Origin of the sequence: Roseibium sp. (assembly GCF_048260565.1) — a bacterium.
In the GTDB taxonomy this organism is placed as follows: domain Bacteria; phylum Pseudomonadota; class Alphaproteobacteria; order Rhizobiales; family Stappiaceae; genus Roseibium.
Map to the genome: position 1 here is coordinate 1 of NZ_JBLXGP010000007.1, position 57,671 is coordinate 57,671.

General features: G+C 58.8%; 48 protein-coding genes, 1 tRNA gene and 1 pseudogene (1 of these 50 running past the window's edge). 35 read left to right on the plus strand and 15 right to left on the minus strand.

Annotated elements, in window-relative coordinates:
* Positions 1-131: 131 nt before the first annotated feature.
* The 3 genes from ACN0SO_RS15740 to ACN0SO_RS15750 are packed head-to-tail and all read right to left on the minus strand — an operon-like array spanning position 132 to position 3,768.
* Positions 132-2,186, minus strand: a complete 2,055-nt coding sequence (locus ACN0SO_RS15740; RefSeq protein ID WP_417679386.1) for a 3-hydroxyacyl-CoA dehydrogenase NAD-binding domain-containing protein — start codon at positions 2,184-2,186, stop codon at positions 132-134.
* Positions 2,187-2,206: 20 nt separating this feature from the next.
* Positions 2,207-3,370 (minus strand): thiolase, encoded by a 1,164-nt coding sequence (locus ACN0SO_RS15745; RefSeq protein WP_417679388.1) that lies wholly within the window; start codon positions 3,368-3,370, stop codon positions 2,207-2,209.
* On the minus strand, positions 3,367-3,768 hold the full coding sequence (locus ACN0SO_RS15750; RefSeq protein WP_417679390.1) for a Zn-ribbon domain-containing OB-fold protein: 402 nt from the start codon (positions 3,766-3,768) through the stop codon (positions 3,367-3,369). Before ACN0SO_RS15750 ends, ACN0SO_RS15745 begins: the two co-directional genes overlap by 4 nt.
* A gap of 224 nt (positions 3,769-3,992) precedes the next feature.
* On the opposite strand from ACN0SO_RS15750, the gene ACN0SO_RS15755 reads away from it, so the two are divergent.
* From ACN0SO_RS15755 to ACN0SO_RS15770, 4 genes are all read left to right on the plus strand, one after another.
* Positions 3,993-4,790: an IclR family transcriptional regulator gene (locus ACN0SO_RS15755; protein WP_417679392.1), complete on the plus strand. Its 798-nt coding sequence runs from the start codon at positions 3,993-3,995 to the stop codon at positions 4,788-4,790.
* A 129-nt stretch (positions 4,791-4,919) separates the two neighbouring features.
* A complete protein-coding gene (locus ACN0SO_RS15760; RefSeq protein ID WP_417679394.1) occupies positions 4,920-7,127 on the plus strand; it encodes an acetate--CoA ligase family protein in 2,208 nt (735 codons plus the stop codon).
* Entirely contained in the window at positions 7,124-8,284 is a 1,161-nt protein-coding gene (locus ACN0SO_RS15765) for an acyl-CoA dehydrogenase family protein (protein WP_417679396.1), read from the plus strand. The genes ACN0SO_RS15760 and ACN0SO_RS15765 overlap by 4 nt, the downstream gene beginning before the upstream one ends.
* A 12-nt stretch (positions 8,285-8,296) precedes the next feature.
* Entirely contained in the window at positions 8,297-9,382 is a 1,086-nt protein-coding gene (locus ACN0SO_RS15770; RefSeq protein ID WP_417679398.1) for an acyl-CoA dehydrogenase family protein, read from the plus strand.
* Between the two features lie 62 nt (positions 9,383-9,444).
* Here ACN0SO_RS15770 and ACN0SO_RS15775 read toward each other — a convergent pair whose 3' ends face one another.
* Genes ACN0SO_RS15775 through ACN0SO_RS15785 form a run of 3 tightly spaced genes read right to left on the minus strand, consistent with a single transcriptional unit; the run spans position 9,445 to position 12,160 of the window.
* On the minus strand, positions 9,445-10,206 hold the full coding sequence (locus tag ACN0SO_RS15775; RefSeq protein ID WP_417679400.1) for an SDR family NAD(P)-dependent oxidoreductase: 762 nt from the start codon (positions 10,204-10,206) through the stop codon (positions 9,445-9,447).
* On the minus strand, positions 10,203-11,153 hold the full coding sequence (locus ACN0SO_RS15780) for a 3-hydroxyacyl-CoA dehydrogenase family protein (RefSeq protein ID WP_417679402.1): 951 nt from the start codon (positions 11,151-11,153) through the stop codon (positions 10,203-10,205). The genes ACN0SO_RS15775 and ACN0SO_RS15780 overlap by 4 nt, the downstream gene beginning before the upstream one ends.
* 26 nt (positions 11,154-11,179) lie before the next feature.
* Complete coding sequence (locus ACN0SO_RS15785; protein ID WP_417679404.1) at positions 11,180-12,160, minus strand: LacI family DNA-binding transcriptional regulator; 981 nt, start codon at positions 12,158-12,160, stop codon at positions 11,180-11,182.
* Positions 12,161-12,396: 236 nt separating this feature from the next.
* On the opposite strand from ACN0SO_RS15785, the gene ACN0SO_RS15790 reads away from it, so the two are divergent.
* From ACN0SO_RS15790 to pta, 9 genes are all read left to right on the plus strand, one after another.
* Entirely contained in the window at positions 12,397-14,094 is a 1,698-nt protein-coding gene (locus ACN0SO_RS15790; RefSeq protein WP_417679406.1) for a thiamine pyrophosphate-binding protein, read from the plus strand.
* Positions 14,095-14,491: 397 nt separating this feature from the next.
* Entirely contained in the window at positions 14,492-15,412 is a 921-nt protein-coding gene (locus ACN0SO_RS15795; protein WP_417679408.1) for an NAD-dependent epimerase/dehydratase family protein, read from the plus strand.
* Between the two features lie 135 nt (positions 15,413-15,547).
* Positions 15,548-16,357, plus strand: coding sequence for an IclR family transcriptional regulator (locus tag ACN0SO_RS15800; protein ID WP_417679410.1), 810 nt, complete (start codon positions 15,548-15,550; stop codon positions 16,355-16,357).
* Positions 16,358-16,674: 317 nt separating this feature from the next.
* Entirely contained in the window at positions 16,675-18,387 is a 1,713-nt protein-coding gene (locus ACN0SO_RS15805) for a thiamine pyrophosphate-binding protein (RefSeq protein ID WP_417679412.1), read from the plus strand.
* 70 nt (positions 18,388-18,457) lie between these two features.
* Complete coding sequence (locus tag ACN0SO_RS15810) at positions 18,458-19,306, plus strand: IclR family transcriptional regulator (RefSeq protein ID WP_417679414.1); 849 nt, start codon at positions 18,458-18,460, stop codon at positions 19,304-19,306.
* Between the two features lie 189 nt (positions 19,307-19,495).
* Complete coding sequence (locus ACN0SO_RS15815) at positions 19,496-20,263, plus strand: SDR family NAD(P)-dependent oxidoreductase (RefSeq protein ID WP_417679416.1); 768 nt, start codon at positions 19,496-19,498, stop codon at positions 20,261-20,263.
* Positions 20,264-20,475: 212 nt separating this feature from the next.
* Positions 20,476-22,260 carry a sulfoacetaldehyde acetyltransferase gene (xsc, locus tag ACN0SO_RS15820; RefSeq protein WP_417679418.1) on the plus strand — a complete coding sequence of 595 codons (1,785 nt, stop codon included), beginning with the start codon at positions 20,476-20,478 and terminating at the stop codon, positions 22,258-22,260.
* Positions 22,261-22,318: 58 nt separating this feature from the next.
* Positions 22,319-23,341 (plus strand): YeiH family protein, encoded by a 1,023-nt coding sequence (locus tag ACN0SO_RS15825; protein WP_417679420.1) that lies wholly within the window; start codon positions 22,319-22,321, stop codon positions 23,339-23,341.
* 95 nt (positions 23,342-23,436) lie between these two features.
* A complete protein-coding gene (pta, locus tag ACN0SO_RS15830; protein ID WP_417679422.1) occupies positions 23,437-24,405 on the plus strand; it encodes a phosphate acetyltransferase in 969 nt (322 codons plus the stop codon).
* An 84-nt stretch (positions 24,406-24,489) separates the two neighbouring features.
* On the opposite strand, the gene ACN0SO_RS15835 is transcribed toward pta, so the two are convergent.
* Positions 24,490-24,714, minus strand: coding sequence for an integrase core domain-containing protein (locus ACN0SO_RS15835; protein ID WP_417679424.1), 225 nt, complete (start codon positions 24,712-24,714; stop codon positions 24,490-24,492).
* 68 nt (positions 24,715-24,782) lie between these two features.
* Positions 24,783-24,987 (minus strand): annotated as a pseudogene (locus ACN0SO_RS15840) (IS3 family transposase); the annotation flags it as partial.
* Positions 24,988-25,630: 643 nt separating this feature from the next.
* Here ACN0SO_RS15840 and ACN0SO_RS15845 point away from each other — a divergent pair.
* The 4 genes from ACN0SO_RS15845 to ACN0SO_RS15860 all read left to right on the plus strand — a co-directional run bounded on the left by ACN0SO_RS15845 (position 25,631) and on the right by ACN0SO_RS15860 (position 32,161).
* Entirely contained in the window at positions 25,631-26,518 is an 888-nt protein-coding gene (locus ACN0SO_RS15845) for a hypothetical protein (RefSeq protein ID WP_417679426.1), read from the plus strand.
* A 48-nt stretch (positions 26,519-26,566) separates the two neighbouring features.
* The gene (locus ACN0SO_RS15850) at positions 26,567-29,953 is read left to right on the plus strand and encodes a S8 family serine peptidase (RefSeq protein ID WP_417679428.1); all 3,387 of its coding nucleotides are present in this window, start codon (positions 26,567-26,569) and stop codon (positions 29,951-29,953) included.
* 23 nt (positions 29,954-29,976) lie between these two features.
* Positions 29,977-31,131, plus strand: a complete 1,155-nt coding sequence (locus tag ACN0SO_RS15855) for a trypsin-like serine peptidase (RefSeq protein ID WP_417679430.1) — start codon at positions 29,977-29,979, stop codon at positions 31,129-31,131.
* 172 nt (positions 31,132-31,303) lie between these two features.
* Complete coding sequence (locus ACN0SO_RS15860; protein ID WP_417679432.1) at positions 31,304-32,161, plus strand: transporter substrate-binding domain-containing protein; 858 nt, start codon at positions 31,304-31,306, stop codon at positions 32,159-32,161.
* 1,508 nt (positions 32,162-33,669) lie between these two features.
* On the opposite strand, the gene ACN0SO_RS15865 is transcribed toward ACN0SO_RS15860, so the two are convergent.
* The 3 genes from ACN0SO_RS15865 to ACN0SO_RS15875 form a co-directional block, all read right to left on the minus strand.
* Complete coding sequence (locus tag ACN0SO_RS15865) at positions 33,670-33,957, minus strand: hypothetical protein (protein ID WP_417679434.1); 288 nt, start codon at positions 33,955-33,957, stop codon at positions 33,670-33,672.
* A gap of 197 nt (positions 33,958-34,154) precedes the next feature.
* Positions 34,155-34,508, minus strand: coding sequence for a hypothetical protein (locus ACN0SO_RS15870; RefSeq protein ID WP_417679436.1), 354 nt, complete (start codon positions 34,506-34,508; stop codon positions 34,155-34,157).
* Between the two features lie 162 nt (positions 34,509-34,670).
* Entirely contained in the window at positions 34,671-35,222 is a 552-nt protein-coding gene (locus tag ACN0SO_RS15875) for a hypothetical protein (protein ID WP_417679438.1), read from the minus strand.
* A 388-nt stretch (positions 35,223-35,610) separates the two neighbouring features.
* Here ACN0SO_RS15875 and ACN0SO_RS15880 point away from each other — a divergent pair, with 388 nt between their 5' ends.
* The 6 genes from ACN0SO_RS15880 (at position 35,611) to ACN0SO_RS15905 (ending at position 43,766) form a co-directional block, all read left to right on the plus strand.
* Complete coding sequence (locus ACN0SO_RS15880; RefSeq protein ID WP_417679440.1) at positions 35,611-35,973, plus strand: hypothetical protein; 363 nt, start codon at positions 35,611-35,613, stop codon at positions 35,971-35,973.
* A gap of 265 nt (positions 35,974-36,238) precedes the next feature.
* The gene (locus ACN0SO_RS15885; RefSeq protein WP_417679442.1) at positions 36,239-36,817 is read left to right on the plus strand and encodes a type I restriction-modification system subunit M N-terminal domain-containing protein; all 579 of its coding nucleotides are present in this window, start codon (positions 36,239-36,241) and stop codon (positions 36,815-36,817) included.
* On the plus strand, positions 36,808-38,661 hold the full coding sequence (locus ACN0SO_RS15890; protein WP_417679444.1) for an N-6 DNA methylase: 1,854 nt from the start codon (positions 36,808-36,810) through the stop codon (positions 38,659-38,661). Before ACN0SO_RS15885 ends, ACN0SO_RS15890 begins: the two co-directional genes overlap by 10 nt.
* Positions 38,661-39,893 (plus strand): restriction endonuclease subunit S, encoded by a 1,233-nt coding sequence (locus ACN0SO_RS15895; RefSeq protein WP_417679446.1) that lies wholly within the window; start codon positions 38,661-38,663, stop codon positions 39,891-39,893. Before ACN0SO_RS15890 ends, ACN0SO_RS15895 begins: the two co-directional genes overlap by 1 nt.
* 47 nt (positions 39,894-39,940) lie before the next feature.
* The gene (locus tag ACN0SO_RS15900) at positions 39,941-43,000 is read left to right on the plus strand and encodes a type I restriction endonuclease subunit R (protein WP_417679448.1); all 3,060 of its coding nucleotides are present in this window, start codon (positions 39,941-39,943) and stop codon (positions 42,998-43,000) included.
* Positions 42,990-43,766: a M48 family metallopeptidase gene (locus ACN0SO_RS15905; RefSeq protein WP_417679451.1), complete on the plus strand. Its 777-nt coding sequence runs from the start codon at positions 42,990-42,992 to the stop codon at positions 43,764-43,766. Before ACN0SO_RS15900 ends, ACN0SO_RS15905 begins: the two co-directional genes overlap by 11 nt.
* Before the next feature lie 105 nt (positions 43,767-43,871).
* Here the strand turns inward: ACN0SO_RS15905 and ACN0SO_RS15910 are convergent, their stop codons facing one another.
* From ACN0SO_RS15910 to ACN0SO_RS15925, 4 genes are all read right to left on the minus strand, one after another.
* The gene (locus tag ACN0SO_RS15910) at positions 43,872-45,242 is read right to left on the minus strand and encodes a hypothetical protein (RefSeq protein WP_417679453.1); all 1,371 of its coding nucleotides are present in this window, start codon (positions 45,240-45,242) and stop codon (positions 43,872-43,874) included.
* Positions 45,243-45,261: 19 nt separating this feature from the next.
* Complete coding sequence (locus ACN0SO_RS15915) at positions 45,262-45,900, minus strand: hypothetical protein (RefSeq protein ID WP_417679455.1); 639 nt, start codon at positions 45,898-45,900, stop codon at positions 45,262-45,264.
* 706 nt (positions 45,901-46,606) lie between these two features.
* Positions 46,607-48,235, minus strand: a complete 1,629-nt coding sequence (locus ACN0SO_RS15920; RefSeq protein WP_417679457.1) for a tyrosine-type recombinase/integrase — start codon at positions 48,233-48,235, stop codon at positions 46,607-46,609.
* Between the two features lie 90 nt (positions 48,236-48,325).
* A tRNA-Thr gene (locus ACN0SO_RS15925) sits at positions 48,326-48,400 on the minus strand.
* Between the two features lie 367 nt (positions 48,401-48,767).
* Between ACN0SO_RS15925 and ACN0SO_RS15930 the strand changes: the two genes are divergently transcribed.
* The 12 genes from ACN0SO_RS15930 to ACN0SO_RS15985 all read left to right on the plus strand — a co-directional run.
* Positions 48,768-48,986, plus strand: coding sequence for a hypothetical protein (locus ACN0SO_RS15930; RefSeq protein WP_417679459.1), 219 nt, complete (start codon positions 48,768-48,770; stop codon positions 48,984-48,986).
* Positions 48,987-49,210: 224 nt separating this feature from the next.
* Entirely contained in the window at positions 49,211-50,500 is a 1,290-nt protein-coding gene (murA, locus tag ACN0SO_RS15935; RefSeq protein ID WP_417679461.1) for a UDP-N-acetylglucosamine 1-carboxyvinyltransferase, read from the plus strand.
* A gap of 143 nt (positions 50,501-50,643) precedes the next feature.
* The gene (locus ACN0SO_RS15940; RefSeq protein WP_417679463.1) at positions 50,644-51,456 is read left to right on the plus strand and encodes a hypothetical protein; all 813 of its coding nucleotides are present in this window, start codon (positions 50,644-50,646) and stop codon (positions 51,454-51,456) included.
* A gap of 88 nt (positions 51,457-51,544) precedes the next feature.
* A complete protein-coding gene (locus tag ACN0SO_RS15945) occupies positions 51,545-51,757 on the plus strand; it encodes a hypothetical protein (RefSeq protein WP_417679465.1) in 213 nt (70 codons plus the stop codon).
* Between the two features lie 130 nt (positions 51,758-51,887).
* Positions 51,888-52,325: a DUF2948 family protein gene (locus ACN0SO_RS15950; protein ID WP_417679467.1), complete on the plus strand. Its 438-nt coding sequence runs from the start codon at positions 51,888-51,890 to the stop codon at positions 52,323-52,325.
* 54 nt (positions 52,326-52,379) lie between these two features.
* Complete coding sequence (gene hisD, locus ACN0SO_RS15955; protein WP_417679469.1) at positions 52,380-53,675, plus strand: histidinol dehydrogenase; 1,296 nt, start codon at positions 52,380-52,382, stop codon at positions 53,673-53,675.
* A 31-nt stretch (positions 53,676-53,706) separates the two neighbouring features.
* A complete protein-coding gene (locus ACN0SO_RS15960; RefSeq protein WP_417679471.1) occupies positions 53,707-54,207 on the plus strand; it encodes a UPF0262 family protein in 501 nt (166 codons plus the stop codon).
* Positions 54,208-54,211: 4 nt separating this feature from the next.
* A complete protein-coding gene (locus ACN0SO_RS15965) occupies positions 54,212-54,664 on the plus strand; it encodes a low molecular weight phosphatase family protein (protein ID WP_417679473.1) in 453 nt (150 codons plus the stop codon).
* Between the two features lie 137 nt (positions 54,665-54,801).
* Positions 54,802-55,020: a translation initiation factor IF-1 gene (gene infA / locus ACN0SO_RS15970; protein ID WP_006939340.1), complete on the plus strand. Its 219-nt coding sequence runs from the start codon at positions 54,802-54,804 to the stop codon at positions 55,018-55,020.
* A 42-nt stretch (positions 55,021-55,062) separates the two neighbouring features.
* On the plus strand, positions 55,063-55,692 hold the full coding sequence (locus ACN0SO_RS15975) for a Maf-like protein (protein ID WP_417679475.1): 630 nt from the start codon (positions 55,063-55,065) through the stop codon (positions 55,690-55,692).
* A 47-nt stretch (positions 55,693-55,739) separates the two neighbouring features.
* Positions 55,740-55,928, plus strand: a complete 189-nt coding sequence (gene yacG, locus ACN0SO_RS15980) for a DNA gyrase inhibitor YacG (protein WP_417679477.1) — start codon at positions 55,740-55,742, stop codon at positions 55,926-55,928.
* Positions 55,929-56,378: 450 nt separating this feature from the next.
* Positions 56,379-57,671 carry the 5' portion of a bifunctional metallophosphatase/5'-nucleotidase gene (locus ACN0SO_RS15985; protein ID WP_417679479.1) on the plus strand. It continues 303 nt past the right edge of the window, so 1,293 of the gene's 1,596 nt are visible here — the first part of the coding sequence; the start codon lies at positions 56,379-56,381; the stop codon falls past the right edge of the window.

The window sequence follows — 57,671 nt, forward strand, 5'->3', positions numbered from 1 at the left end:
TGAAACGCCGACAATCGCCACAAAACCTAATCCAAAATAACAAACCCGCCGAAATCGACGGGTTTGTCAGCGGTCTGCGGCCGCCCCATGGGGCGGCCGTTTTCGTTTTGAAAGCCGTCTTCAGTGCCGGGTCAGGCGGAAGAGGCGTTCGCCTCTTCCAGCAGCAAGGCAGAGGGTTTCCAGTGCGGGCCGATCTCTTCGTAATAACGGCTCACGTCGGCGGCGACCCTGGCAAGGCCTGTCTCCCGGGCGTAGAACATCGGGCCGCCCCGGGTCCGGGGCCAGCCGTAACCGTTGACGAAGATGACATCAAGGTCGCTGGTGCGCTGGGCGATGCCTTCCTCGACGATCTGATATCCGGTGTTCACGAGTTGCCAGAGGCACCGGTGCAGAATTTCCTCGTCCGATACGGGGCGCCGGGTGATGCCTTTTTCGCGCGAGACGTCCTCGATCAGCTTTTCCACCTCCGGGTCCGGAGATCCGCGGCGGGCGCCTTCCGGGTAGAGGTACCAGCCACGGCCCGTCTTCTGACCATATCTTCCCGCTTCGGCCAAGCGGTCTGCGGTGGTGAAGGGGTAGGGGGTCTGGGGTCCGCGCGCCTGACGGATGCGGTAGCCGACGTCGAGACCGGCAAGATCCATCACCGACAGCGGTCCCATGGCCAGGCCCCAATCGGTGAACACCTTGTCGACCTGCCAGGGCAGTGCGCCTTCCTCGATCAGGATCTGGGCTTCGCGGTTGAAGTTGATGAACATCCGGTTGCCCGCAAAGCCGTCGCAGACACCGACCAGCACAGGGATTTTGCCGATGCGCTGGCCAAGGGCCATCGCGGTGGCAATCACGTCCGTTCCGGTCTCGTCCGCACGCACCACTTCCAGTAGCTTCATGATATGCGCGGGCGAGAAGAAATGCAGGCCGATGACGTCCTGTGGTCGGCCGGTCGCCGCGGCGATCTTGTTGATATCCAGCGTCGATGTGTTGGTGGCGAGGATCGCGCCCGGCTTGCAGACCGAGTCCAGCCTGGCAAACACGTCGCGCTTCACATCCATTGCCTCGAACACCGCCTCGACGACAACATCCGCGCGGGCCACGGCAGCGAGATCAACGGCGCCGGTGACGAGCCGGATCCGCTCTTCGGCGTCTTCCGCCGAAATGCGCCCCCTGTCGCACATCGTCTCATAGGTCTGGCGGATACGGGCCAGGCCCTGGTCGAGCCGTTCCTGTTCCTGTTCGATCACGCAGACGGGAATTCCCGCATTGGCGAAACACATGGCGATGCCGGTTCCCATGGTGCCGGCCCCGATGATGCCTGCGCTTTCCATTGCCCGTAGCGGCGTATTCGCAGGCACATCGTCGATCTTTCGGGCCGACCGCTCGGCAAAGAAAATGTGTCGTTGCGCACGCGCCTCGGATGAGGCGTTGAGCTCCTGGAAAGTCTCGCGCTCCCAGGCGAGCGCCTCGTCGATCGGTTGCGAATAGGACATGCGTATCGCTTCAATGCCTTTCAGCACGGCCAGGGCGCAGCGCGAACGACGCAGATGGGGTTCTGCCGCGTTGTCCAGTTCGTCCGGCGCGCCCGGAACGCTCAGGTCGCGAATGCGGCGGCGGGGCATGCCCGCTTCCACGGCTTTCGTTATCCTGACAAGCGCTTCTTCCTCATCGGCGACGATGGCTTCCGCGATGCCGAGTTCAAGCGCCGTCGAGGCGTCGATGGGCGTGCCCGTCAGGATGATGTCCAGCGCCTTCGGCCCGCCGATCAGGCGCGGTAGTTTCTGCGTTCCGCCGGCGCCTGGAATGTTGCCGAGGTTGATTTCGGGAAAGGCGAGCTTCGCTTTCGGCAGCAGGTAGATGTAATCGCAGCCAAGCGACAGTTCGAAGCCGCCGCCATAAGCAATGCCGTTGATGATGACGACGACCGGCTTGGTGCCTTCTTCAAGCTGGGCGATCAGGTCCGTCAGGTAGGGCTTCTTGCGGCCGGTATCGAATTCCGTGATATCGGCCCCGGCAGAAAAGAACCTGCCATTGCCGGTAAGCACCGTAGCCTTGATCTCCGGATCCGCCTCGAAGGTGCGATGCGCCTCGGAAATGGCGCCGCGCAACGCAAATCCAAGCGCATTCACAGGCGGGCGTTGCATTCGGATGATCCCGAGCGGACCACGGGTTTCCGTATCGATGAGTTGTTCCATGATGTCTCGTGTTCCTGCGGTCAAAGCGTGGTCTCGGCGCCGAGGATGGCCGTTGCCTGATGCGACAGCGTGATGCCGTTGCCATGACAAAGCACGGTTTCGACATTGTCGACCTGACGGTCGCCGGCCTCGCCACGCAATTGACGGGTGGCCTCGATCAGGGTGAAGACGCCGTACATTCCCGGATGGCAGAAGGACAACCCGCCGCCATTGGTGTTGACCGGCAACGCGCCGCCGGGCGCGATACGTCCGCCGGAGACGAAGGCACCGCCTTCCCCTTTCGGGCAGAAGCCGAGATCTTCCAGAAACAGGATCACGTTGATGGTGAAGGCGTCGTAGAGCTGCAGGATGTCCATGTCCGACGGTTTCATGCCGGCCATGGCATAGGCTCGCGCGCCGGAATCCTTCGCAGCCGTGCTGGTAAGGTCCGGCATTTCGGATACCGCGCGGTTATAGGAGGCCGTGCCGCCGCCGAGGAAATAGGCGGGCGTTTTCCTGAGATCGCGCGCCCGGTCGGCGCGGGTCATCACGACGGCACCCGCGCCATCGGTCAGGAGACAGCAGTCCCGGACGGTCAAAGGGTCCATGACCATACGCGCACCCAGAACGTCCTCGATGGACAGAGGCCCGCGTTCGAAAGCCTCCGGGTTTTTCTGCGCCCACAGACGTGCGGAGACGGCCACTTCGGCCAGCTGTTCGCGCGTGGTGCCGAATTGCGACATGTGCCTTGCGGCGGACATGGCGTAGGCTGTCATCGGATAGCGCGGCTTGTGGGGGACTTCGTAGGTCGGCTGTTCGGTCGCCGGGACCATCCGGCCCGCACCCGAACGCATGGTGGCGCCGTAGCAGATCAGGGCCACGTCGCAGAGCCCGGCCTGAAGCGCGAGGGTCGCGGCCATCGCATGGGCCACGAAGCTGGAACCCCCGGTATTGGTGCCATCGATCCAGCGCGGCCGAAGACCCAGATATTCGATGGTCGAGATCACCGGGAAGGTATGGCTCATGTTGGCGCAGAAGATGCCGTCCACGTCGGACAGCTTCAGGCCCGCGTCGTCCAGTGCCTCACGTACCGCGAGCGCCTGAATATCCATGGCGTTGAAGCCCGGGGCTTCGCCGAGACCGGCCGTGCCGACACCGACAATTGCCGCGCCTCCGCGCAGGGAAGCTCCGTTTGGAGTACTCATCGGGCGTCCTCCTCGGGATCGAAAACAACGGCGCGGGCTCCGTCCTCACCCTCGATCCGGGCGCGGACACGCATGCCGATGCGGATCTCTTCGGGTGCCGTACCCGGCATGTGGCTCATCAATCTCGGGCCTTCGTCGAGGTCTACGAGGATGATGGCGTGGTTCTGCTTTTCCGGTTCGCCGGGTTTTGAGCGTTTATGCAGCACCGTCAGCGTGTGGATGGTGCCGCGTCCCGATGCCGGTCGCCACTGAAGCGAAAGCGAGGAACAATGCGGGCAGAGAATGCGCGGCATGAACACCGCCTCACCGCAGTCGTCGCAGTATTGAAGCCAGAGACGTCCGTCGGCGACGTGCTCCTGAAAAGCCTGGTCGGGCCCGGCTTGGGGTAAGCTGGCCATGTTTCCTCCCTTTTGTATGCCGCCCTGTTATGGCGGCCGTAGCGTTTCGTCTTTTCTGAATTTCGGTATTGAATCGTCCGCAATGCGAAATCATGTTCCAATATAAGCTAACATCAGGAATTCCTGCTGGCAACCGGAGCCTGAGCGGTCCATAAGCCCCGTCTGCTTGTGTGGCGGCGGTATGTTTTCTATCAAGAACCGCAATGCGCGATGGAGGGTGCGGAATGAGCGACGGCGAAAAAGAAGGCAAGGCAGACCGCCAGTTCATCGCATCCCTTGAACGCGGGCTGCGGGTCATGTCCGCCTTCGGGCCGGATGACCGGGCGCTCAGCAACCAGGATCTGGCGGACCGCACCGGTCTGCCGAGGCCGACCGTTTCTCGCTTCACCCACACGCTGCGCCGGCTCAATTATCTTGCCTATCACCCGGATACCGGGCGCTACAGCCTGACGCCAAGGGTGATGGAGATGGGGCGTGCGGCTTTCGTGGCGACCGAAATCCGCGATATCGCCTGCCCGATTATGGAAACCCTGGCCGAATTGGGGCCTTTTTCCGTGGCGCTCGGCGTCCCGAGCGGGCTCAATATCCGTTATCTGGAGCTCCGCCGACGGCCGGAGGCCATCGTTCTCAACCTGGATGCCGGCGCACTTGTGCCGATTCTGCAGACGGCGATAGGACGGGCTTATCTTGCCAGTCTCGCCTCGGTGAGGCGGCAGGAGCTGCTGGTGCGACTCAGGCAAGACGATCCCGACCTTTACGCTGCGCAGGAAGAGGACGTGAAGGCCGAAATTGCCGCTTATGACAAGCAGGGTTTCGTTTGTTCGTTCGGCAGCTGGTGGCCCGAGTTGAACGCGGTGGCAACGGTCATTCGCATTGTCGACGACGGCGATCCGCTGCTTTTGTCGATTTCCGGCCTGTCTTCGGCGCTGACGGTTGAGCGCCTCAAGGGGGAATATGCGGCTGCCCTTCTGAATTCGGCGCAGGTGATCCAGAGCCGCATGCGCAGAGCCTTTCATCGATAAGCGGAGCTGTTGAGTTTCTCCAGAAAAAAATTTACAATTTCGCAATGCGGACAAATGTTTTAAAAAATGTTGACCTGATCGCTGTGCTGACGGATAAAGGCGGCAACGACAGGCCGGGAGGAAATTTGAATGGCTGGGAATACTCAGGGCGTGACTGGGGGAGCGGCGCGCCCTTCCGACGAGACGAATGACCAAAGCGATCTTTTCGACCGCCTGACAGGCCTCATGGCACCGCGCAGTGTTGCAGTCATCGGTGCCAGCGCAAATGCGCAAGGCTGGAGTGGCGGTGCGATACCGGTTTTGCGGCGCCTCGGTTACAGCGGCAAGATCTTTCCGGTGAACCCGAAATACGAAGAGCTGAACGGGATGCGCTGCTATCCGTCGGTCTCGGCGATTCCCGAACCGGTCGACGCCGCCCTGATGTTCGTGCCCCAGCGTGCCTTGCCGGGTATTCTGGAGGAATGCGGCCGGAAGGGCGTTCGCGGTGCCGTTATTCTGGCGTCCGGGTTTTCCGAAACCGGCGAAGAAGGAAAACAGCTGGAGGACACGCTGCGCGAGATCGCCAATCGCAACAAGATCGCGATCTGCGGGCCGAATTGTCTCGGGCTCGCCAATCTGGACAGCGGCTTCATGGGGCTGACGGCCGCGACATTTCCCGAAGACATGTCCGCCGGTCACACGGCCCTGATTTCCCAGAGCGGACAGCTGTTGATGGTCATGCTGTCCCGGGCGCACGATCAGGGCGTTCACATGCGCTATCTGGTTTCGGCCGGCAATGAGCTGAACGTCGAGGCTGCCGATTACGCCAGATGGGCACTTGAGGATCCCGAAATAAAGTCGGTTTGTATGGCCCTTGAAGGCCTGCGCAGTCCGGATCGTTTTCTGGATCTCGCCAAACGGGCACAGGAAGTGGAAAAGCCCCTGGTCGTTCTGAAGCTCGGCCGCAGCCAGAGGGCGGCGCGCACCGCGCTTGCCCATACCGGAAAGATGGCGGGCGCTTTCCGGACCTACGAGGCCGTTTTCCGCCAGAACAACGTCATTTCGGTCGATGATCCGCTGGAACTTGCGGACGTTGCCGCGCTGTTCGAAAAATGTCCGGCGCCGCGTGGAGAACGTATCTCCGTGGTCACGTTTTCCGGCGGCTGGAGCGGCGTCATGGCCGACCAGTCGGAGGCTCTTGGTCTGCCGATGGCGGATTTCACCGAGGAGACCGTGGAGAAGCTGAAGCCGCTGCTCGACTTCACCCCGCCCGTCAATCCGCTCGACCTGTCCGGCAATGTCAACAATCACCCCGAACGCTGGGGGGCGAGCATCGAGGCTGTGCTGGCGGACGAAAACACCGACATCGTGGTCGTCTTCATCCATCAGGTCCGCGAAGCCTGGCGCGGCCGGCTGATCGGGCCGGTGCTGGAACTGGCCAAAACCGCCGACAAGCCGATCGTGATCGCCTACGACGGCGGCAAGATCGTTGAGGCCGGCTGGGATTTCCTGGCAGCCGACAAGTCGCTGCCGATTTATCGCGGCAGCCAGCAAATGCTGAAGGCGTTGAGGCGCTTTGTGGAATACCACAGGCGAAAAGCCGGAGCGCAGGGCGGCAATGACGGGAACCTTCCGGATATCGAAGGGGCTGCGAAACAGACGGTCGAGCGGGTGCTCTCGGAATCCGGACGCAGCCTGTCCGAGTATGCGGCCAAGGAAGCCCTGAAGTCCTACGGCCTGCCGATGGTCGGCGAAACACTGGTGCGAACCGAAGCCGACGCTCTGGCGGCGGCTCGGCAAATCGGTTTCCCGATCGTCATGAAGGGACTGGCCGATGGCATGGAGCACAAGACCGAAGCGGGTCTGGTGCATCTCAATCTTGCCGATGCCGACGCAGTCAGGGCCGCCTTCGCCGATCTGAGCGCGAAAATCGACGGCTGCAAACTCGGCGATGCGCCGGCAGCCTGTCTGGTTCAGAAAATGGTCAAAGGAGGGGTCGAGGCGATCCTCGGCATGCAGAACGACCCCGATTTCGGGCCGATGATCCTCCTGGGCGTCGGTGGCATCATGACCGAACTCATGAATGACGTGGCCCTCCGCCGGGCGCCGCTCAGCCGGGCCGATGTCGCCAAGATGATCGACGAAACCCGCCTGAGCCTGCTTCTGAAAGGGTATCGCGGCGCCGAGCCGGCCGACCGGGCCGCGCTGGAAGAGGCCGTGTTGCGGCTGTCGGCCTTCGCGGTCGCCCATGCCGACAGCATCGAAAGCATCGATATCAACCCGTTGCTCGTCCTGCCTGAAGGCGAGGGCTGTATTGCCGTCGATGCGCTGATCATCAAGCCGGAGAGCCAGGAATGACCGACCTTCTGAACAGTCCCGAGGATCAGGTTTTTCGTCAGGAAATCCGCGATTACGTTGCCGCCGAACTGCATCCGGAAACCCGGGCGAAGGTTTCGCGCGGTGCACCGCTGACCCGTGAGGACTTTTCTCGCTGGCACAAGAGCCTCCACGCCAGGGGCTGGGTCGCACCGGGCTGGCCGAGGGAACATGGCGGGCCGGGCTGGACCGCGCGCGAGCGCATTATCGCGGATGAAGAGATGTTCCGCCTGCACACGCCACCCCTGCCGGGGTTCGGGCTGAAGATGATCGGGCCGATCCTGATCCAGTTCGGTTCGCCCGAACAACAGCAGCGCTTCCTGCCGGGCATCCTGTCGGGCGAAGACTGGTGGTGCCAGGGCTTTTCGGAGCCGGGTGCCGGCTCCGACCTCGCATCCCTCAAGACAAAGGCGGTGCGTACGGAAGGCGGGTGGCTCGTGTCCGGGTCGAAGACCTGGACCACCTATGCCCAATACGCCAACTGGATCTTCTGTCTTGTTCGTACCGATCCGGAAGTGAAGAAGCAGGAGGGCATCTCCATGATGCTGATCGACATGTCCCTGCCCGGCGTCTCCCGGCGTCCGATCAGCCTGATGGACGGAACCGAGGAAGTGAACGAGATCTTTCTCGACCAGGTCTTCGTGCCGGACGATCTCGTGGTCGGCGAGATCAATAAGGGCTGGACCTACGCCAAGGCCCTGCTGGAGCATGAGCGCTTCGGCATCGGCGGGATCGGCCGTTCGAAGCAACTCCTGCAAAGGGTGCGCGAGGCCGCGAAGGTTGTCGGTCGTGCGGAGGAACCCGAGATTGCCAATACGCTCGATGCCCTGGAAATCGACATCATGGCGATCGAGGCCACGACGCTGCGCCTGCTCGCGGCGGTCGAGGCGGGCGTGAAGATCGGGGCGGAAACGTCCCTTCTGAAAATAAGGGGGACGGAAATCCAGCAGGCCCTGACCGAGGTGATGCTGGATATTGCCGGTCCTGGCGCCTTGCCGGCTCGCAACAGCGCAGGAGCGCAGGAGCCATTTGAGAACGCCACCTATCAGTTCCTGAACTGGCGCAAGCTGTCGATCTACGGCGGTAGCAACGAAATTCAGCGCAGCATCCTGGCGACCCAGGTCCTGGGCCTCAAATAAGCGGAACACGTGATGATAGATTTCAGGCTTCCGGATGAGGAAACGCTGCTTTTGAAAGAAACGGCGGAGCGGTTCGTAGCGGATCATTACGGGTTGGCGCAACGTCATAAAATGCTGGACGCTTCGGCCAGCCAGACACCTGCCCACTGGGGTGAAATGGCCGAACTTGGCTGGCTCGCGGCTCCCGTAAGCGAGGATGCCGGCGGACTGGGCCTGACGCCGAAGCAGGTGGTGCCATTCCTCAGCGTTCTCGGTGCGGGCCTGGTGCTGGAGCCGATCGGTCCCGTCGCCATGCACTGCGCGCCGACACTTGCCAAAGCCCTGCCGTCCGACAGGGCTGAAGCCGCTTTGGCGCCGATCCTGTCCGGTGAAAGAATCGAGGTGATCGCCGCCGGTCCGGTCGGGGCGCCGATCCGGGCCACGCGTAAAGGCGATGACCTGATCCTGGCCGGGTCTGTGCCGTTGCTGATCGGCGGTGCGCAGGCTGCAGCCTTCTGGGTCGTGGCGGATTTGGAGAGCACGGCGCTTCTCGTAAGAGTTCCGGCCGCCGACGCCGTCGTCGAGGCGTTTCATGTGATTGACGGGCAATCGGCCGCGAAGGTTTCCTTCGACGGCGTCGGCTGCGCGGCATCCGAAGCCGTTGCCGGATGCGAAGAGGCCCTTGCCTGCGGCAACGATCTGGCGATGGTCGGCAAGCTCGCGGAGCTATCGGGTTTGATCGACCGGCTTTACCGCGAAACGCTCGAATACATGAAACTGCGCGAACAGTTCGGTCGTCCGATCGGACGCTTCCAGGTCATCCAGCACCGTATGGCGGACATGTTCATCAAGCGCGAGGAAGCGCAGTCGATGGCGGAAATGGCTGCAGAGGCAATAGCAAGCGAAGATCCGGCTTTCCGTTCGAAGCTGATTTCCGCGGCGCGAGTCAAAATCTACGATAATGCCCGTGCGGTCCTGCGCGATGCGGTTCAACTTCATGGTGGCATGGGGGTCACCGACGAACTGCCGGTCGGCCATATGGTCAAACGGCTGCTGCTGCTCACCCAGCTCGATGGCGGCCGGATGGCCGGTCTTAAGGGTTTCCGCGCCGCGGCCTGACAGGATTAAAGAGCTCTTCCCAGAGAGACCTGACTTGCCGGGGCATTTTGCCCCGGCTTTTTTTAAAGCGTCATGCCGCCGTCGACGACGAGCACGTGGCCGGTCACCATGCTCGCTCCGGCGCAGAGATAAAGCACTGCCTCTGCGATATCCTCCGGCGAGGAACGACGCTTCAGAACAGCCTGGTCGCGCGCCCACTGCTTGCGTTCCTCCGGCCAGTTTTCGGTCCATGGCGTCTTGGTCTGGCCGGGGGCGACCGCATTGACCCGGACTTCGGGCGCAAGCCCGCGCGCGAGACTGCGGGTCAGGCTGACCAGGCCGGACTTGCTGGCGGCGTAGGCGATCGAACTGCCTTGCTGACCGATGCCCGCGATCGAGGTCATGTTGACGATCGCGCCCCGGCTTTCCTTCAAGGCGCCGGCCGCCGCGTGGGCGCATCTGAACGGGCCGATCAGATTGGTGGCCAGGAGAAGCTGCCAGAATTCCTCGGTCATCTTGTCGAGTTCGGAAGGCGGGATCTTGTCCTGCGTTCCGGATGTGCCGGCATTGTTGATCAGGTAGTCGAGCCCGCCCATTTCTTGAACGGCAGCCTGGACCATGGCCTCCGCATTGCCCGGGATGGAGACGTTTCCGGGTGCGGAGATCACCTTGAGCCCCTTTTCGGAAAGTTCCGCCACCTTCGCAGGGCCTGCCGGATCGTCCTCCAGATGATTGATGGCAACCGTTGCCCCCATCTCCGCCAACGTCATTGCGCAGGCAAGTCCGATGCCCGAGGCCCCGCCCGTCACCAGAGCGCGTTTTCCCGTCAGATCAGCACGGATCATTGTTCCTCCCCCGTGGATTTTTGAAGTTGTGTCTTGAGCTGCAGAAGACGCAGGTCGCGTTCGTGAAACAGGTCTTCGGCAGCCGTGCCGCCGTAGTCATAGAAACCGGCGCCGGAACGGACACCGCTGCGTCCGGCCTCGATCAGACGGTCGAGGACCGGGGTTTCTCCGGTATTGACCGGAGGCTGATAAGTGCGTCCGGCTATGCCGTTGCGCACCATTTCCAGCCCCGTGTAATCCATCTTGCGCATGTGTCCGAGTACGGCGAGCCGTTCGACCAGTCCGTGGCGAATAGAGAAATCGATGTCTTCCGCCGAAACGCCGAACTCCCCGATCATGCGCAGGCATTCGAGATTGAGTGCCGCCTGCAGCCGGTTCGCGATGTAGCCGGGTACGAGATGCGTGAACACCAGCGGAGCCTTGCCGAAACCTTCGTAAAGTTCCTTCAGGGCCGGCATGACCTCGGGATTCGTCCGGGGGCCGGGAGCAAGGTCCACAAGATCAACGATGTAGGGCGGGGTATACCAATGCGCCACTGCGGCACGTGGTTGCCGCGCCTGCGGGATCAGCGGGAAAATGTCGAGATAGGACGTGTTGCTCGCAAGGATCGCCCTTGAAGGCGCATGCGCGTCGATTTCGGCGTAAACAATCCGTTTTATCTCCGCTTTTTCGACAACGGCTTCGACGATCAGATCTGCGTCTCTGACGGCTTCCGCCAGTGATCCGGCAGTTGTGATCCTGTCGTGCGCGGCTTGTTCTTGTGCCGCCGTGATTGTCTGTGCCTCGCGAAGCGTGGCGCAGGCGGCCCTGATCATGCCGGTTGCGGCTTTCAGGACGTCCGCGTTGCTGTCGTACAGGCACACGCGGCAGCCGCCGAGCGCGTGAACGAGCGCCAGTGCGTGGCCCATCGTTCCCGCGCCGATCACGGCTATGCGCTCAAGCTCCATTGGCTTCCTCCCGAAGTCGTTTTTCCTCAGACCGTTTCCCTGAGGATGAGTTTCACCCCGAGATCAAGATTGACGCCCGGGGTGTCCGGCCGGTCCAGTCTCTCCAGCACATGGCGGACGACGGCCTCGCCGATCTCGTTATGCGGCGGACGAATGGTGGTCAGCCGGGGGTTCGTATGGCGCGCAATATCGAGATCGCCATATCCCAGGATCTTGAGGTCATCCGGGATGGAAAGCCCTGTCCGGTCAGCTTCGAACATGGCGCCGACGGCCAGCATGTCCCCGGAAAAGGCGATGGCCGTGGTGTCCGGCTGCTGCGCCAGAACCCGTTTGAGGGCGGCCCCGCCTTCGCCCAGTTCTCGGCTGTTGACGGTGACGATCAGCGGTTCGGTTCCGGTGAGGCGCTGGAATGTGCCGGAAAAGCCTTCTGCTCTTGCGCGGGCACGATCGTCCTTGTCCAGAATCGCGCCGACAAAGGCTGCCCTGGTCAGGCCCCGCTCGGCGAAAAATCGTGCGGCCAGTTCGCCCGCGCCATGATTGGAGAAGCCGATGCCCGAATCCAGAGGCCGTTCGCCGTAATCCCACATTTCTACAACCGGACAGGCGGCCGAGGAGAGCGTGTTCAGAGTGCCCCGCGCATGGGTGCGTCCGGTAACGACCAGTGCAGAGGGGTTCCAGCTGGCGAAGGCGACGACGATCCGTTCTTCCCGTTCCGTGTCGTATCCGTGCTGACCGATCATCAGCTGATAGCCTCTCGCCTCGAACAGGGTGGTCATTTGTTCCAGCGTGCTTGCGAAGAAGGAGTTCGTCAGGCTGGGCACGATCACGCCGATCAGGGGCGTGCGGGCACCCGCAAGACTGCCGGCAATCCTGTTGGGCGCATAGCCGAGCCGTTGCGCGACCTCTTCGATACGGGCGCGCAATTTCTGCGAGACCGCGTCGGGCGTCCGCAGCGCGCGCGAGACGGTGGCGACCGAAACGCCGGCGACTTTTGCGACCTCTTCCATCCGGACCTTCCGGGGAGGGGATTGTGTCTTTTCCTGCTGGCCCACGCGCGAACGGTCTTCCTGCTGCCGAGAATATGGCGGCGACTATAGGAGCGGGAAAAGATCGCTGCAAGCGATTTCATAATTTAATATGAAACTGATTTCCAATTTTTATATTTTTGTTGAAATCAGCCAGAATTTTTGCAATTAGAAAAAATGAAAGCGCTTACAAAACTATTCAATCGGGGAGGTCTGCCTTGTCAACGAACCGCTGTGCGCCGAAAAACGGTGCGCGATATATCGCCGAGTCCTTCAAGAAGCTGGGTGTCAGTCATGTCTTCTTCATGGACGCGATCCTTCGGCCGACGCTTGTCGAGATGGAAGAGCTCGGTATCAATCGCATCCTTGCCCATTCGGAGAAGTCCGCGGCCTACATGGCGGACGGCTATGCACGGGTCAGCGGACGCGTAGGCGTCTGCATGGCGCAGTCGGTCGGAGCGGCCAATCTCGCAGCGGGACTGCAGGATGCCTATCTGCACCGCGCGCCGGTCGTGGCTCTGACCGGCCGCAAGGAACCGATGCTGCGTTACCGCAACGCCTATCAGGAAGTGCCGCATACGCCGCTTTATGCTTCGGTGACCAAAGCCTCCATGGATGTGGCGGAGGCGCGTGAACTGCCTCACCTTCTGGCTCAGGCCTTCCGTCAGGCTTCCGATGGTTCGCCCCGTCCGGTTCATCTCGACCTGAACGGCCTGGGAGGCGAGGTTATCGAGAAGGGGGAAGTGACGAACCCCGTGATTCCTCCGGCCGCGCTTGGCCGTTTGCCGGAGGACCGCCCCCTGGCGGCGCCGCGCGCGATTGCAGAGGCCTCCCACCGGCTGATGCAATCCGCGCGTCCGGTGCTGGTTGTCGGCGCGGGCGCCATCCAGGCCGAAGCCTACGCGGAAGTGCTGGCCTTCGCCGAGCACCTGAACATTCCCATTGCAACCTCTCTCGGCGGGCGGGGGATCATTCCAACCACGCATCCTAAGCATATCGGCACGGTCGGCACCTATTCGGCGCCTCCTGGCAACCGGCTGGTCTACGAGGCGGATCTGGTGATCTTCGTCGGTTGTCATGCAGGCGACCAGCCGACCAATAATTACAAGGTTCCCGCTCAGGGCACGCCGATTATCCAGATCGATCTCGACGGCCAGGAAATCGGCCGGAATTATCCGAATGTCTCAAAGGTCTGGGGATGTCCGAAGCAGGCTCTGGCGGACCTTGCCGAGATGACCACCGCCCGTCCGGAATGGGCGGAGTGGGCGAATAACGTGGCCGAAGTTGTCGGTTCTTGGCGGGCGAATATGGAGCCGTTGAGTGAGTCCGATGCCGCGCCGATCCGTGTCGAAAGGCTGTGCCGGGAGATCTCCCGGGCGCTTCCTGAAAACGGCGTCCTGGTCGCCGACACGGGCTATTCGGGTATCTGGACGGCAACGATGCTCGACCTCCCGCATCCGGGCCAATGCTACCTGCGTGCGGCAGGCTCTCTCGGCTGGGCCTTCCCGGCAGCGCTCGGTGCCCAGTGCGGTGCGCCGGATCGCCCGGTGGTCTGCTTTTCCGGGGATGGCGCCTTCTACTATCACCTGACCGAGCTGGAGACACAGAAGCGCTGGAACATCCCGGTCGTGACCGTGATCAACAACAATTCCGGTTTCGGCCAGGGTACGCCGAAGGTGGCCTCCTTCTACGAAGGCCGCGAAGGCGGCAATCCGGCCGAAATCAACCGCTTCGGCCCGACGGATTTCGCGGCCGTGGCGCGTGACTTCGGTGTCGAGGGCATCCGCGTGGAAGATCCTGCCGAACTCGGTCCGGTGTTGCAAAACGCCATCGCCGCGCGCAAGCCGGTACTGATCGATGTTGTCACGGATATTCATCCGCGCGCGCCCGAAGCCTGGGAGCCGCCGGCGGTCTGATCCGGATTTTCAGACCCGTTTCCGCGGTCGCCTGAAGTAAGCGTTCGCATTCGGGCGCCAGGCCGGTTGATCCGGCCTGGCGCCCGTTTCTTTTCAATCTTTCATTGTTTGCCTGACCCCGCGTTTTTAACCGGTTATCTGTCGTTTCTTTTCTCCGCTCATCCCTGGAAAAACGGCGGACTCCACTCAAGGGCAACCTGTTTGCGCTCGGCCCATACGGTTCCGGGTGGTGATTTCGATATCGCTTGCAATCATTTTTGAAATAGTGTTTTAAAAATAACGCTTCGCCTTGGCGGAGGGCCGCTGAACGGTCTGCGCGGGGCAAGGAAAAGGGCTTTCGGTTGATGAAGATCGGCGGAAGGGGGCCGCGAAACCTGAGTGGGATGTGAGGTAGGGAATGAGCCGTTCGGCTGAAAAGATCTTCATAACAGGCGCAACGGGGTTTCTCGGTTCCTGGATCATTTCGAGGTTGGTCGACCGGGGCATCCAGGTGGTTGCAACCGACATCAGCGACGATCATCGCCGGCTGGAGCTTTTGAAGTCGGATCTGCCCAGGGAGCTCATTGATTTCCGCATCTGCGATGTCACGGACGTCGAAACACTGAATGCCCAGATTGCGGAAACGCGCCCGACCGGCATCATTCATCTTGCGGCCCTGCAGATCCCGCAGTGCCGGGCCAATCCGGCGCTCGGCGCAGCTATCAACATCGGTGGCCACATCAATATTTTCGAGGCGGCGCGCAAGCACGGCATCGATCGGATCATCTACACAAGTTCGATCGCGGCCAAGCCGCGCGGGCAGGCGAACGCGCCTTCGAATTTCTACGGCGTTTTCAAGAAGACCGACGAGGAAATCGCGCGGATCTATTGGGAGGACTACAAGCTCCCCAGTCTGGGCCTCCGACCCTATGTCGTTTTCGGTGTCGGCCGGGATGATGGAGAGACCTCGGCCATAACCCGTGCCATAGAGGCAGCGGCTCTGGGCAAGCCCTACGAGATTCCCTTCACCACGCGCAGTTGTTTCCAGTATGCAGCCGATGTCGCGGATATCTTCGTGCGGGCCGCCATGTCGACCTGGGACGGGGCGTTGCTGTCGGACGTCACCGACACCGTCCATTCCACCGACGATGTCCTTGCGGCGATTCGGCAGGTTGTCCCCGAAGCCTCCATCAGTTGTGCGGATACCGTTCGCGTTTCGCCCAGCGATGGCTTCGACACCAGCGCGCTCAAGAAGGTGGTTGGAGATTTTCAGGAGCTGCCGCTTGCGGAGGGAATCCGGGAAACGGTCAGCCTGTATCGCGAGATTGCAGCGCGGTGAATTCAGTCCGATTTCGCCGGATTTGTCTGCGCCAGTACATGATTGCCGCATGCAGGATTGGATTGTCGTTCGATTTCCGATAAATGCCAGTTTGTGCGATCATCAATCTACAACTATCGCAGGACGGGCATCGAATTGGTCAAACGTAAAGCGGCACCGCCGGAAGACAGCGGGCAGAAGGACTACAGGGTCAATTCGGGTCTCGCACGAGGCTTGGCTGTACTCAAGGCTTTCGGACCCGACAACCGACCCGTTGGCAACACGGAAATCGCATCGCGCGTGAAGCTGCCCAAACCCACCGTGTCGCGGTTGACCTTCACGCTGACCGAGCTTGGTTATCTCAACTACGATGAAGGCACCGGCCGATATTCGCTCGGGCCCGAGGTGCTAACGCTCGGGTATGACGTCCTGGCTCAGATGGAGATCCGGGACATTGCCCGTCCCTATATGCAGGAACTCGCCGAATACGCCGATGCCAGTGTATATCTCGGCACTCCGAGCGGCATCGAGATTATTTATATCGAAGCCTGCCGGACGCCGGCATCCATGGCGATCCGGCTGGGTGTCGGCTCTCGGATCCCGATGATCAGCACCGGCATGGGCCGTGCCTTTCTTGCAGCGCTTCCGGAGGCTGAGCGCGAACAGCGCATAGCTCAGATCCGCCAGGGCTACAGCGAGACGGAATGGCCGGCGGTCGAAGAATCAGCCCGTAAGGCTATTGCCTTTGCCTCGGAAAACGGCTTTGCGCTCAGCGGTGGCGACTGGATCGCCGAGGCGAATTCCGCAGGGGCTGCCGTGCGGCGTGCAGACGGCTACCCCGTCTATGCGGTCAACGTCGGCGGGCTGCGCTCGATCATCACGACGGACCGGCTCATGAACGACCTCGCCCCCCGCCTTCTGGGTGTCACCCGCAAGATCGAAATGGTCGCCCGGGGCATGCTCTAAGGTACGGACCCGCAAGGGCGTTTCCTCGCAATTCAATTTAGATCCGCATCGATTGCGTGCAGCAATGCGCATTGCTGCGCCAGGCGTTGCCTTGTGTTGTTTGTTGCCCGTTCGCCTGGCCGGCGATCTGGCGCAGGGCATCCTCTTACATCATGATTTTCCACGTATGGAAGGCATTTTCCTCCGCCTTCTCGGATGAATTGCGTTCTCTTAAAAAATGCGTATTGCAAAATATAATTGCGCATAGCAGAATTAATTATAGAAACGACAATCATTGCGCGGGCACCCGCTGGCCTGTGGATTTGGAGGAAACTGGAATGAGAACGAATGAAGGCGTGATCTCGACATTCATCGAGGCAGGCATCACGCGCGGCTTTACGCTGCCAGGTCTTGGTATCACCTGGTCGCTGCCGGCCTTTCACGACCGCAAGTCCGAATTTGATCTCGTTCTGGCGCGCACAGAACAGTCGGCTTCGGTCATGGCGCAGGTGGCCGGCAAGCTGACGGGCAGGCCCGGCCTGCTCATGGCGCAGGGGCCGTTTGCGACCACGACCGGCGCCTTCGGCATTCTGGAAGCCTATTTTTCCTCCTCTCCCATGGTCATCATGACCGACACCTCCTGCTATGACGGTTTTGCCCAGCAGGGCGTCTACCAGACGATGACGGGAGATTATGGGGCGGGCGACGCATTCGGCGTCCTCAAGACCATGACCAAATACGCGACCTATGCGACGACGCCGGCCGAAGCGATCTACGGCACCCAAATGGCCATCAAACATGCCATGACCCCGCGCCAGGGACCGGCCGCCATGATCATGCGCACCAACATCATCAAGCAGGAAGTACCGGACGACCTGCGCGCCAGGCTTTATCCGACCGAAGGCTACCTGCGTTACACGCCGATGGTTCCGGACCGGGCGGCTCTGGAAAAAATCGCGGCGACGCTGGCAGCGGCCAAGGCTCCGGTGATTATTGCGGGCAACGGCATTTATATGAGCCGGTCGGGCGTGGCGCTCCAGGAGTACGCGAGCCGTGACGGGATCGCGGTGGCCTCCAGCTATCACGGCAAGGGGACGATCGACGAAACGTCGGATATTGCCGTCGGCATGATGGGGACCTGGGCTTCGGCCGCCGCCAATCGCATGGTCCAGGCCGCGGATGTGGTTCTCGTTCTCGGCTGCAGCCTCGGGGCGGAATACACGCGCTTCCGGGACGAGAAGATGCTCCGTCCGGGCGATCAGACCATCATCCAGGTGGACATCGATCCGCTTCATGCGGGTTGGGTTCTGCCTGTGGATCAGGCGGTCACTGCCGATGTCTCCGACGTGCTCGACTTTCTGCTGACCAAGCCCGCGCAGGACGCGATTACCGTCAACCGGCGCAAGGACAGGATCGCCCAGATCAAGGCGGACAATGACTACGGTGTCCTGCCGGAATACAAGACGCGTCCCGGTACGGTGCATTATGCGGATATTATGCGGGCGCTCGGCGACTTCCTCACAAAGGACGACCTCCTCACGCTCGATGCCGGTACCAACCGGATCTGGGCGACATCCCGTCTGCCGCTTCGCCATCCGCATCAGCTGGTCGCGCCCGGCGGCATCGGCGGCATGGGTTGGAGCACGCCGGCAGCGACCGGCGCCAAAGTGGTCTGCCCGGAAAAGCGGGTGACCGGCATGATCGGCGACGGCGGTTTCGTCATGACGATGGATGCGATCGCAACGGCCGCGGAACGCGGTCTCGACGTGGTCTACGTGGTTGCCAACAATGCCGGCCTCGGCATGGTGCGGGATAATCTCGGAAATCAGGCCATTGGCGTCGACTTCGCCGATCACGATTTCACCAAGGTGGCCGAAGGTCTCGGCGGGTCGGGTGTCACGGTCACCGAGGCCGACCAGATCGGGGATGCCTTGCGCGAGGCCCACAGCCGGGGTGGACCGGTCGTGATCGATGTGAAGGTCGATCCGGCGGCCAGCCACCGAGACTGTTCGGACTACGCCGAGCTTCCGGATCCCGGCGGGCGGACTTGACGGTCCGCCGTCCCCGCGGAAGGGGCCGATTGCGGGTGACAGAGGCAGGCTGCTGCTGTAAACGGCAATCATGAGTGACGATTCTCCGAAAGAGCCTGCGAAACGTCGCCGGGGACGTCCGCGTCAGGGTGTAGATGCGGGCGACTTCAACGACGACCGTCCTTTCGTGAGTTCGCTTGCCCGGGGAATGTCGATCCTGCGCGCCTTCCGGGCGGAGGATCGGATGCTTGGAACCCAGGTGCTGGCCGAACGCACCGGCCTGCACAAGACGACGGTGTCGCGTCTTCTCGGGACCCTCACCAAGCTCGGCTATCTGCGCTACATGCCGGAATACGGCAAATACGCCATTTCGAACCAGGTCCTGACACTCGGCTACGCCGTCATGGGCCGGTTCGGCTTCGGAGAGCTCATGCGGCGGCGGATGGAAGAGATCGCCGCCCAGGGCGATTGCGTCGTCGCACTCAGTGTGCGCGACCGGCTGGACATGATGTTCGTCGAACTGATCCGCGAACCCACCGCCATCTATCTGTCCCTGAATGTCGGCTCGCGGATTCCCATGGCGGAATCCGCGCCGGGTCGGGCGTATCTGTTCGGCGCGCCGGAAAAGGAACGCGAGGCCGCCATGAAGGAACTCGCGCAACATCATGGCGAGGCCTGGACCGATCATGTCGAGCCTGCTCTGATGGCGGCGCTCGACCGCATGCGCCAGCAAGGCCATTCGGATTCCTTCGGCGAGTGGAAGCCCGATCACAACGCAATCGGAATACCTTTGTACGATCCGCTGACCGGCGACGTATACACACTCAGTGTCGGTGGAAACGCGTCCGTTCTGACGCCTGACAGGTTGCGCAAGGAACACCTTCCGAAGCTGGTGAGCGCCGCGCAGGATATCGCCGCACTCGGTGGCGGTCCGGCCTGACGGCACCCGGCGTCTGACGCCTTTCTGATCTAAATTCCATTTTAAAAACAAAGATATGCGCAAAAATTGCGCAGAGGATTTGTCTTGCGCGGTTTTCATTTAATTTTATATTGCGGAATTAGAGTTCACTATGTACAATTCTTGAAAAGCGATTGACCTGCTTGGAAATGGTTTGGGAGGACCGCAATCGTGACAAGACTGGTGGGAAAAACCGCCCTCGTCTCCGGGGCCGCGGATGGTCTCGGCGAGGAGATCGCCAGGCGGCTTGCGTCCGAGGGCGCGCGTGTCGCCGTTCTCGACCGGAGCGCGGAAGCGATTCAGAAATCCGCCGCCCGCCCCGAGATGGCAGGTGTGCATTTCGAACAGGTTGATCTCTCCGATGCCGATGAAATCGCCGCCGCTCTTCACCGGCTTCACGAGGCCGGCTTTCGCTTCGATATTCTGGTGAACAACGCGGGCGGATCCCTGCACACACCGCGTGCCTTCGTCGAGGAAACCGACGAGGACTGGGCAAGGGTCATGGATCTCAATGTGACCGCCGCGGTTCGTCTGATCCGGGCCATCGTGCCGGGCATGGTCGAGCGCGGCTATGGCCGCATCATCAATCTGGGTTCGAAGGCGGGGCGATACGGCAGCCTCTTTACCGGCGCCAACTATGTCGCCGCAAAGGGTGCCGTGCAATCGATGACGCTGCAGCTCGCCCAGGAATTCGGTCCGCACGGCATTACCTGCAACGCGGTCTGCCCGGGCGCCATCCTTACGCCACGCGTCGAACGGCTTTTGAGCGAGCGGCAGTCTCCGGAAGAGCGGGCGAGAATAGTGGAATCCATTCCGATGCGCCGTAACGGCCGGGTCGAAGATGTTGCGGCCGCCGTCGCGTTTTTCGCCTCCGACGAGACCGGTTTCATCACCGGGCAATTGCTTGACGTGAATGGCGGGCAGGGGATGGCATCATGATCTAGACCCTGCGCGCCGTGTCTCCATGCTGCCGGGCCGGTTGGCAACCGGTTCTCAGGTTCCGGCAGCGTGACTTATCCGTACATCCGAAAAAGACACCAGGCGAATGAATGGCTCGCCCGGAACGGATTTCTTTTGCCTGCGCGGTTCCGGCCGTCGGGCCGATTTCTTTGCCGCTGAGGCGGCCCATACGACTGACAGGAGTTCCAGCCATGCAGATGACCACCGAAGAAGCCTTTGTGAAAACGCTGCAGCGCCACGGCATCGAACATGCCTTTGGCATTATCGGTTCGGCGTTCATGCCGATCTCGGACCTGTTCCCCAAGGCAGGCATCACCTTCTGGGATTGTGCGCACGAAGGCTCCGGCGGAATGATGGCGGACGGCTACACGCGCGCCACCGGCAAGATGTCTATGATGATCGCCCAGAACGGACCGGGCATTACCAATTTCGTCACGGCCGTGAAGACCGCTTACTGGAACCACACGCCGTTGCTTCTGGTGACGCCGCAGGCCGCGAACAAGACCATGGGGCAGGGCGGCTTCCAGGAAGTCGAGCAGATGGCACTCTTCCGCGACATGGTCGCCTATCAGGAGGAGGTGCGTGACCCGAGCCGCGTTGCCGAGGTGCTGGCCCGCGTGATCTCCAAGGCGAAGCAGGCATCGGCTCCCGCGCAGATCAATATGCCGCGCGATTACTGGACCCAGGTCGTGGACATCGAAATTCCGGATCCGATCCTTTTCGAGCGTTCTTCCGGTGGTGAAACCTCCGTGACCGAAGCAGCCCGTCTTCTGAGCGGGGCCAAGAACCCGGTCATCCTGAATGGCGCCGGTGTGGTGCTGGCCGAAGGGGGGATCGCCGCCTCCATGGAACTGGCCGAACGGCTCGATGCGCCGGTTTGTGTCGGCTACCAGCACAACGACGCTTTCCCGGGCTCGCATCCCCTGTTCGCTGGTCCGCTTGGCTACAATGGCTCCAAGGCCGCGATGGAGCTGATCAGGGACGCCGACGTGGTCCTGGCTCTGGGAACCCGCCTCAACCCGTTCTCGACGCTGCCGGGCTACGGTATGGAATACTGGCCGACGAACGCGAAGGTCATCCAGGTCGACATCAATCCGGACCGGATCGGTCTGACCAAGAAGATCTCCGTAGGCATCGTCGGCGATGCAACGCGGGTGGCGAAGGGCATTCTCGCTCAGTTGTCGGCATCCGCCGGCAATGCCGGGCGGGCCGAACGCAAGGCGCGCATCGCCGAAACCAAGAGCCGCTGGGCCCAGCAGTTGACCTCCATGGACCACGAAAACGACGATCCGGGTACCTCCTGGAACGAACGGGCGCGCGCGGACAAGCCGGAATGGATGAGCCCGCGCATGGCCTGGCGCGCGATCCAGGCAGGCCTGCCGAAAGAGGCGATCATCTCGTCCGATATCGGCAACAACTGCGCCATCGGCAACGCCTATCCGAGCTTCGATGCCGGCCGCAAATATCTGGCGCCGGGTCTCTTCGGACCATGCGGCTACGGTCTGCCCGCCGTCATCGGCGCCAAGATCGGCTGTCCCGACGTTCCGGTGGTCGGGTTCTCCGGCGACGGCGCCTTCGGCATTGCTGTGACGGAACTGACAGCCATCGGCCGTAAGGAATGGCCGGCCATAACCCAGGTCGTCTTCCGCAACTATCAGTGGGGCGCGGAAAAGCGGAACTCGACGCTCTGGTACGACGACAATTTCGTCGGCACCGAACTGGATGAAGACGTCAGCTATGCCGCCATCGCCAATGCCTGCGGGCTGAAAGGCGTTGTAGCGCGTACGATGGAGGAACTGACGGCGGCGATGGCGCAGGCGGTTACCGACCAGATGGAACATGGTGTGACCACGCTGATCGAGGCCCTGATCAACCAGGAACTGGGCGAGCCTTTCCGCCGCGACGCGATGAAAAAGCCTGTTGAAGTCGCCGGCATCAGCAAGAACGACATGTGCCCGCAAAAAGGCGCGGCCTGACCTGGGCATCCGGCCCGGCGGCTTCCGACTGCCGGGTCGTTCTCTTCCGGAGCATTTCATGACGAGTTTGGCCACGCGGCTGCCCGCCGCGCAGACGTTGAAATCGATCTTTCCCGGTTTCGCGGTTTCCGCCCTTGCGGCTGCGACCGCACAGTTCCTGTCGGAGCATTACGGTGCTCCCGCCATGCTGATGGCGCTTCTCCTCGGTCTGGCGCTGAATTTTCTCTCTGAACCGGGCACCCGCACCGCCAAGGGCGTGGAATTCACCGCACGCACCGTGCTGCGGATCGGGGTGGCGTTGCTTGGTGCGCGCATCAGCGTGGACCTGCTGGTCCAGCTCGGGGGGACGTCCGTGGCGCTGATCGTGGCGGGGGTCGTTCTGACCATCCTGTTTGCCTTGCTGGCGAGCCGGATGTTCGGGCGTGACTGGCGGTTCGGGCTTCTGACCGGCGGCTCCGTGGCGATCTGCGGCGCTTCCGCGGCAATGGCGATCGCAGCCGTCCTGCCCCGGCACGAGAAATCAGAACGTGATCTGGTCTTTGCGGTTCTGTCGGTGACCGTGCTGTCGACCATCGCCATGGTGATCTATCCGATGCTCGCCCAATTGTTTCAGTTCGATGCGCGCGACTCGGGACTGTTTCTCGGCGGAACCATTCACGACGTGGCGCAGGTGGTCGGCGCGGGCTTCTCAATCGGCCCGGAAACCGGAGAGACCGCCACTCTGGTCAAGCTGATCCGGGTCTCGATGCTGGCTCCGGTGGTGCTGGTGTTCTCGCTGGTCATCCGCCAGATCGGTCTTTCCGGAGCGCATCCGAAGGATCGGCCGCCGTTGATGCCGCTGTTCGTGGTTGGGTTTCTGGTTCTGGCGGCGCTGAATTCCTTCGGTCTGATCCCGCAATTCCTGTCCGACTGGGTCGGATCCTTGAGCCGCTGGGCGCTGCTGGTTGCCGTCGCCGCGGTGGGCATCAAGACATCTCTGGGCCGCATGGTCGAAGTCGGTGCGTCGGCGATCGGTCTGGTCGTTGTCGAAACGATCTTTCTCGGCATCTTCATCGTTGCCGGTCTGCATTTCCTGTCCTGAGCGATGCGTTCCACCCGACCCGACCATGGACGATGCACAACATCTTCGGGTGCGGTGGCCGATCTTTGCTCTGAACATCCGGAAAGGGATACCCGATGAAACCGCTCGACCGCATCCTGGCTGCCGCACGGGCAAATCCGCGTCACATCATCCTGCCGGAGGGGGAAAGTCCTCTCGTGGCCGAGGCCGCTGCCCGTCTCGTCGCCGAGGGCCTTGCCCGCGTCACGCTCATGAACGGCCCCAGCCTTCCCGGCGTCACGTCGCTTGTGCCTGCGGAGGCGCGGGATCTGGCGGAACTGGGTGATCACTGGCACAGAATGCGCGCCGCAAAAGGGATGACGGCGGAGCAGGCGGTGGAGGATATGCGCGACCCGATCCGGCAGGCCGCTATGCGGGTCCGCCTCGGCCAGGCGGACGGTACGGTCGGTGGAGCCGTTACCACGACCGCCGAGACGGTTCGCGCCGCATTGCAGATCGTCGGCCGCGCTGCGGATGCGGAGATCGTTTCAAGCTTCTTCATTATGTTGTCCTGCGGCCCCGATGCGCCGATCAAGGGCGGCATGATCTTTGCCGATTGCGGTCTTGTGATCGAGCCGAATGCGGCGGAACTTGCCGCCATCGCCCGTTCCGCCGCGCAATCCTGCCGGCAGTTGCTGCAGGAAACGCCCCGGGTGGCGCTTCTGTCCTTTTCGACTGCGGGATCGGCGCACCACCACAGCCTGACAAAGATCCATGATGCGCTGGAACTGATCCGTGCGGCGGAACCGGACCTGGAAGTCGACGGCGAGATGCAGTTTGACGCCGCCCTCGACGATGCGATCCGCGCGAAGAAGGCGCCGGGCAGCCGTCTGTCTGGGCGTTCCAACGTCTTTATATTTCCCGATCTGGCCTCGGGAAACATTGGCTACAAGATCGCCCAGAGATTGGGCGGGATGATTGCCATCGGCCCCATTCTGCAGGGTCTTTCCAGGCCCGCCAACGACCTGTCCCGCGGCTGTTCCGTGGACGACATCATCGCCACGACCGCCGTCACAGCTCTGCAGGCGGAGACCTGTTATGCCTGACCTGACCGAGGAAAAGGGCCGACGACTAGCCCATTGACGCACCATCATACGTTATCGTCATTTATGCGTCCGGTTTTGGCCGCTTCAACGGCCGCATTCATCCCTGAGGCTGCCGTCAACGCTCTCGACGAAGCCATTCCGCATCGGTTCGCCGGGTTGGATGTATTGCCAGTCGACACCTGTCTCCCGACACCATTTGAGAACGGTCATGCTGATCGGCTCGATTCCGTTGTCGGAAACCACGGTGACTGATTTCCGGCGCAAACGGATGAGCGCATCGACTTCACGGGTGACCCGCAAGCCGGACAATGACGTTATCGGCCACCAACGCCAGGCACGCGTCTGTAATCGTCAACCACGGCCGGAACCCGGACCTCCTCCTTCAGCACGGCGTTGTCGAGCATCGCTTTGGCTAAGAGCGTCTTGAGCGTCGCGTTCTCATCTTCCAAAGCCTTCAGCTTGCGGGCAGCGGAGACGTCCATGCCGCCAAACCTGGCCAAACATTGCTTCCGGGATCCCGTGCCTGCAGCGAACACCGGTTGTCTTGGGACCGCTTTCCTGCTCTCGCAAGATGCCGATGATCTGTTCTTCTGTAAAACTGAACGCTTCATTCGGACCGTTTTTCGATTGGAACGGACTCTACGCAAAACTGGAGGAGTTCTGGGGTCTCAGGTCACGGTGTCCCGACAGGCGTCCTCGAAGCCATCGCGGAAGCTATGTAAGGAGCTTTAGGCATGTTTAACAGTGTGATGGAACAGTGCGAAGGAATTACCCTTCGAAACCACCAAGTTATTGATATGTAAGGCCTGAGAATGGTGCTGCCGGAGAGATTTGAACTCTCTATTCGATTCTGAAATATAAATAAAATCAATAACTTAAAATTTATTCGAACGCTGTTTTGTAGGTGAGTTTTGTATGCGTTTGAAGGTGCGGTGGCGTGACCCAGATGGCCGTTCAGCTCAATCGCGACACAGTCTTCCAGTTGAGCGAACTGAAAGAGATTGAAAGTTTCCATCGGTGCAGCTCGGACTAGAAATATCTTAACCGATTGATGCGGTAGCAGCCGGTTATGCTCAGTCGTATTCGGATGCTCATCAAGCCAAAGATCCGCATCACCCAGTTGCAGTGATTTTAATAATTCTCCCGATAGTTGATTTAATCGATCTTTGATAGTATTTTCAACGTAGAATTGTTGATGCTCTTTTTTGTTAGATTTGGGTGTCGCATGGCTAAGAGCTCTTCTTTAGGTCGTTGGATTTTTATTAGTTTCGCCGCCGTCTGCGTCGCTGGACTCATTTTTGTGCTCTACGAGCCCAACGTGACGCTCGGTGGATCGCCGCGAGAAGATCGCATTGCTGAGTTTCGCGAGGAACTTAATCTTACTGAAGGTCAGCGACTGGTCTGGAGCCCGCAGCTTGTGTCGGAAACCTACGCCGTCGGCACGGTCTTTCCCTCTGCAGGGCTGGGACATGCGGTAACCACGAAGTGCAACGCGGGCGAAGCGAAGATTGACGAGATGAAGGTCAGGCTGGGGGAGGGCAAGCATTACGAGATCACACCTGACCTTGGCATTGATGACGTAATCGGACTAAACCTCGATGGCGCTAAGTCGCTCGAATACGTTCTGTCAATCGAGGAAGCCCGAGTCTTACCCGCCTATAGCGACCTCGTGCGAGCCTTGGCCTCTGACCCTGAGTGCCTTGCGATGATCGCCAATAAGCCCGTTATGGTACTCTATGGCGTTTATCGCGGTGACGAGGCCTATGCCGTGACGAGGACGTTCACCGGCAATCTCAGGACTGGGAACTGGAAAGAAATCTTCGGCGCAGGGGGTAGTGTCGGTGGCGACGGCAACCGCAAGTCCGATTTCAGCCGCGAGGACACCTCTCTTATCTGGTCGCTCACCAAGGTCTATCTCAAGGACGAGCGGTTTCCCAATGGGCCAGGCACGGAGTCCTTCCGCCTGCAAAAGGCGAATGAGTTGTTGAGGCAAGAAACCGACTATGCCAGTCGAGCCGAGAATAGCGTCGAGTTTTATCCGCCTAGCGATGACGAAGTTAAGGCTTTGCTCGAGGTGCCGGAAAACGTCACCTCGCCGGGCGACGACTCGTAAAAGTAAGAAATGGGCACAACCATCGAGCATACTGCGAGGAGACAGACCATGATGATGTTTCGCAGGCTCAAATTGCTGGGACTCTCCCTGCTGGCTGCGGCTCTCTCTGTACAGCCACTTTCTGCTGAGGCTCCCCAGCTCAAGCACAGTGCGGTCATCGAGAAACTCCTGCAACAGCAACAAGACGAGGTCAGCGCTTCATTGCGCTCTGACGTTGAGCGGTTACAGGCTATTTTAGCGCTCCTTTCAAATATCATTGAACGCAACGACTTGCGCACAGCCGAGCGCGCCATGCGCCACGTCACCTTCGCTTTAGTTGAGATGCGACTGCCGGCCAGGGAAAAGGCCCCGGTCTTGTCGACGCTTGATTGCATCGCCACCGCACTTGAGAAAGGGCAGAAAATCCAGCCCTGCCGCGCACTTTATAATAACAGTCTGCGAATGCTCGACTCGCTAAACACAGCGCAAACTGCGCAGGCTCTCGTCGCGAAAAGCAATCAGTATAGCATTGTGACCAACCCGCTCGAGCGCTTCACAGGGTTGTCGTCTACACCGGCTACTTTGCCGCCGGACAAATTGGAAAAACGGTCCAGTTACGCTATCTCCTTCTATGGTCAGTCGGTGGACGTGGAGCTTGGCCGACTGTTAGCTCTGCTCGCGCGCTACGACCCGGATCTACTGCGCCCCATTCCAATCAATAAAAATTTCCAATATGCCAAGTGCCTCAACGGCCCCTTCCCGATGTATGTGGGCCTCTATGCCAAGGACGCCGCCGCGCGTTATCAAAAAATTATGGCGCAATCCGCCGAACCCCGCGAAGCCGAAAATGGCGATGTGCTACGTTTCGGCATCTGGCAGAGTTCACTCGCCGACCGGATCGCAAGGGCAGGTGGTAATTATCCTGCCGCGCTGGCCGACTACACCTCAGATCAGGCATTCAATCTGCTCCGCGAAGAGTTCAGTACTCGTTTCGGCTTGACCGAGTTCAGCGACGATCCGGTCGTGACCGCGCTCATGACGCTTTGGGTGGTCAGAGAGACCCAGTTCGAGAAAATAGTGTCGAATTATCTACAGCGCGAGGTCACAGGCGCCGATATCGGTCCCGCACTGGCTAGAACTGGTCTCCGGGGCCAGGCGCTCTGGGAGGCCGTCTATCAAAGTACGGTGCGTTTCCTGCATTGCTCTGACGCTGACAAGGTCTTCGAAGCCTACGGTCTTACATACCGTCGTGGCGACTATCCCACGGCCCGGGCCACTTTAACCCGACTGCGTGAAGCGGTGGGGTATCCGGCAGTACCCAGCCTGAAGGTCACGACAGTCGAACGCCGGTTCATAGAGGACCAGAAACCGAATTGCGCGGCTTTCGGTCCAGTCGAAAGCCGCTACTCCGGGAACGATGCCAAAGCCTGTCATCTCGGAGAAATCGACCTAGGTAATGGACAGAGCCAATATCTCGTATTGGGCGGTGGCGCGCGGGTGGAATTCCTCGTCACTCCAGCGGAACGCGAACGGCTCGCAGATTACATGCGCCTAATCGAAAAAGCGGATCGGGGCGGCGAAATCCTAAGATGGGCTGCTGAAGGCGCGGCCGAACTGGATCTGCAAACCATACGCTCAAGCGTAGCGTTGCCCTCTTGGGACAACAACTGGGATAAGTTGCCCTGTGTATTGGGCATGTCCTATTACATAGACCCGTCAGACACTGAGCAGATGGTCGAGCATTTCAAAGACTACCGACAGAATTTCTATCCGGTAACGGGCCGCTCGCTGAACGACGAGAAATGGCAGCTTTTTATGATCGACGAGTTCAACGGCTTCAGGAAGCCTGATTTCGCTGAGAAACTAATGCCATTGGCGAAGCGCCTCGCGGGTGTGCTTGCGACCCTGAAGGGCGCGCAAGAAGAGGAGGTCCAGCTCAAGATCAGCTCAACGGCTCCCGAGATCGATCTCAATCCCGGAACAGACGTCACCACTGATGGCACCGTGCCGTCGCTCGACGGCGTCGGACCGGATCTGGGATTGCTCTGCGATATTGTCGAACGTCAGCTCTCCGACTTCAAGGGCGCTCAGGATGTGTCGCATGGTGCCTTCTTGGAAAGTCTCCTATTCGACGCGTCTAGCTCATTGGCCGACGTAAAGGGGCTAGGCTTGCTCAATGACAAAGGGCCGCTCGAGCCGGACTTCATTTCAAGTCACTATAAAAGCTATGCAGCCAACAAACGCATCGACATGGTGGCTAACCACATTGGGAATATTGTTACGGCGTTGAAAAGGACCGCTAGCCTAAACAACGGCAATGAACCAGTTACTGTCGTCAACGTGAGCATGGGACGCTCCTACGCCAATCAAGGAGGAGCAGTGCGCGATGTTGCAAAAGCGTCGGTGAAAAACTTAAAGACTGATCTATTGTACGGCGACAGCGCGCTGTTTGTAGTTGCTGCGGGCCAACCCACGGTGGATCCGAACTCCGTGCGCGATGCGCGCGACCTAGAAGCCCAAAAGGGCCTCAGGCTGGTCCAGACCGACCCTAAAAATCTTGACGTCAACTATCCGGACTGCTCCTTTTTTCCAGCCTGTTTCAGCGGCTACAAGAACGTCATCACGGTAGGTGCGGTCAAACCGAGCCCCTCCGGATTCGGCAAGCCGGTAATTATGCCATGGTCCAACTATGGCTCGGCAGTCACGCTAGCGGCGCCGGGGCAAGGGGTGCTGGGCAACGACCTCGCCTATCTGCCGAATGACGACCCGTACGTGAAACTTAAGCCTATGCCCTTCTCCAGCCTGCGTGATGGCACATCGATCGCCACTGTGTTTGTCACCGCTCTGGCGGCTAAAATCGCAGCCGAGAATACCGAGATGACGCCCGCCGAGATCAAGATGCGGCTGACATCGACCGTGCGCCCCTATATTTCTAGCGATGGCGACGAGGAACTTCTGCGTGGTGTCGAGGGTCAGATCTATGCCGGGGTGATCGATCCCAAGGCAGCGCTGCGAAATCCTTCCAAGTACCACGTGACCTACCGCACACCCCGCTCTGATGGTCGCCTTACGGTCGAATACGACATCATACAGCGAGCTCAAACCGAAAATGACACCGAAAAGCGCCCGCTCTGGCTCTTCGACAGCACAAGCACCTCCGAAAGCGAAAAGCTAACCTGTAACTGGAAGCGGCTCTTGCGGTTGCATTTCGACGACGAGACCGAAAAGGACGAAACCTGGTTCCGCCCCATCCCACGGGGAGCGATAGTATGCGAGACTGGCAAATCAGTCGGTGACCTTGCCGTTGGCGCAGGCTCCTTTGGGACTACGGACGTTAAGCAGAATACTTGCCTCGTGCACGACACCTGTTTCGAGGCGCTCTCCGCGGAAACTGGTGGTTGGATGCCGCTGAAAATTGCCGAGATTCGCGACATTTATTTCCCCAGCGGTCCGTGAGACAGATCGCACCGATAGCCACGTTGGCGCTCAATCTGCTGGTTGCACCGCTGGCAGCCGAAACCCTCGTCGAGGCCGACGCGCTGCGCGAACGCGTTGTAGAGGCGCCACCCGAGCAGCCGGTCATTCAAGGCAGTCTGCAATTCCTGCATGTGAAACCGCCGCCGCAAGCCAACGGACGTGCATGGCGGTTCTGGGTCCGCGCGCCCGGCATCGATATGCCATTGGTGATTTATGATGTCACGAATGGTCGCGAGATCTCCCGCATCTCCCTTAACGGGGCCCACCGTGGGACGTGGAGCGGCGACCTGCCACCTCATCAGGTATATATCAGTGCCCCAGTGAGACAGCAGCTCGAGGTGAAACTTCTGTCTTGGTCCGAGGTTACCATCGATACTCAGACACCAGTGGGTGAACTCAACCTCACGGAGGTGCTTCCTGACGCGCTGCCACTGCGGCTAATGCAGCACTTACCGGGCGTGGGCTTGCTGCGGCTGCTGAAGACGCGGCTGGCGGATGCAGCGCCGGGTGCGCCACCCGAGTTCATTTATTGCACCGCCTTTCTCGTAAGCGCGCGTTACGCCGTGACTGCCGACCACTGCGTCGACTTTGGACTGAATGACCGCATGGCCGATATTCGGTTGGCCTATGTCGCTAAGCATAACGAAGAGGAAAGCATTCAGCACAGCGTGTCGCTGTACACCTCATCCCAGGAGCTCGATCTTGCGATTTTAACGCTGGATCCGCCCGCTTCCGACGATGCTGTGCTGGAGTTAGCTGCGCTGGATGCAGAGCCGCGCACTGAGGCGATGATCCTTCAGCACTTCTCGGCAAAGCCCCTATCTATTTCGGACGATGCCGACTGCGTGGTGCTCGACGCCCTGTATGACGGCCCTAGCATCTGGGACGCGGTAAGCCAACAAGGAAACAGCGAGAAGGATGCGTTGTTCGCCCATGGCTGCGACACTACTAGCACGAGCAGCGGAAGCCCCGTTCTGGACCGTCATACCTATCAACTAATAGGCATGCACCAGCAGGGCTTTCGCCACAGCGGCGCGACCCATAACCGTGCATTGCGCGTGAGCCGCATCCGCGCGTTCCTAGTTCAAAACGGGGTGATCCAGCCCGCCGCCAGGGTCATCTCTCACACAGATACAGGAAAGGAAGCCAACCCATGATGTCCACAGTTCCACCCCTTGCCGCGCTCGCGGCGCTTACCCTATTTGTCGGGTCTCTCTCCACGAAGTCTCCCAGCGCGGGAGCAACCTCGATACCCTCTTCGGAGACCGTGCAGGTCGCGCAATCTTGCCCCCAAGGCTACCGCCCTTGTGCGCCTGGTTGTTGCCCCGCATGACGGCGCAATATGTTGGGTTGCTTTATGGCTTGGTACTCGCGTTTAGCCCCATCTTGCCAGCAGCTGCCGCCGATGAGGTGCTGCGCCTAGGCATCCGAGTAGATGCGCCGCCCTTCTCTTCTCGTGTCGAAACCGCCCACTCAGGTGCGAAATTCGATGAGATGTATACAGGGTTTTCGGTGTCGCTCTGCAGCGAAGTGGTGCAAAGGATGAAATGGGATACGCCCGACCTTCGGGTCGAAGTGATCCCGGTCACAGCGCAGACCCGCTTTCCCAAAGAGCCCCAGCAGTATCCGACGTGGGACCTGCTCTGCGATCCGACCTCCGTCACCCTATTGCGGTTCGATTGGTGCCGCTATTCCTTTCCCTACTTCGTTACCGGCATCGCCTACGCGACCCATGACAGCGCCACGAACCCTGAAAATCTTGGGGGGCAGCTGGTTGCTCTCGTGGGCAAAACAACTACGGATTCCGGGCTCAAGCTTGAATGGAGTCACCTGTACGGCACCCCTCCGGAGTTTGTCGTCAAGGATAACTACGAAGAGGCTGTGTTGGCGCTGAAGGAAGGCGAAGTCAAGGCGGTCTTCGGCGACCAGATATTGTTGCAGGACGCGCTGGAGAAGGCGTCCATGTCGGTCGAGAGCTACATGTCGAGCGACATACTATCGATTGAACTCTACAGTTTTTGTGTGAATTCTGCTCGGCCCAATGTCTTGACCGTTGTGAACGTCACGCTCGCTGATCTTTATCGCAGCGGTAAAATCATCGAACTGCTGGGCGAAAGTTTCGACGGGCGCGGTGCAAACCGCCTCCTGTCTACCCTCTACCGCCTTTATGCTGTGCCGGAGAAATAGGCGTGGGAACAGTGCGCGTGCTCCTGCATTTTAACAGACGCCGCGTTTTGTGCTGACACGATACAGTCCTCCATTTTCCTAAACATAACGGCGAACCACTTAATTGGGGGAGAACCAGTCTTAACAAGACCCTACTCGAAGACCTGTCACGCACCAACTTGCCGACACCGGTAAAGCCCCCGCTCATCAATCACGAAGTCCTAGAAAAACCGCGCGGGTGCGAAGGGGATGCCTAATGGGTCCACCAGGGGAACCGATGCCAAACCCCGGAAGATTTGAGAGGCAAGTAAAGATAGATGAATTTGCAGAAGCAACCTCATGTTGGTTGCCAAATGTGCTCCCTATGTAAACTCCAACAGCGGTGTTTTTTGCTCTGAAGCACGTTGGAAATGATCTGCCGGTCGACGCGTCGCGCATTCAATGACATCGTACCTGGCAGCGAGATATTCCTCACGAAATTGATAGCGCCTGGAAGAAACATGCATCCTCGACCTTCAGGCCCGTCCACGGACCGGGCTATCCGAACGTTTGCCGAATGTGCGATCGACAACAAATAAACCAGGCCTGGTAAATCCAGCGAAGAACGCGGATACGGCTGAAGGCCTTGGTCTTCCAAGCCTTTCTGCTGGGCATACGTTTGTGGACTTGCTGCACTCAAGCTTCGACGAAATAGTTTGCTCGCCCTGTAGTTACCTGCGATCGAGGATTGACAGGGAAGCGCGCTGGCGCGTTCCGCGAGTGTGAGAGCTTTCGGTTCTGCTCTGATTGTGGTGGAGCCAGCCTATGCTCATTTCTGAGCGTCCGGTGCGATCGGCATGGAGCCGGGGAGGGGCGCGAAAGATCCGGGCTGTCGGCGTGGATGCGGACACAGGTCTGTTGACTGTGTTCCGGCGATGGAATGGAAGCGAAGACCCGGAAGCATGTGGTGTATCAGTTCCGCTCGTACGGGCCGGAACGGCCCCTGGGGAGCCGGACGGTGATCAGCATGGCATTGTGAGACTGATCGTATGCTATCGCTTAACCGGATGACATTCAGATCCCGGGAGGAGCGACCGGCCCGGAGCCGAAGGCGACGGCCGGAGCGATCTCCCTGGTGTCTTTGTTCCATCACATTAAGCTCCTCCGGAGGTGCCGGGTGTGTATGACAGATGTCTCTCTCGTTTCCTTTCACTCTTCCGGAACGATGATCGATATCCCGGAGAGCTGAGGACCGTCGCGGAGCGACGGCCGCAGGCTCTCGGCGTGCCGAAGGCACGCCCCCTTGATAATCGTTATGATGTCTATGTTTTATTAGTGTCTAATGGCTTTCGCGTAGTCGAGAAACCGCGGAAATCTGAGGTGGCTAGCCATTTCAACTGTGTTCTCTACTATGTTCCGACTGTGTCCGGCGCTGTGTTTCAACTGTGGGCGCGTCACTTGTCCTGTCCAGGCTTCAAACGACCGGATTACGCTCGCTGCCACATGCTTCCGGCGCCAACGAAGTTTTTCGACTGTGGCTTTTACTGTGGTCAGCGAGGAGCTCCGAGATACTTGCAGGCATGATTGTAGTCTCGCTTCAACGAGTCGTTGCGTGGCAACTCCTGATGACCGAAGAGCAAGGACGAGGCTACCTTGAGCAATGGCCCGGATACTTTGGCGTCCAAGGCTATCAGAACCTTGCCTGCAGCATAGCGGTCAGCCCAGGCTGCATGGTTGGCGTTGTTGCTTGTCTTCGATGAGTTGAGCTGCGTGACAGTTCCCGGAATGCCCTTGGTGATGCGTTCGAAGACCTGCTTGTCACTATCCGTCCGAAGCATCTGCGCTCCAAAGCGGCAGAAACCTGGGCCGGCGCGTTCAAGGAGCCCCAGGGCATCAAGCTTCTCCTCCCTCGAACCGCCGTATCGGGAGAATCTGAAGGCAGCATTGAAGTCGAAGTTTGTTGCAGCGAGTGCATTCCAACCATCTTCATGGCTGCATATGCGGTGACCACAACACCAGAAGAAATGCAGGTCAATCAGCTGTCAATCAGCTGTCGATCATTGAGAAAGTCGGATACCATGCCGCTTATCTCGTTCCTTCGCGGAACGGTTGGCTGTGGGCGTAACACTGGCGCGACTGCGTCGATTTCGCCGGCGGCGTATTTCTCGTTCAGAATGACATTGAGCGCGAGATAGCGCCTGCGGAGTCCGTCCGAATATGTGGCTCTTAATCCCTGGCGTTTGTTCAGTTCGTCCTTGATGAAATCCAGGGCTTCCAGCAGCCGGGCGATTGAGCGTTTGCGTAGTTTGCCGAGCGCGTTTTCATTCCAGGCGTGCTCAAAATCAGGCTGCGGGATGTTTTCCTGATGCTCGATTTCGGTGGGTGTCATTTCCGGCTCTTCAAGCACTGCGTTTCGGTCCTCCGTCGCTTTTGTGTGTTTTCCTGGAGAGGGCAGCGGGAAGCCATCTCGCCGAGTTCATGCTGAGGTTATAGCGGCCGAGGGAGCGGCCTTACGGATTTTTTTAAAAGAAGTTCGCTGCGGTAGAACATTCTACGGAAAACCGTGGCCATGAGCCTTGAGCCATTCTTCAAGTTCGCGAATGAGGTCTGGGTTCTGGATAGCGGTATCCCGGTAGATCGCGTAGGCAATTGACGGATCGTAAGGGCTGAAACCCATTTCTTTCATCATGACGCCAGCCTTTATCTTGCGGCTTGCCAGGACGGTTTCGATCGCCGTTTTCACATCGGCCAGCAGACGTCCATCGGGGTGGACAATGAAACCGGTCGCGCCTTTCAAACCGGTCGTGACAGCGGTCGGTCTGGAAGGAAGCAAGGCTGGACTGGAAACTGGCGCCGTCGTGCCTGCCACGCAGGTAATGGCGTATTCCGAAGCTAGCCATTTGAGGAATTCGTCCCGCTCAGCCGAGGTCGCTTTATGCCAATGCTGCTTGAGTCCGTTGATCGCCTTCGGCCGCGGCTTGAGCCCGGTTTGATGTGCCGCATCCCACAGTGTCAACTTGCCAGCTGCGACATCCCTTGCAAGTGCCGGATGTTCTGCCTTCAGCCGTCGCTTATAATAGGTCTTATCACGTTTTATGCTCATGGTCACCTTGTAGAATGTTCTACATATCGCGTCCATCGATTTGTAGAAATTTCTACACGCCGGCTTCTGTAACGAGACAGGTCGATCACTCATCAATAGGGTTGTGACCAGGCGCGATCCAGATCTCCCAGCATGAACGAGAGGGGCGACTTACTGGCGAATGGAAACTGAATCGACAAGAAGCCCACCCAGGGTCGCTGGATGGGCTTCTCACTGCCAGCCTGGCTGGTCATAGGCAAGCAGTTAGGTGCAACCTTCTCAATTGGGAGGTGATCAATGTTGCATCAGGAATTATTCCGAAGGAAATGATGGGAGTCAAGTATAAAAAAATTAATATACTTAAGTCAGCATTGATTTACTTGGATATATTTGAATTTGGAGGGGGTTTGTGATAGAAGAGCGTGAAATTGGTTCTGAAAGTGGGCGAATGGTTGATTTAGGTTTTAAGGTCGTTCGGGAATACAGGCGGGAATTTCACCTGCTGGCGGCGTGCCTGGATGGGCGGATGGTTGATATCCTCAAAGAGGCAATTGCCCTGCTGGTCGCTGCATATAAGCTGGACGATAAGTTCCCCCTTCTTGTCGAGGCGGGCCGGGCAAGTTCGGAGAAGCGCCGCAATGCTGGTAATCGAGGCTTGGGCGCATCCGAGCCCAAGGTCGAAAAGTCGTCGCAAGATGATGATCCCGATCCGACGGAGCCCGAGCCCGGAAAACGGGGAAAGAAGAAGCATAAACGGAAGAAAAAGCGCTGAGCGCGCTCTATAAGTTATCATCGGCTTGATTGCCCGATACGGAGACCTGATTTGGTCTCCATCGTCGAGTGGCCTACCAGGGTTGCAGCCCTGACCGACCGTTTTGTTACCTGATAACGAAGACCCGGAGGGTGATTGACCGGCCTCTCCGGGTCTTTTCATTTTCAAGCCTGCTCCTCTTGAGAATCGCGGCAGTGGGTGCCTTAGTCGTCCTGATGATCATTCGTACTGGCATTTGTAATGGCCGGCAGGTTCTGGGAATTTCATGGCAATCAAGAAAAGTGATATTTACCGCTCTCTATGGGATAGCTGCGACCAGCTTCGGGGCGGGATGGATGCATCTCTGTACAAGGACTACATCCTCACGCTTCTCTTCGTGAAATATGTATCCGACCGTGCCGGCCAGGCGGATGCGCTCATTGAAGTGCCCGACGGCTGTTCGTTCGAAGACATAAAGAAGCTGCGCGGCAACAAGGAGATTGGCGAAGGGATCGACACAGCGATCGCGGGCATTGCCGAGGCGAACGACCTGAAGAACGTGATCGATCGGGCCTATTTCAACGACACCGAGAAATTCGGTAAAGGCGCGAAGATGGTGAGCACTCTGACCTCGCTCATCAACATCTTCAGCCGCGAGGAGCTCAACTTCAGTCGAAACCGTGCAGATGGCGATGATATCCTGGGCGATGCCTATGAATATCTGATGCGGAACTTCGCAACGGAGTCTGGCAAGAGCAAGGGGCAGTTCTACACGCCGGCCGAGGTCTCCCGCGTCGTCGCCGCTGTCGCCGGCATCAATCGGGCAAACAGCCCCCGACATGCGGCTCCGGCTCCTTGTTGCTGAAGGCGGCCGATGCGGCGGATGTCCAACTCACCATCTACGGTCAGGAGTTCGACATCACCACCCGCGGCCTCGCCAAGATGAACATGATCATGCATGGCCGCGAAGATGCCGAGATTGCCCAGGGCGACGTTATCGCCGAACCGCATTTCATGGCTTCCGACAACCAGATCCAGCAATTTGATTTCGTCGTTGCCAATCCGCCGTTCTCGGCTAAGGCCTGGGCCTCAGGCCTGACCAATGACAACAAGCTCGGTCGGTTCGACCTCGGCATGCCGCCCGAGAAGAATGGCGACTTCGCGTTCCTGCTGCACATCCTGGCATCCATGAAAGCGTCCGGCTCTGGCGCGGTGATCCTTCCTCATGGCGTGCTCTTTCGGGGTAACAAGGAGGCTGAGCTGCGCGAGAAGATCCTCAAGCGCGGCTACATCAAGGCAATTATCGGCCTGCCGGCCAACCTCTTCTACGGTACCGGTATCCCGGCCTCCATCATAGTGCTCGACAAATCTGAAGCCTGCGCCCAACGCCCGATCTTCATGATCGACGCCTCTCGCGGGTTCATCAAGGACGGCAACAAGAACCGGCTGCGAGCACGTGACATCCACAAGATCTCTGACGCCTACCTCCGTCAGCTGGAAATCCCCGGCTATTCGCGCCTGGTTCCCTACAAAGAGATTTCGCGAAACGACTTCAACCTGAACATTCCTCGCTATATCGACGGCTCAGAGCCCGAAGATCTCCAGGATATCGAGGCGCATCTGAAGGGCGGTGTGCCTGATCGCGACATCGATCTCCTGGCTGACTTCTGGGACGTGATGCCCGGCCTCCGCGGTACGCTCTTCGGGCCGAACCCACGTCCTGGTTATTCCGACCCATTGGTCGAGCCTGAAGACGTACGCACCACGATCCGCCATCATCCGAAGTTCGGCGCTTTCCGCGACCGCGTACACGCAATCCTCGACGGTTGGTCCAGGGCGAATGCGCCCCTGATGAACGGCATACAGCCGGGCGATAAGCCCAAGGCGCTGATCCACACCATTGCCGAGGACATGCTGGAGCGCTTCGCTGAAGCTCCGCTCATCGACAAGTATGAAGCCTATCAGCGCCTCATGTCGTATTGGGCTGAAACCATGCAGGATGATGTCTTCATCATCTCTGCCGAAGGCTGGGCTGCCGCCAAGGAATTGCGGATCGCGCGACATGAGAAATCAGACGACGGCAAGAAGGTAAAGTGGCTTGAAGAAGGCGACCTGACTGTCAACAAGCAACGCCTCGTTGCTGATGTGATCCCGCCCAATCTGATCATCGCTCGCTTTTTTCCCGAAATGCAGCAGGTGCTGGACGATGCGCTGACCAGGGCCGAAGAGCTGGGTCGCGAAATCGAGGAACTGGTCGAGGAGCATGGCACCGAGCCCGGACTTCTGTCTGATGCGCTGGCAGACAGCGGTAAGCTGACGGCCGCGTCAGTCAAAGCTCGGAGCAAGTCTGGAGCAGTCGAGCCGGAGGAACTGAAGCTACTAAAACAAGCGTCGAAGCTGTTGGTCTCCGAAAAGATTGCCAAGGCCGAGGCCAAGGAGGCGGAGGACGCACTGACCGAGGCCACGTTGAAGAAATATCCCGACCTGAACGAGGAAGAAATTCGGATGCTGGTCGTGGATGATAAGTGGCTGACCGACATCGCCGAACTGATCGAGGCTGAAATCGAGGCGCGGACGGAGCAGCTGACCGCGCGGGTGCGGGTACTGACGGAGCGGTATGGGAATACTTTGCCTGAGATTCAGGCACAGCTTTTCGATCTCTCTCAAGCCGTAGAGAAACATCTCAATGCCATGGGATTCATGTCCTAATGGCTTATGCGACGAACGTACCTGTGGTGCCTCAAGCTGAAGACGGTCCGACACCAGTATGGACGATGGTCAAATTAGACGATGTTGCTCGTCGGGGCAGCGGTCACACACCAAGAAAATCAGCGCCTGAATATTGGCACGGTGAAATCCCTTGGATATCGCTACAAGACAGCGCTCAATTAGATCAGCCATTTTTAAATGAAACGGCCGTTAACATAACGCCCGCAGGCGTTGCAAATTCTTCTGCGAAGCTGCACCCGGCAGGAACTGTGGTTTTGAGCCGCGATGCAGGTGTGGGCAGAAGTACAATCATGGCGGTCGATATGGCCGTCAGCCAGCATTTCATTGCATGGACTTGCGGGCCGAGATTGTTGAACACGTTTTTGTATTATTATTTACAGAGCCAGAAGGGGGAATTTGAACGGATTGCTATTGGGAGCACGATCAAAACGATTGGCTTACCGTACTTCAAGGAATTCCAAGTCCCGCTTCCCCCACTCAAAGAACAGCAAGCCATTGCCGAGGCGCTTTCGGATGCGGATGCGCTGATCGAGGGGCTGGAGCGGTTGATTGCCAAGAAGCGGCTCATCAAGCAGGGCGCGATGCAGGACCTGCTGACCGCCAAGCGCCGCCTTCCGGGGTTCTCCGGGAAATGGGAGACCAAGCGCTTGGCTGAAATCGGGCAAGTGAAAACTGGCTTGACCTACAGCCCCAAGAATGTAAGCAGTTACGGCACCCTGGTTTTGCGCTCATCCAACATTCAGAATGATCGCCTCGCATTTGCTGACAACGTTTTCGTTGACCTAGGTGTTTCTGATGAAGCGACGGTCAGAACCGGAGACCTTCTCATCTGTGTTCGAAATGGCAGTCGCCAGTTGATCGGCAAGACCGCCATGATCGACCAGCGCGCCGACGGCATGGCATTTGGGGCCTTTATGAGCGCCTATCGGAGCGAATTGAACGACTATCTGGTTTGGTGTTTCCAGTCTTCAGTTATTCAAAAGCAGGTCGCGGAACATCTCGGGGCCACGATCAATCAGATCACCAACAAGACGCTTAAGGCGATCGAAGTGCCGCTCCCATTGGACGATGAGGAGCGAAAAGCAATATCTTTGGTGCTGACTGACATGGACGCCGAAATCCAGGCCCTTGAAATCCGCTTCGAAAAGGCGCGACAGGTGAAGGAGGGCATGATGCAGAACCTTTTGACCGGGCGGATCAGGTTGACCTGACAGTATTCAGAGATAGGCATTTTAAACAAAATCATATTGGGGGGGGCATGAGTACGATCGGCGAGGCGGAAAGGAAGGCGCAGAACAGGGTCATCGCTCTCCTGGCCGACAAGGAGACAGGCCTCGGCTGGCGTTACCTTGGCGATTGGCAGAAGCGCGAGGGTAACGCCAATATCGAAGAAGAGTATCTCCGCCCCTGGTTATTAGCTCGCGGCTACGATCCTGAGATTGTCAGCCGCGCCATCGCCTTGCTGAAGCGCGAGGCACGGATGGAAGGCGTGAAGCTCTACGAGGCGAACAAAGCTTTCTACGAGATGCTCCGCTACGGCGTACCCGTCGCCCCCGGCCCAGGCGAAGCGCCGATCACGGTCCAGTTCATCGACTGGGCCAACCCACTTGCCAATGACCTCGGCGTCGCCGAAAAGGTCGCTATCAAGGGCAAAGATGCAAAGGCCTGGAACAAACGCCCGGACCTGGTGCTTTACGTCAATGGTATCGCGCTCGGCGTGGTGGAACTGAAGAAATCCACCGTCGGCGTCGGCGAGGGTATACGGCAAACGCTCGATAATCAGCGACCCGAGTTCATCCGGCACTTCTTCACCACGGTGCAGATCACCTTCGCCGGCAATGACAGCGAGGGCCTGCGCTATGCTCCGATCCAGACGCCTCAGCCCTACTGGCTGGCCTGGAAAGAAGAGAGCGAGATCACGACGCGTCTGGATCGCGACGTGACCCAGATGATGGCGCCCGCGCGCTTTCTCGAGATCATTCACGACTTCACCCTGTTCGACGCAGGCATCAAGAAGATTGCTCGCCATAACCAGTATTTCGCGGTGAAGGCAGCGCAGGAACGTGTTCGCCGACATGAAGGCGGGATCATCTGGCAATCCCAAGGATCGGGAAAGAGCCTGATCATGGTCATGCTGGCACGCTGGATCAGGGAGAACCTTGCCGATGGCCGCATCCTGGTGATCACCGACCGAAAGGAGCTGGACAGGCAGATCTCGGAAGATGTGTTCGGTAGCACCGGCGATAAAGTGAGGCGGGCGCGTAGCGGCAACGATCTCATGGCGGCACTGGCCGATCCGACCGATCGCATCGTCTGCTCACTGGTCCACAAGTTCGGCAAGCGCGAAGAAACCGAGATGGAAGAGCTGATATCGGATATCCGGAGCGCGAAAATCGGCGCGCCGGTCGGCGATTTCTATATCTTCATCGACGAGGCACACCGCACTCAGTCCGGCAAGCTCGCGAAGGCGATGCGCCAGGTGCTGCCCGAAGCGATGTTCATCGGGTTCACGGGCACACCACTCCTGCGGTCGGATAAGGCAACCTCGCTAGAGACCTTCGGTCCTTATATCGGCAAGCCCTACCGTTTTGATGAGGCGGTGGAGGACGAAGTGGTGCTGGACCTGCGCTACGAGGCCCGGGATATCGATCAACGGATCAGCGCGCCCGGGAAGATTGACGCATGGTTCGAGGCCAAGACGAAGGGCCTCACTCCAATCGCTAAGGCGACCCTGAAGCAGCGGTGGGGCACCTTGCAGCGTGTGCTTTCGAGCCGGGATCGCCTGGAGCAGATCGCCAACGACATCATCATGGATATGGAGATGAAGCCCCGCCTGAAGTCAGGGTTGGGCAATGCCATGCTGGTTGCGGGCTCGATCCCCGAAGCCTGCAAGTTTTTCGAGATCTTCCGCAAATCGGGCTCCACGCTCGCAGACAAATGCGCAATCGTGACCTCCTACAAGCGCGCGGCGGCCGAGATCACTGGCGAAGAAGCCGGTATGGGCGAAACCGAGAAGCAATATGTGCATCGAGTGTATGACGATCTTCTCGGCGACCAATCGGAGGACGATTACGAAGAAGAAGCGCTGCGCCTCTTCAAGAAAGAGCCGGCCAGGATGAAGCTGTTGATCGTCGTCAGTCGGCTTCTGACAGGCTTCGACGCCCCTACCGCGACATACATCTATATCGACAAGCAGATGCGCGATCACGGGCTCTTCCAGGCGATCTGCCGGGTGAACCGTCTTGATGGCGATAACAAGGATTTCGGTTACGTCATCGACTACAAGGATCTGTTCAGGAATATCGAGAGCGCCGTCGAAGACTATACGTCAGAGGCGTTCGACAGCTTCGACAAAGAGGATGTTGACGGCCTGATAAGCGACCGAGCAGATCGGGCAGACGAGGACCTCCATACGGCGCGTGATGCCTGGTTCGGGCTTATGGACGCCGTCGAGCAACCAAAGGGGGATGACGAGATCTTCGTCTATTTCTCAAGCCCCCAGGGGATCGACGCCGACCCCGATGCGGAGGAAAAGGGGCGTCGCCGGCAGGCTCTTTACAAGCTTGCTGGGCGCTATGCCCGTGCCTTTGCAAATGTTGCGGCAGAGCCGGACGGTTCCGGCTTTAACGAATTGGAACTCGCCCAATACCGCAATGAGGTCGAACAGGCGCTCAACATCAGGGAAGCCGTGCGGCTCCACAGCGGCGATGCCGTTGACATGAAGCTTTTCGAACCGGCCATGCGTCATTTGATCGACAACTATATCCGGGCGGAAGACTCCGAGGTTATCTCACATCTGGATGACATCAGCCTGATCGACCTTGTTGTCAGCAAGGGAGCAGCTGCGGAAGAAGATCTGTCCAAGCCTATCAGAGGGAAGCGGGAGAACGTTGCCGAGGCGATCGAGAACAACGTCCGCAAGCTGATCATCGACGAGACGCCGGTCAATCCGCGCTTTTATGAAAAGATGTCGGCGCTTCTGACAGATCTGGTCAGGCAGCGGCGCGAGGAAGCAATCGCCTACGCGGAATATCTGGAAAGGATCGCCGCGCTCGTAAAGGATGTAAGGGCAGGCCATGGAAAAACCTATCCCGCTGCTATCGCGACTTCGGGCATGAAGGCGCTCTATGATAATCTCGATGAGGATGAGAAACTTGTTCTCAGCGTCGACAAGGCCGTGCGCGAAACCGCGCCCCACGGCTGGCGTGGGAATGCCATGAAAGAACGGAAGGTCCGCAAATGCCTCGATGCTGTCTTGAAAGATGAAGCGAAAGCGGAACACATCCTTGAGATTCTGAAGAACCACAGTGAATACTGAAATCGTTGACATTGCAGGGACCCAGGTCGAGGTCCATCGCAAGCGGATCAAGAACCTGCATTTAGGGGTCTATCCACCAAACGGGCTAGTTCGTGTCGCAGCACCTGCCGCCATGAGCCTGGATGCGATCAAGGTGGCGGTGTTGACGCGCATGGCCTGGGTCCGACGGAAGCAGGACCAGTTCGCCCGACAGGATCGTGAAACGCCGAGGCGCTATGTATCCGGGGAAACCCACTATGTATTTGGTCGGGCCCGCAGGCTGACCGTTGTCACGTCGAACCGCAAATCTGACCGGGTCGAGCTGCATGGCAATGACCGTATTTTATTCCATGTGCCGCACGAAAGCACTGTTGAGCAACGTCGGAACTGGATGAATGCCTGGTATCGGGCGGAGTTGAGGCGCATCGCTGCCCCTCGGATCGAGAAGTGGTCAGAACTCATGGGAGTTTCGCCGAACTCCTGGGGTATTCGTCAGATGAAGACGAAGTGGGGCAGCTGCAATCCTGTAAAGAAATCCGTCTGGCTGAACCTCGAGCTTTCACGAAAGCCTTTCATCGCGATCGACTATGTCATCGTGCATGAATTCGCTCACTTCGTGTCACCGCGCCACGACGAGCTGTTCGTGAGTATTCTGGACACTTACATGCCCACATGGCGGCAGGTGCGAGCGGACCTAAACGCGCTTCCTTTTTCCGAAGGGCTTGGAACGAGATGTTCGGGAGGTCGAGCTAGTTCAATATTGGTTTGTCCGAACCCAACCCAATAGTTGTCAGAATCAATAGAAAGAAAATCAATTTCAAAGGAAGTGTATAACCTAGCCTATTTACAGATTTTCAATAGTTGTATTTTTTCGTCTTTCATTTTTAATAATTTATTTTAGTTCTTCAGATAGTAGGTCTTTGCAAACATACTTTATTTTATCTATTATCCATTCTCCGTCTTTGAAGTCGTCGTCTAATTCTGGTTTATTTTGAAATAGTCCGTGACATATGGCGGAGGATAAACTGCCAAATTTCATAAGTATATTAATCGTAGGCCCTTGCCTCCAATCCTCCTTCTGTGTTTGGAAAATGTTTCTGCCAACAATTCCTGCATCCAGCCAAACTTCTTCGGCTCCTAGTCCGCGGTCTAGTAATGATATAAACAATTGAAACGTCCCCAAACGATGTTTAGTACGGTCATTATTTGAGTCTAATATGTGAGCAGGTTGGGGCAAGCTCACGCCGTAGTAAGTTTCAGACCTTAAAACATGAGCAAATCTCAGAATTAATTCCGACTTTTTTAGATGCAGAAATAAGTCATCTTCGAGGAAAATTTTATGGTCTTCGGTCATATTTTCTTTGTATATTAGATTTTCATCTTTCTTTTGTAATGCAATTTGTAAAATTTTGACTGTTTCTTCTAATAGGTTTTCTTTTTTTGAAATAATTTCTTCTGAAGACATGAGATTATGATGTCTGAAGTTGCCTATTGCTTCAGTATTCGGTGTAGGTAAATTCTCACTAAAGTGGATAATTAATTCTGAAGCAAGTATTCTTCTCGCGTAATCATTTCTTAGTTGCTCTCGAATTAAGCCGTATTTATGCACTAGTGACCAATCGGGGAAGTCCGATAATTCTCCAATCTTGCCAATTAATATGGCGTCAAGAAAAACAACAAGGTTTTTTTCCAGAATCTTATTCGGAAATTCATAGGAGATGCACGATATATATTTGGATAGGAGAGGGGCAGGATATGGAGGTGCGCAATGTATGCCAACACGCCGATAGTCGTAGTCGGCGGTGTCGGTGCTAAATCTGCCGAAAATCGAACAATTGTGCCTATTGAAACCAGGTTGGTGTGCTTGATAGCGGTGATAAGTTTGTGCGGATTGGGCCGCTATTGGGAAAACGTCTCGGTAACCGTTCAATCCTCTACATTCATTGTCGAACTGAAATCCTCCACCAGGCGGGTCGATAAGCGAAAAATCAAGAAGGACAGGTAATTCGCGTGTCTGATTGAAATAGGCGAATAGATATCCTTCTTCATATGAATACTTCTTACAGACGTAGTAGGAATTTCCAGTATCATCAGATTCTTTGAGAGAACTGTGGTCTTCTTTGGTGAATTTCTGCTTCAGTCTTTCGAGTTTTTCTTGATCATTTGAATTCAGGGCTGTCTTTTTTCTTTGAAACTCAGTGGATTCAAGCACGGAGTTATGATCTCGCTTGCGGCTGTCGTCGAAACTTAGGAGATTACGCATTCCGTGCCCCTCCATGCCTTCAGTCGTCGTCGAAATCTATGTCGAGCAAATCGTTGCTGAACCAGCCAGTCTTGATCAAAAGGCGACCTTCACCTTTGGGCGTCTTGAACAGACGGTCACCGATTAACAAATCACGCAAATTCTTAAACGCCGCCTTTCTGCAGTTCGGTGGAGCTACAAGACAGTATTTTTCAGCTGCAAAAGGAACTCCGGCTGATCGACGCAAGCGCTGTAAAACTTCAGGTGGCTGCCACGGTTTCATACCCACTTTTGTTTTTAGGTTATGCTCGGAAGCGGTATTTGGTTGAACCACCGCAAAAACATTGTGGTCGGGAGAGAAGTCGTCTTCGAGCGATATTTGCACCAAATGGAAATAGGATAGAAGGTTCTGGAGACCTTGTCCGTTTAGAGTAACCCGCATTGTGCCGATCTCTGAAAAAACCGGTCCGTCTACATTTTCAAAGAAATCATAGACTAAACTACAACCCAGGATTTTTCCATCCCGAATCAAGGCAAGGGCTAATCCAGTCTCCAGCGCTGCATCCACAGCATCGCGAGGGCGCATTCTTACCCCCGGATCGTCATACTCTGCCAGAAAGCCTATCAGGCGATCAATATCACGCTCGTTATCGGAGCTTAAGTTATGCAATTCGAGCATCACTTCCTCCATTCAGTTTGAGCATAAACTATCGGTGGAAAGTTGCAAGATGGAATATGAATCCAGTTTGCAAAAAAAATGCAAGTTGCTATTGCACTGCATTAATCATATGCTAAGAAGCAGTCTATAAAATCGCTATGTACACGTTTTATGACGGGTTCATCGAATTTTGCCCATTGCGCACTTGAGTGCGTGTGGGTCCACATTCCATAAGCGCACGTTTGATGTGCGGCCAATGGGATGTTGTAACGTGCATGCGGGTGACTTCGCATGTGAAGTACTTTGCTCTGCTATGGGAGACTAAAATGTCTGGCGTCCGAGCTTACTCAAAAGTTGTCGAAGACAGCTACCTAACGGCCCTTCGTTGTCTACACGGGATGCTGGAGGACGACCCTATCCAGTCACGGGACCAATTCAAGGATCTGATGAGAGCTACATTTGGCCGTAAGCATCTAGATTCGAATCTAATGGCTGCGGACCTCGGATTTAGCCCGTCAACAGTTTATCGATGGATTGAGGGGGAAAGCGCCCCTCATAAAAGCCTGTGGCCTGTTATCCAAGCCTGGCTGCTAAAATCTATCGCGAAGGAGATTAAAAAAATTGAAAGCGGAGGTCTCCTATCAGGAGATAAAGACCGAGCTATTTTGTAACTGATTTGGGCCCGGTATTTCCGGGCCCAAATCTTTCAGTGCTGTTGAACGGCGCATTAATCTTTGGCGCAATTTTCACTGTAAATACTCAGTTCGACGTCAGGTAATTTGTCGATCTCGCGTTTCCTGACGGCAATCGTCACATCGCCATAGTCGTCGCCTGCCGTTCGGCCGGCGTGACCCTGGATGGCGTCCGCGATGCGATCTGACAGTCCATGGATCCTCGCATTCGTCTTGAACGCGTGTCGGAAGCCATGGAGCGGTGCGACTTCCGCCGGAACCAAGCCTGCGCGCTTGATCCACTTGGCGACACGGTTCGAGATTGTTTCTGCGGATTTGACCGGGTTCTGATTGCCTTCCCGCTTTGGGTAGAACAAGGGGCCTTGCTCGGCATCCTCCACGAATTTGAGGAAGCCTTGATCGATCAACTGCCGATGCAGCGGCACGTCACGATAGTGGCCGGTCTTGGTCGTGCCGGCATCCGGCGTGATGCGCAGATAAGGGATGCCGTCTTTCTCCAGGATATCCTGTTTGCGAAGCTGCGTGATCTCGCCAATCCGTGCGCCGGTGAAGTGCGCCAGCCAAGGCGCCCAGCGCTTTGCGGCAGACAGCTGAATGCTCTCACGCGTTTCTTTCGGCCGTTGATAATCAAATGCGAACTGCAGAACTTTCGCGGCTTCGTCGGAATTGTAGCCTTTCTCTCGATTGAGCCGCCTTTTCGGTACTGTCACCGAAGCAGTGATTACGATCGGGTCGATATATCCATGATTACCGGCCCATTTCAGGGTGGACTTCACGGCGCTGAGATAGCGGCTGTTGATCGTCTTCGGCGCCAAGCCTTGCTCGAATTGAAGATGCGACAGCCATTTGCTGATTTTTCTGTTCGTGATCGCTGTGACGTTGTCGCTCCCCAGGAACTCGATCAGGCTCTCGATCGGGCGCGTGTAGGCTTCCGTTGTTCGACCATCGCCATCGCTCCCTGTCTTGGCTTTCCTGCAAAGTTTGAACAAGGCGCGAATCGATGTTTCTTCAGGCTGCTTGTCAGAGTGGGCCTGTTCCTCCGATTGTGAGGTCGGCTTTACCTGATTATCGAGAACCCACTGTGGGTCATCGGCAGCCCTTTTTCCTTCGTCACGCTCGAACATGCGTTTCAGCAGCTCGATTTCGGCATAGGCGAGATGGCGGGCAAGAGTCCGCCAGTCAGTGTCACCAGGCTCACAGGAATAGTAGCCCTTCTCGCAAAAATTCGCGATTTCCCGTCCGAAGACCCGGACAATGACGTCATTGCTCGCCGTTCCCGTGGCAATCGCCTTCACGTCTGCCACATAGCCGTCATCAATATCTATGCGGGCATAATCAGGCGTGCTGTCTCGAAGCTCTGAATCCGCTTCCATACGTACCGCATAATGAAGGGCGGCGATTTCCTCGATCGTAAGCGGGCGCGCCTGGGTGGTGGTAAGTGCGATGGACGGGCGACCGTTCAAGCGTTCTCGTGCATCGTCGATCTGCCGGTTGAAACCGGCAACCACCTCTGGCAAGGCACGAAGAGCAACCTGGCGGTCGCCGCCCAGCGCCTTGATCAATTCACGTTTGCCGATAAGATCGCGAAGCTCCTTGGGAACACCCATGCGAGCATGAAAGCGGCCGCGTCTGTCTTCGTGTAGATGTCTGATCTTGCCTGCCATTTCGAACCGATTTTGTATGCGTCTTTGTAGGCGCAGTTTGTATAAAACCGGTTATAATGCAAGCGCTTATAAGGATATCAAGTGGATGGCTGGTGCTGCCGGAGAGATTTGAACTCTCGACCTCTCCCTTACCAAGGGAGTGCTCTACCCCTGAGCTACGGCAGCATCCGGCGGGAAGGTGTTCAGGGGCTTGGCCCCGGTCCCGCGGGTCTCTCGTGGGCTCCTGGGAGATCCGGCGGCTGGCCGGGTTTCTTCAGGATTTTGAGAAACCAGTGCTTGTTCCGGACGGCGAGTGCCTGCCGGAATGCGAGGGCTTTTGCCACAGTTGGCGTGTGGGCGCAAGCGCTATCGGAACGTTTTTTTGCAAAGCCTGTCAAAGTTCTGGATTGCAAGTTGCGCCGCCCCTTGGCGGGCGCGGTTCGGCAGGATAAATCAGGGGAGGAGATCGCCTGGCGCAAAGGCTCAAGCCTGTGGAAAGACGGGTCCGGACCGGCGGCGGTCTGTATATAAAAAGGATAGGATCACTTCGGCGATGGACAACGGCAAGGACAAGGATTCTGCAGTCGGCACCGCACGGGGCGGCAAGGCGGCGGACGGCGCGAATTCGGATAACGCCGGCTCTTCCGTAGAGGCGGCTGCGTCTGCGGGCGGGGCAAAGACCCAGTCCCGCGAGGAGCGGCTTGCCGAAGCCTTGCGCGCGAACCTGCGCCGGCGGAAATCGGCGGCCAAGGGGCGGCAGGCGGAGGACTGAATTCAAGGGCCTTGACGGTAGGGCTGGCACCGCTTGTCCGGCAAGCTTATCCGGCAAAATGGCGGGTGCCGCCGCGGGAATGGCAAAAAATGGGCCCCTTGCCGCCTTGCATGGGCCACATGGAGCGTATAGACGACGGCAACGCTTTTGAGATTGGTCAAGGAATTCTCCGGGCTTTTCCGGATAATGACGGGATCGGCACGCATCATTGTCGGGGTGGGAAAATGGACAGCATCAAGGTCGTCGGGGGCAACGAGCTCAAGGGCGTGATCCCGATTTCGGGGGCGAAGAATGCCGCCCTGCCGTTGATGATCGCGTCCCTTCTGACCGACAACACGCTGACGCTGTCCAACGTGCCGCGCCTGCGCGATGTCGCCCAGTTGACCCAGATCCTGATGAACCACGGCGTCGACTATTCGGTCAACGGCAAGCGGCCCGGTCAGGACGATCTGGAAGGCCAGACGGTTCACCTGACCGCCCGCGACATTGTCGATACCACTGCGCCCTATGAACTCGTCTCCAAGATGCGGGCGAGTTTCTGGGTCATCGGCCCGCTGGTCGCACGCATGCACGAGGCCCGCGTGTCGCTGCCCGGCGGCTGCGCCATCGGCACCCGCCCGGTCGACTTCTTCATCGAAGGGCTGGAGAAACTCGGCGCCGACATCGACATCGACGCGGGCTACGTGGTCGTCAAGGCGCCCGGCGGCCTGAAGGGCAACCGGGTGGAATTCCCGAAGGTCTCCGTCGGCGCGACCCACACCATCATGATGGCGGCGACCCTTGCCAAGGGCGAGACGGAAATCGTCAACGCCGCCTGCGAACCGGAAGTCGCCGATCTCGCCGCCTGCCTGACCGCCATGGGCGCCAAGATCGAAGGCGCCGGCACGCCGGTGATCCGCATCCAGGGCGTCGACCGCCTGCACGGTGCCCATCACGCGGTGGTGCCCGACCGGATCGAGACCGGCACCTATGCCATGGCGGTCGCCATGACCGGCGGCGAAGTGCTGCTGCGCGGGACGCGTGCGAACCTGCTGGAAACCGCACTCGACACCCTGCGCAACGCTGGAACCGAGATCACCGAAACGCCGGAAGGCCTCAGGGTCTATCGCAACGGCAACGGCATCCAGCCGGTCGATATCACCACCGAGCCGTTCCCGGGCTTCCCGACCGACCTGCAGGCCCAGTTCATGGCGCTGATGACCAAGGCAGGCGGTAAGAGCCGGATCACCGAAACCATCTTCGAAAACCGCTTCATGCACGTCCAGGAACTGGCCCGCCTCGGCGCCCAGATCCACATCGACGGCAACACGGCGATCGTCGACGGCGTCTCTACCCTGCGTGGCGCGCCGGTCATGGCAACAGACCTGCGCGCCTCCGTGTCCCTGGTGATCGCCGGCCTTGCGGCCGAAGGCGAGACCACGGTCAACCGCGTCTATCACCTGGACCGCGGTTTCGAACGGCTGGAAGACAAGCTCACCCGCTGCGGCGCGCAGATCGAGCGGATTTCCGCCTAGGTTCACCGCCTGGGCGCTCTTGAACCTTCGTGTCTTTCCGTCTCAGGATTGTACCGCTCTTTGGTGCGCTTAAGGGTTGCGTAATCTGCCCATGCTTTCTTTGCGCGGTGAACTCCGTTTGAACGCGCAAAAGGGACGAAGGCGTGCTTTCCAGGCAGCTTCTATACGTTTGGCTTTTGGCCCTTGTCGGACTTGCGGCATCCGTTCCGGGAACGGCTTTTGCCGATAAAATCCCGATGACGGCATTTTCCGGCCGCCAGTTTTACTATTCCACCAGCATGGATCCGATAACGGTCCATTTCATGTGGCCGGATTTCAATCGGCCGGAGTCCAGAATACAGGACACTGTCTTCCTGCCGCGGGCCTACATCGTCTTTGCCGCCGGATATGCGTCGAAGCCCGCCCGCGATCTGGGTCAGGATCTGGCTGACAGCCAGAGGCATGGATACGAGGAGCTGCCGGAAACCATTCAGACGGACAGTCTTCGCATTCTTTTGACTTATCCCGATGGCGAACCGTTTACAGTAGCGCTCAAAAAAAGGGGGCGAAAGGCAGGCGAAGATTACTTGGGAACCAAAGTAGCTCGCGCAAATCTTTTCATTGCACGAGTTTCATATATCTCGAACTCACATCCAATGCCACTCGCCAATCATGTTTTTACCTATGAAAAAAATGCGAGACTGACCGAGTACGATGGTCTTTTATATAATCCCGGACGCCATAACCCACATTACTACAGCAAGCCTTCTGATCCTTTCTTTTATGCTTACTGTTCGGACAAATTGGCGGAAACCAGGCCGGGGCGCCTGTGCCAATATGCGGTCCCGCTCGGGTCCAATTACCTTGCGCTTGTCGACTTTCTTGATTTTCGCCTGCACGGCGGTCGCGCCTTTGCCGACGAGCGTATCGCTGCCTTTCGCCGGGCCATGTGCAAGTATTTTCCGTGTGAGAAATAGTTTTGGCTTCGAATGCCGGTAAAACAGGCGCATTCTTTGGGGCGCTCACGTCAAGCGGCTTTTGCGGTATCAGCAGGGGAGAACAGCAATGTCTGCGGAATCGGTCCGGTTTCTGGTCCAAGCGGGCTTCGGCACCGTCGGCGTGCTCGTCATTGTCTTCGGCGGCTGGCCCTGGGGCGTGGTGATCGGCACGGCTCTGATCGTCTTCGGTCTCTGGCTCGGAGGCCGCATTTTCAGGCGCATCGCGACGCCGGACGAAATCAAGGCGGACCTGCGCCAGCGGGTCGACGAGGGGCCGTGACGGTTCCATACCGTTTGCCGGATTGCCAAATTGTCCATTCCCGTTTAGGTCAACGGCTAATAAGAGCGAGCCGGAGGGGTGTGTCCGGCTTGTGCGTTGAACCGACGGACGCGGGTGTGATTTGACAGCCATGGATCAGCTGAAGCTTGCAGCACTGGATGCGGAGGACCTTGAGGTTCTTTCCGCCCATCTTCAGGACGCGGTTCTGACCGTCGGCGACATCCGCTATCTGCCGAAGGAGCGCAAGGCGATCCTCGTGGTCAACCGGTTCGTGTGGGACAAGGCCGCCGACAAGCGCTCCGGCGAACACGAGCGACGCCGCGCCGCATTGGCAGTGGCCCAGGTGTCCGCCATGAAAGCCAGCCGTATTCGTCAGGAGGCCAAAGGCGCCGTCCTGGAACTGCTGGCCGTCACCTTCGAGGAAGGCGACGCACCGGCGGGCCGGATCAAGCTGGAGTTTGCCGGCGGCGGCACGGTTCTTCTGGAAGTCGATTGCATCGAGGCCCAGCTCGCCGACCTGGGAGCCGCCTGGTCGACGCCGAACAGGCCGGCCCACGACCTGGACTGAATGGAAATTTTTAAGGGCGCAGGCGATTGCGCCCGCCTGGAAGGAGCTTGACGGGTGGCAATACGTCTGTCGAACAAGGACGCCGATTTTGAAACCCGCTTTGCCGAATTGCTCGCCGGCAAGCGGGAAGTCTCCGAGGATGTCGACCAGACCGTGCGCGACATTCTGGAGGACGTGCGCAAGCGCGGCGACGCGGCCGTGGTGGACTACACCAAGCGGTTCGACCGTTTGGAGGCTTCCAGTCTTGCCGATCTCAAGGTGACGGAAGCCGAGATCGAGGCAGCTGTCAGCGAAGTTCCCGAAGCGACGATCGACGCGCTGAAGCTGGCCCGCGAACGGATCCACTCCCATCACGCCCGCCAAATGCCCAAGGACGACCGCTACACCGATCCGATCGGCGTCGAACTCGGGTCACGCTGGACCGCGGTCGAGGCGGCCGGGATCTATGTGCCCGGCGGCACCGCGTCCTATCCGAGTTCCGTTCTGATGAATGCCGTACCGGCACTGGTTGCCGGCGTGGAACGCATCGCCATGGTGGTCCCGAGCCCCGACGGCATTCTCAATCCGCAGGTTCTGGCCGCGGCAAAGATCGCCGGTGTCACCGAGATCTACAAGATCGGCGGCGCGCAGGCCGTGGCAGCCCTTGCCTATGGTACGGAGACGATCGCCCCGGTGAGCAAGATCGTCGGTCCGGGCAATGCCTTTGTCGCCGCCGCCAAGCGGCGGGTGTTCGGCACGGTCGGTATCGACATGATCGCCGGTCCTTCCGAGGTGCTGGTGGTGGCCGACGGCGAGAACGACCCGGACTGGCTCGCCGCCGACCTGCTGGCCCAGGCCGAACACGATGCGGTCGCCCAGTCGATCCTGATTACCGACAGCGAGGAGCTCGCTGAGGGCGTCGAACAGGCGGTGGAACGCCAGCTCGTCACCCTGCCGCGGGCGGAGGTCGCCGGTGCAAGCTGGCGCGATTTCGGCGCGGTGATTGTCGTCGACAGCCTTGAAAACGCCATGCCGCTCGTCAACCGGATCGCCGCAGAGCACCTGGAACTGGCCGTCGCCGATCCGGACGCCATGCTGGACAAGGTCCGTAATGCCGGCGCCGTCTTCCTCGGGCGCCATACGCCGGAAGCCATCGGCGACTATGTGGGCGGATCCAACCACGTTCTGCCGACGGCCCGCTCCGCGCGGTTCTCATCGGGGCTTTCCGTGCTTGACTTCGTCAAGCGGACGTCGATCCTGAAATGCGACGCGGACAGTCTCCGGGCGCTCGGCCCGGCGGCGATCACGCTGGGCGAGGCGGAAGGCCTGAGCGGTCACGCCCGCTCGGTGGCAATCAGGCTTAATCTTTAACGAGAACGGGCTTTAAAAGGACAGGTGCGGCATGGACGAGGCGCACGGCGAGAATACCGAACCGGCCGGCGGCAGGCTCGTCGACGTCGTGCTCGACGAGGCCTCGATCGCCCGTTCCACACCGGACGTGGAACATGACCGGGCCGTCGCCATCTATGACCTGATCGAGGAAAACAGCTTTCAGCCGGTCGGCCAGCCGCCGGCCAACTACGTTCTGCGCCTGTCCGTGATCGAAAAGAAACTCGTGCTCCAGATCAGACGTGAAGACGGCACCGAGGTCGTCACCCATGTCCTGTCGCTGACGCCGCTTCGAAAGATCGTCAAGGACTACGACCTGATCTGCCAGAGCTACTATGAAGCGATCCGCCATTCCACGCCAAGCCAGATCGAAGCCATCGACATGGGCCGGCGCGGCGTGCACAACGAGGGTTCCACGATCCTGATGGAGCGGCTGGAGGGCAAGATCGAGGTCGACATGAAGACCGCGCGCCGCCTGTTTACCCTCGTCTACGCTCTGCACTGGAAAGGATGAACCGGTGACCGGGCCGGGCGGCCGTCCGACTGCGGTTTTGTTTGCCTGCGGCATGAATGCCGTGCGCTCGCCCATGGCCGCCGGGATCACCCGCTTCCTGTTTCCCAACCAGATCTATGTGCGCTCCGCCGGTGTCCGTCAGGGCGAACTGGATCCCTTCGTCGACGCGGTGATGTCGGAGATCGGCGTCGATACCAGCCGGCATCAGCCCAAGACCTTCGAGGATCTGGACGAGTCCGGTTTCGATCTGATCGTGACCCTGGCGCCGGAAGCCCACCACAAGGCGCTGGACATGACCCGGACGGAGGCCGTCGACGTGGAATACTGGCCGACCATGGACCCGACCCTTGCAACCGGCAGCCGGGACCAGATCCTGGATGCTTACCGGATCGTACGCGATCAGCTCATGACCCGCATCAAGAAGCGGCTGGAATGGGCGCCGCCACCAAGCGGATGAGGCCGGGAAACACGCGGCAGACGCCAATGTGCCGGTATCGCACAGCTTTATGCGAATTGCGGCAGAAAGAACGGTTTCCTTTCGCGGCGCTATCCGTTAGGTTCGCCGCTCATCAGAAAGCCTAATCAGGATACCCTATGGCCAAGGAAGAAGCTCTCGAGTTTCCGGGCGTGGTGACGGAACTGCTGCCCAACGCGACTTTTCGCGTGAAACTGGAAAATGACCACGAAATTATTGCCCACACTGCCGGGCGCATGCGCAAGAACCGTATCCGCGTTCTCGCGGGCGACAAGGTTCTCGTTGAAATGACCCCTTACGATCTGACCAAGGGGCGGATCACCTACCGCTTCAAGTAGGATTTCAAGGCGATTGACGCCGGCAGGAAAGCACATCGCGCCATGACTACGGTTTCCTCCCTGATCCTGGCATCCGCCTCGCCGCGCCGCCTTGCGCTGCTGCAGCAGATCGGGATCGAGCCGGATCACCTGATGCCGGCCGACATCGACGAAACGCCTCACAAGCTCGAAACGCCGCGCGCCCATGCCGTGCGTCTTGCCCGGGAAAAAGCGGCGGCCGCGCGTGCGGTGGCCGATGCCTCCGACGAATTGCGTCCTGCTCTGGTTCTGGCCGCCGACACGGTGGTTGCGGTCGGACGGCGCATCCTGCCGAAGACCGAACTCACCGATCAGGCCTATGCCTGCCTGTCCTTGCTGTCGGGCCGCGGGCATCGCGTTTTCACGGCCATAGCCGTTGCCGGGGAGGGCGGAAAGGTCCGCTCCAAGCTGGTCGAGACCCGGGTCCGGTTCAAGAAGCTCTCCCGGCAGGATATCGACGACTACGTCGCCTCGGGCGAATGGCGCGGCAAGGCCGGCGGCTATGCCATTCAGGGTCTTGCGGGCAGTTTCGTCGTCAAGCTGATCGGCTCCTACACGGCCGTCGTCGGCCTTCCGCTGGTCGAAACCTCCGGCCTGCTTGCATCGGCCGGTTATCCGATCCACAAAAGTTGGACGAGCGCCGCCATCGCGTAACAGCGGAACGGCCGGCGTATCTGACCTGAAAAAGACGGAGAGGCGAGATGGCAAAGTCTCCGAATAACGCGGACCGCCGCATGCGGCCCTGCCCGATCTGCTCAAAGCTGTCGACGCCGGAGCACTATCCCTTCTGTTCGGACCGCTGCGCCAAGGTGGACCTGAACCGCTGGTTCTCGGAGGGCTACACCATTCCGGTCGTGGAAACGGACGATCTGGAAGACCGGGAAGACTGACACCGCATCTGCGTCGTATTCTTGCTTGGGAGCAGGCGGGGATCTTTGCGTTGTTATCCGGGTTTGACGCGTAGCGGCAGGACCTGGATCCGGTATTTCGTGCGACTGGAGATTGGAAAAGATAACAGATTCAGTGATTTACGGGACCCCTGCCTGCGCAGGGGTGACGCCGAGTTGTGTGGTAAGGCAGATGGGCTTGCTCGCGCGATATTAAAGCGGGACGGCAGAGGTCGGCCCTTGTCGAAGCTGTACTCATGCGGGGTCGATCCCCTTTGAAATTATTTGCCGGCTCAATTGATTAAAAAATATTCTTGCCGTGAAAAAATTTTCACGATCATAATGACACGTGACGGTGTTACCCCTTTGGTTGCAGGCTTGCGATGTCATCCGCAGGTTGTGCATGGGGCTCCGGCCGCCGGCGAAATTACCGGATTCATTGGCGAGGTACAGATGAACAAGTTTCTATTCGGCGCGGCAGCGCTGGCCATGACCACCGCGCTTTCCAGTGCGGCTCAGGCTGACTATTCCCTGACGATCCTGCACACGAACGATTTTCACAGCCGGGTCGAACCGATCAACAAATATGATTCCGGCTGCAAGGAGGAAGACAACGCCGAGGGCAAGTGCTTCGGCGGATACGCGCGCCTTGATACGCTGATCGAGGAGCGCCGGGCCGCGTCCAGCAACTCCGTCCTGCTGGATGGCGGCGACCAGTTCCAGGGATCCCTGTTTTACACCTACTACAAGGGCAAGGTCGCGGCCGAGATGATGAACCGGCTCGCCTACGATGCCATGACCGTCGGCAACCACGAATTCGACGACGGTCCGGAAGTGCTGCGCGGTTTCATGGATGCAGTCGAGTTCCCGGTGCTCATGTCGAACGCGGATGTGTCGAAGGAACCGAAACTCGCCGGCGTTCTCATGCCCTCGACCGTAATCGAACGGGGTGGGGAGAAGATCGGCCTGATCGGCCTGACGCCGAAAGACACCGGCGAATTGTCGAGCCCGGGCAAAAATATCGATTTTACCGATCCGGCCGAGGCGGTGAAGGCCCAGATTGCGAAACTGGAGGAGCAGGGCGTCAACAAGATCATCGTCCTGAGCCATTCCGGCTATGACGTGGACCAGAAGATCGCGGCGGCGGTCTCCGGTATCGACGTGATCGTCGGCGGCCATTCCCACACCTATCTCTCCAATGTTTCTGACAAGGCAAAGGGGCCCTATCCGACCTGGGTGGAAAGCCCGGACGGCCACAAGACCGCAATCGTCCAGGCTGCCTCCTACGGCAAGTTTCTCGGCGAATTGAAGGTGACCTTCGATGACAACGGCGTTGTCACCGAGGCGGTCGGCGAACCGATCATCTCTGACGGCAAGGTTGCCGAAAATGCCGACGTGAAGGCCCGCATCAAGGAACTGGCCGAGCCGCTGGAGGAAATCCGTCAGGAAGTGATCGCCGACGCGACCGCCGCCATTGACGGCGATCGTAACAGTTGCCGCGTGGGCGAATGCCAGATGGGCAATCTCGTCGCCGATGCCATGCTCGACCGCGTCAAGGATCAGGGCATCCAGATCGCGATCCAGAACGGCGGCGGCCTGCGGGCGTCCATCGATGCGGGCCAGGTCACAATGGGCGAAGTCCTGACGGTTCTGCCGTTCCAGAATACGGTCGCCACCTTCCAGCTCAAGGGCGCCGATGTGCTGACCGCACTTGAAAACGGCGTGAGCCAGGTCGAGGAGGGGGCT

What these genes read in the sequence shown, in the direction of transcription:
- ACN0SO_RS15740 (WP_417679386.1), bottom strand. Translation starts at nt 2,186, where the DNA reads ATGGAACAACTCATCGATACGGAAACCCGTGGTCCGCTCGGGATCATC.
- ACN0SO_RS15745 (WP_417679388.1), bottom strand. Translation starts at nt 3,370, where the DNA reads ATGAGTACTCCAAACGGAGCTTCCCTGCGCGGAGGCGCGGCAATTGTC.
- ACN0SO_RS15750 (WP_417679390.1), bottom strand. Translation starts at nt 3,768, where the DNA reads ATGGCCAGCTTACCCCAAGCCGGGCCCGACCAGGCTTTTCAGGAGCAC.
- ACN0SO_RS15755 (WP_417679392.1), top strand. Translation starts at nt 3,993, where the DNA reads ATGAGCGACGGCGAAAAAGAAGGCAAGGCAGACCGCCAGTTCATCGCA.
- ACN0SO_RS15760 (WP_417679394.1), top strand. Translation starts at nt 4,920, where the DNA reads ATGGCTGGGAATACTCAGGGCGTGACTGGGGGAGCGGCGCGCCCTTCC.
- ACN0SO_RS15765 (WP_417679396.1), top strand. Translation starts at nt 7,124, where the DNA reads ATGACCGACCTTCTGAACAGTCCCGAGGATCAGGTTTTTCGTCAGGAA.
- ACN0SO_RS15770 (WP_417679398.1), top strand. Translation starts at nt 8,297, where the DNA reads ATGATAGATTTCAGGCTTCCGGATGAGGAAACGCTGCTTTTGAAAGAA.
- ACN0SO_RS15775 (WP_417679400.1), bottom strand. Translation starts at nt 10,206, where the DNA reads ATGATCCGTGCTGATCTGACGGGAAAACGCGCTCTGGTGACGGGCGGG.
- ACN0SO_RS15780 (WP_417679402.1), bottom strand. Translation starts at nt 11,153, where the DNA reads ATGGAGCTTGAGCGCATAGCCGTGATCGGCGCGGGAACGATGGGCCAC.
- ACN0SO_RS15785 (WP_417679404.1), bottom strand. Translation starts at nt 12,160, where the DNA reads ATGGAAGAGGTCGCAAAAGTCGCCGGCGTTTCGGTCGCCACCGTCTCG.
- ACN0SO_RS15795 (WP_417679408.1), top strand. Translation starts at nt 14,492, where the DNA reads ATGAGCCGTTCGGCTGAAAAGATCTTCATAACAGGCGCAACGGGGTTT.
- ACN0SO_RS15805 (WP_417679412.1), top strand. Translation starts at nt 16,675, where the DNA reads ATGAGAACGAATGAAGGCGTGATCTCGACATTCATCGAGGCAGGCATC.
- ACN0SO_RS15810 (WP_417679414.1), top strand. Translation starts at nt 18,458, where the DNA reads ATGAGTGACGATTCTCCGAAAGAGCCTGCGAAACGTCGCCGGGGACGT.
- xsc (WP_417679418.1), top strand. Translation starts at nt 20,476, where the DNA reads ATGCAGATGACCACCGAAGAAGCCTTTGTGAAAACGCTGCAGCGCCAC.
- ACN0SO_RS15825 (WP_417679420.1), top strand. Translation starts at nt 22,319, where the DNA reads ATGACGAGTTTGGCCACGCGGCTGCCCGCCGCGCAGACGTTGAAATCG.
- pta (WP_417679422.1), top strand. Translation starts at nt 23,437, where the DNA reads ATGAAACCGCTCGACCGCATCCTGGCTGCCGCACGGGCAAATCCGCGT.
- ACN0SO_RS15845 (WP_417679426.1), top strand. Translation starts at nt 25,631, where the DNA reads ATGGCTAAGAGCTCTTCTTTAGGTCGTTGGATTTTTATTAGTTTCGCC.
- ACN0SO_RS15850 (WP_417679428.1), top strand. Translation starts at nt 26,567, where the DNA reads ATGATGATGTTTCGCAGGCTCAAATTGCTGGGACTCTCCCTGCTGGCT.
- ACN0SO_RS15860 (WP_417679432.1), top strand. Translation starts at nt 31,304, where the DNA reads ATGACGGCGCAATATGTTGGGTTGCTTTATGGCTTGGTACTCGCGTTT.
- ACN0SO_RS15865 (WP_417679434.1), bottom strand. Translation starts at nt 33,957, where the DNA reads ATGCTTCGGACGGATAGTGACAAGCAGGTCTTCGAACGCATCACCAAG.
- ACN0SO_RS15870 (WP_417679436.1), bottom strand. Translation starts at nt 34,508, where the DNA reads ATGACACCCACCGAAATCGAGCATCAGGAAAACATCCCGCAGCCTGAT.
- ACN0SO_RS15875 (WP_417679438.1), bottom strand. Translation starts at nt 35,222, where the DNA reads ATGAGCATAAAACGTGATAAGACCTATTATAAGCGACGGCTGAAGGCA.
- ACN0SO_RS15885 (WP_417679442.1), top strand. Translation starts at nt 36,239, where the DNA reads ATGGCAATCAAGAAAAGTGATATTTACCGCTCTCTATGGGATAGCTGC.
- ACN0SO_RS15895 (WP_417679446.1), top strand. Translation starts at nt 38,661, where the DNA reads ATGGCTTATGCGACGAACGTACCTGTGGTGCCTCAAGCTGAAGACGGT.
- ACN0SO_RS15900 (WP_417679448.1), top strand. Translation starts at nt 39,941, where the DNA reads ATGAGTACGATCGGCGAGGCGGAAAGGAAGGCGCAGAACAGGGTCATC.
- ACN0SO_RS15910 (WP_417679453.1), bottom strand. Translation starts at nt 45,242, where the DNA reads ATGCGTAATCTCCTAAGTTTCGACGACAGCCGCAAGCGAGATCATAAC.
- ACN0SO_RS15915 (WP_417679455.1), bottom strand. Translation starts at nt 45,900, where the DNA reads ATGCTCGAATTGCATAACTTAAGCTCCGATAACGAGCGTGATATTGAT.
- ACN0SO_RS15920 (WP_417679457.1), bottom strand. Translation starts at nt 48,235, where the DNA reads ATGGCAGGCAAGATCAGACATCTACACGAAGACAGACGCGGCCGCTTT.
- ACN0SO_RS15930 (WP_417679459.1), top strand. Translation starts at nt 48,768, where the DNA reads ATGGACAACGGCAAGGACAAGGATTCTGCAGTCGGCACCGCACGGGGC.
- murA (WP_417679461.1), top strand. Translation starts at nt 49,211, where the DNA reads ATGGACAGCATCAAGGTCGTCGGGGGCAACGAGCTCAAGGGCGTGATC.
- ACN0SO_RS15945 (WP_417679465.1), top strand. Translation starts at nt 51,545, where the DNA reads ATGTCTGCGGAATCGGTCCGGTTTCTGGTCCAAGCGGGCTTCGGCACC.
- ACN0SO_RS15950 (WP_417679467.1), top strand. Translation starts at nt 51,888, where the DNA reads ATGGATCAGCTGAAGCTTGCAGCACTGGATGCGGAGGACCTTGAGGTT.
- ACN0SO_RS15960 (WP_417679471.1), top strand. Translation starts at nt 53,707, where the DNA reads ATGGACGAGGCGCACGGCGAGAATACCGAACCGGCCGGCGGCAGGCTC.
- infA (WP_006939340.1), top strand. Translation starts at nt 54,802, where the DNA reads ATGGCCAAGGAAGAAGCTCTCGAGTTTCCGGGCGTGGTGACGGAACTG.
- ACN0SO_RS15975 (WP_417679475.1), top strand. Translation starts at nt 55,063, where the DNA reads ATGACTACGGTTTCCTCCCTGATCCTGGCATCCGCCTCGCCGCGCCGC.
- yacG (WP_417679477.1), top strand. Translation starts at nt 55,740, where the DNA reads ATGGCAAAGTCTCCGAATAACGCGGACCGCCGCATGCGGCCCTGCCCG.